31 protein-coding genes (1 of these 31 running past the window's edge) are annotated in these 57,671 nt (G+C 53.6%); 4 read left to right on the top strand and 27 right to left on the bottom strand.

Features of this window, described 5'->3' with window-relative positions; translation table 11 throughout:
• The 21 genes from HHO50_RS19325 to HHO50_RS19225 all read right to left on the bottom strand — a co-directional run.
• Positions 1 to 357, bottom strand: partial view of an ROK family protein gene (locus HHO50_RS19325; protein ID WP_181308599.1) — the start only. The gene continues 588 nt to the left of window position 1, outside the view; 357 of the gene's 945 nt are visible here — the first part of the coding sequence; it begins with the start codon at positions 355 to 357; its stop codon lies off the left edge, out of view.
• Between the two features lie 43 nt (positions 358 to 400).
• Complete coding sequence (locus HHO50_RS19320; RefSeq protein ID WP_181308597.1) at positions 401 to 1,837, bottom strand: glycoside hydrolase family 125 protein; 1,437 nt, start codon at positions 1,835 to 1,837, stop codon at positions 401 to 403.
• Between the two features lie 161 nt (positions 1,838 to 1,998).
• Positions 1,999 to 4,275, bottom strand: coding sequence for a GH92 family glycosyl hydrolase (locus tag HHO50_RS19315; RefSeq protein ID WP_219921593.1), 2,277 nt, complete (start codon positions 4,273 to 4,275; stop codon positions 1,999 to 2,001).
• Positions 4,272 to 6,527 carry a GH92 family glycosyl hydrolase gene (locus HHO50_RS19310; protein WP_181308595.1) on the bottom strand — a complete coding sequence of 752 codons (2,256 nt, stop codon included), beginning with the start codon at positions 6,525 to 6,527 and terminating at the stop codon, positions 4,272 to 4,274. The genes HHO50_RS19315 and HHO50_RS19310 overlap by 4 nt, the downstream gene beginning before the upstream one ends.
• A 331-nt stretch (positions 6,528 to 6,858) precedes the next feature.
• Entirely contained in the window at positions 6,859 to 7,893 is a 1,035-nt protein-coding gene (locus HHO50_RS19305) for a LacI family DNA-binding transcriptional regulator (RefSeq protein WP_181308593.1), read from the bottom strand.
• 162 nt (positions 7,894 to 8,055) lie between these two features.
• The gene (locus tag HHO50_RS19300; RefSeq protein ID WP_181308591.1) at positions 8,056 to 8,772 is read right to left on the bottom strand and encodes an SGNH/GDSL hydrolase family protein; all 717 of its coding nucleotides are present in this window, start codon (positions 8,770 to 8,772) and stop codon (positions 8,056 to 8,058) included.
• An 847-nt stretch (positions 8,773 to 9,619) separates the two neighbouring features.
• Complete coding sequence (locus HHO50_RS19295) at positions 9,620 to 11,053, bottom strand: sugar MFS transporter (protein ID WP_181308588.1); 1,434 nt, start codon at positions 11,051 to 11,053, stop codon at positions 9,620 to 9,622.
• 193 nt (positions 11,054 to 11,246) lie between these two features.
• The gene (locus HHO50_RS21630) at positions 11,247 to 11,384 is read right to left on the bottom strand and encodes a hypothetical protein (protein ID WP_181308586.1); all 138 of its coding nucleotides are present in this window, start codon (positions 11,382 to 11,384) and stop codon (positions 11,247 to 11,249) included.
• 1,024 nt (positions 11,385 to 12,408) lie between these two features.
• Positions 12,409 to 12,792, bottom strand: a complete 384-nt coding sequence (locus HHO50_RS19285; protein WP_219921592.1) for a cupin domain-containing protein — start codon at positions 12,790 to 12,792, stop codon at positions 12,409 to 12,411.
• Positions 12,793 to 13,963: 1,171 nt separating this feature from the next.
• Positions 13,964 to 16,999, bottom strand: coding sequence for a T9SS type A sorting domain-containing protein (locus HHO50_RS19280; RefSeq protein ID WP_181308582.1), 3,036 nt, complete (start codon positions 16,997 to 16,999; stop codon positions 13,964 to 13,966).
• A gap of 714 nt (positions 17,000 to 17,713) precedes the next feature.
• A complete protein-coding gene (locus HHO50_RS19275; protein ID WP_181308580.1) occupies positions 17,714 to 18,361 on the bottom strand; it encodes a fasciclin domain-containing protein in 648 nt (215 codons plus the stop codon).
• 18 nt (positions 18,362 to 18,379) lie between these two features.
• Positions 18,380 to 19,822, bottom strand: a complete 1,443-nt coding sequence (locus HHO50_RS19270; RefSeq protein ID WP_181308578.1) for a RagB/SusD family nutrient uptake outer membrane protein — start codon at positions 19,820 to 19,822, stop codon at positions 18,380 to 18,382.
• Between the two features lie 11 nt (positions 19,823 to 19,833).
• Positions 19,834 to 22,926 (bottom strand): TonB-dependent receptor, encoded by a 3,093-nt coding sequence (locus HHO50_RS19265; protein ID WP_181308576.1) that lies wholly within the window; start codon positions 22,924 to 22,926, stop codon positions 19,834 to 19,836.
• Positions 22,927 to 23,710: 784 nt separating this feature from the next.
• The gene (locus HHO50_RS19260; protein ID WP_181308574.1) at positions 23,711 to 24,523 is read right to left on the bottom strand and encodes a response regulator; all 813 of its coding nucleotides are present in this window, start codon (positions 24,521 to 24,523) and stop codon (positions 23,711 to 23,713) included.
• A gap of 53 nt (positions 24,524 to 24,576) precedes the next feature.
• The gene (locus HHO50_RS19255; protein WP_181308572.1) at positions 24,577 to 26,121 is read right to left on the bottom strand and encodes a hypothetical protein; all 1,545 of its coding nucleotides are present in this window, start codon (positions 26,119 to 26,121) and stop codon (positions 24,577 to 24,579) included.
• A 91-nt stretch (positions 26,122 to 26,212) separates the two neighbouring features.
• The gene (locus tag HHO50_RS19250; RefSeq protein WP_181308570.1) at positions 26,213 to 28,939 is read right to left on the bottom strand and encodes a glycoside hydrolase family 2 TIM barrel-domain containing protein; all 2,727 of its coding nucleotides are present in this window, start codon (positions 28,937 to 28,939) and stop codon (positions 26,213 to 26,215) included.
• A gap of 335 nt (positions 28,940 to 29,274) precedes the next feature.
• Complete coding sequence (locus tag HHO50_RS19245; protein WP_181308569.1) at positions 29,275 to 30,555, bottom strand: DUF4861 domain-containing protein; 1,281 nt, start codon at positions 30,553 to 30,555, stop codon at positions 29,275 to 29,277.
• Positions 30,556 to 30,603: 48 nt separating this feature from the next.
• A complete protein-coding gene (locus HHO50_RS19240) occupies positions 30,604 to 31,818 on the bottom strand; it encodes a glycoside hydrolase family 88 protein (RefSeq protein WP_181308567.1) in 1,215 nt (404 codons plus the stop codon).
• A gap of 362 nt (positions 31,819 to 32,180) precedes the next feature.
• Complete coding sequence (locus HHO50_RS19235) at positions 32,181 to 36,386, bottom strand: two-component regulator propeller domain-containing protein (protein ID WP_181308565.1); 4,206 nt, start codon at positions 36,384 to 36,386, stop codon at positions 32,181 to 32,183.
• Positions 36,387 to 36,695: 309 nt separating this feature from the next.
• Positions 36,696 to 37,874: an alginate lyase family protein gene (locus tag HHO50_RS19230; protein WP_370457650.1), complete on the bottom strand. Its 1,179-nt coding sequence runs from the start codon at positions 37,872 to 37,874 to the stop codon at positions 36,696 to 36,698.
• 184 nt (positions 37,875 to 38,058) lie between these two features.
• The gene (locus tag HHO50_RS19225; protein ID WP_181308561.1) at positions 38,059 to 40,566 is read right to left on the bottom strand and encodes a glycoside hydrolase family 2 TIM barrel-domain containing protein; all 2,508 of its coding nucleotides are present in this window, start codon (positions 40,564 to 40,566) and stop codon (positions 38,059 to 38,061) included.
• A 606-nt stretch (positions 40,567 to 41,172) separates the two neighbouring features.
• On the opposite strand from HHO50_RS19225, the gene HHO50_RS19220 reads away from it, so the two are divergent.
• On the top strand, positions 41,173 to 42,024 hold the full coding sequence (locus tag HHO50_RS19220; RefSeq protein ID WP_181308559.1) for an SDR family oxidoreductase: 852 nt from the start codon (positions 41,173 to 41,175) through the stop codon (positions 42,022 to 42,024).
• 385 nt (positions 42,025 to 42,409) lie between these two features.
• The gene (uxuA, locus tag HHO50_RS19215) at positions 42,410 to 43,597 is read left to right on the top strand and encodes a mannonate dehydratase (RefSeq protein WP_181308557.1); all 1,188 of its coding nucleotides are present in this window, start codon (positions 42,410 to 42,412) and stop codon (positions 43,595 to 43,597) included.
• Between the two features lie 562 nt (positions 43,598 to 44,159).
• Here uxuA and HHO50_RS19210 read toward each other — a convergent pair.
• The 5 genes from HHO50_RS19210 to gndA all read right to left on the bottom strand — a co-directional run bounded on the left by HHO50_RS19210 (position 44,160) and on the right by gndA (position 50,980).
• On the bottom strand, positions 44,160 to 44,507 hold the full coding sequence (locus HHO50_RS19210) for a TM2 domain-containing protein (RefSeq protein WP_181308555.1): 348 nt from the start codon (positions 44,505 to 44,507) through the stop codon (positions 44,160 to 44,162).
• Between the two features lie 489 nt (positions 44,508 to 44,996).
• Entirely contained in the window at positions 44,997 to 46,682 is a 1,686-nt protein-coding gene (gene asnB / locus HHO50_RS19205) for an asparagine synthase B (protein ID WP_181308553.1), read from the bottom strand.
• Between the two features lie 353 nt (positions 46,683 to 47,035).
• A complete protein-coding gene (gene pgl / locus HHO50_RS19200) occupies positions 47,036 to 47,764 on the bottom strand; it encodes a 6-phosphogluconolactonase (protein WP_181308551.1) in 729 nt (242 codons plus the stop codon).
• Between the two features lie 19 nt (positions 47,765 to 47,783).
• Entirely contained in the window at positions 47,784 to 49,298 is a 1,515-nt protein-coding gene (gene zwf, locus HHO50_RS19195) for a glucose-6-phosphate dehydrogenase (RefSeq protein ID WP_181308549.1), read from the bottom strand.
• 263 nt (positions 49,299 to 49,561) lie between these two features.
• Positions 49,562 to 50,980, bottom strand: a complete 1,419-nt coding sequence (gndA, locus tag HHO50_RS19190) for an NADP-dependent phosphogluconate dehydrogenase (RefSeq protein WP_219921591.1) — start codon at positions 50,978 to 50,980, stop codon at positions 49,562 to 49,564.
• 312 nt (positions 50,981 to 51,292) lie between these two features.
• On the opposite strand from gndA, the gene HHO50_RS19185 reads away from it, so the two are divergent.
• The gene (locus HHO50_RS19185; protein ID WP_181308547.1) at positions 51,293 to 52,876 is read left to right on the top strand and encodes an endo-1,4-beta-xylanase; all 1,584 of its coding nucleotides are present in this window, start codon (positions 51,293 to 51,295) and stop codon (positions 52,874 to 52,876) included.
• Between the two features lie 241 nt (positions 52,877 to 53,117).
• On the opposite strand, the gene HHO50_RS19180 is transcribed toward HHO50_RS19185, so the two are convergent.
• Positions 53,118 to 54,215, bottom strand: a complete 1,098-nt coding sequence (locus tag HHO50_RS19180; protein ID WP_181308545.1) for an FUSC family protein — start codon at positions 54,213 to 54,215, stop codon at positions 53,118 to 53,120.
• A gap of 552 nt (positions 54,216 to 54,767) precedes the next feature.
• Between HHO50_RS19180 and HHO50_RS19175 the strand changes: the two genes are divergently transcribed.
• On the top strand, positions 54,768 to 56,012 hold the full coding sequence (locus tag HHO50_RS19175) for a PQQ-dependent sugar dehydrogenase (protein WP_181308543.1): 1,245 nt from the start codon (positions 54,768 to 54,770) through the stop codon (positions 56,010 to 56,012).
• Positions 56,013 to 57,671 lie beyond the last annotated feature (1,659 nt).

The following is a 57,671-nucleotide window of genomic DNA, read 5'->3' as shown; positions in this document are numbered from 1 at the left end:
GATGTTGACCAACTGGCTTAACGGCTCCCGAACGTCCACCTTGTAAAGACTCTCATATTTGTCGTTCCCTTCAAACATGCCCACCCCGTTGAGGTAATCAAAGGGGCCCGGCATGGCAATACCGATACCGGCTACCTTCTTACGATCAAGGCCCACCGTTTGGATACAGGTTTTCAGCACCTCCCGCACCGTGTCTGCCCAGGCTCCAATGATAGCCTCTTTTGAAGCCTTGTTGTTTATTTCCCGGTTGAAACTGGTTCCCGCTATGATCTCAAAGCGATCCAAATCCACGGCCGCAGCCGTGATATGGCTTCCGCCGATGTCAACGCCCAGGACAATATTCTTATCTTCTGCCATTAATTAAATATTGATTTAGCTGTAAATCATCTGCCCCAGTCACTTACAGTAAATGCGGCTTCTCCTGATAGGTTTTCCAGAGCAGTTCCCCAAACAGGGTGTTGGCCCAGGCAAACCATTTGCGGGTGAACTCTGCCGGGTTGTCTTTGTGGAAGGCCTCGTGCATGAAACCGGTACCGGCGTGGGTTGATTTCAGCATACCAATGCACTTCTTTATTTCGGCATCTTCCTTACTGGTGAGGGCCTGCACAATAATGGCCATGTGCCAGATGGTGTCTACCGCAATGTGCGGGCCGCCAATGCCTTCGGCGACGGTTCCTTTGAAGAAAAAAGGGTTGTCCAGGGAAAGAATGAAACGCCGGGTGTTCTTGTAAATTTGGTCATTCTCCTCTACCGCGCCCAAATACGGCAAGGACAGCAAACTGGGCACGTTGGCATCGTCCATGAGCAGATGGTTTCCGTAGCCGTCCACCTCAAAGGCGTAGATGTCGCCGTGCGATGGGTGTTTCACCACCGCGTGTTTTTGCAGGGCTTCCTTCACTTCCTGGGCCAACTGCCTTAACTCCTGAGCGGTAGCTTGGTCTTTGGAAATAGCGGACATCATCTCGGCGGCCTGTTGCAGGCTGACCACCGCGAAAAAGTTGGAAGGCACCAGAAACGAGAAAACGGTGGCATCGTCGCTGGGCCGGAAAGCCGACGCGATGAGCCCTACCGGCTTCACCGGATAGCCGTAGCCCTGGAGTGCCCGGGTATCGGTAGCGGTGGCGGTTTCCCGTTGGAAGGAATAGTCGCCTTTCCCCTCTTTCATCTGCTGGTTCTTGAATGTTTTCAGAATCAGCTTGATGGCCTGCTGCCATTCCGAATTGAACGGAGAGGTGTCTCCGGTGGTTTTCCAGTAGCCGTAGCCCAACCGGATGGGGTAGCAAAGCGAATCAATCTCCCACTTACGCTCATGCACCCCCGGCTGCATGGCCGTGATGTCTTTGACCCAGTGGCCGGTTTGGGTGGAATCGTTATAGAAGGCGTTGGCGTAGGGGTCTTTCAGGATGTAGGTGGTCTGCCGGTTCACCACCCCGGCAATCAGGTCTTTGAGGTTTTTGTCTTTCCTGGTGAACGGCAGGTACGGCCACACCTGCGCCGAGCTGTCGCGGAGCCACATGGCGTTGATGTCGCCGGTGATGACGTAGGTATCTGGACGGCCGTTCTTTTCTGCGTAGGTGACGGTGGTGTCCAGGGTATTGGGGAAACAGTTGTTGAACAGCCACGCGAGCTCTTCATCCTTTACTTTTTTGCCGAATTCCTGGATGGCTTTCTCAATCTCCTTGCTGCTGAAATTTCGCTTCGCCGCCGGGGTTCTCACCTCCGGGAAACGGCTGAACATTCTGCTGCTGACCGCCGGGCCGCCTACCACGGATAAGGGGCTCAGCATAAAAAGTCCGCCGGCCAGGGCTGCGTTCTGGATGAAGTCTCTTCTTTTCATATATGGTCTGTTCGTTTCGTTTACCTGTTGCTCCTTTACTTGGCCCTCTTTCCGCCAGGCCGTTATGATTCTTCTGCTGGCTTTCGCGTCAGAGCCTTTGAGCCTGTTTTGGGCCTGTTTTTGGAAAAACAGGCCCAAAACAGGAAAGCGCGCTAACTACTTCAGCGGGAAACCGAGAAAGGCTTATCGCTGTCCTTGGTTCCCCTTGATTTATTCGGCTTGTTATCCATCTTGAATTTCAGCAGCCCTCCCTCCGTAATATCTTTGTGCCGGATGAAATTTTTGGAGTAGGCCTTCCCATTTAACTTTGCCGATTTTATGTACACGTTCTCCTTGCTGTTTTCTTCGGCCTCAATTACAAATTTTTTCCCGTTCTCCAGGTGGATGGTCGCTTTCCTGAAGATGGAGCTGCCCAGCACGTATTCATCGATACCCGGCGTGACACTGTAAAAGCCCAGGGCACTTAACACGTACCAAGAGGAGGTCTGCCCCTGGTCTTCGTCGCCGGGGTACCCGTTTTCGGTGGAATTGTACAGGCGTTCCATCACCTGCCGCACCCAATACTGGGCTTTCCAGGGTTGGCCGGCGTAGTTGTACAGGTAAATCATGTGTTGGATGGGCTGGTTACCGTGGGCGTACTGCCCCATGTTGGCCAACTGCATCTCCTTCATCTCATGTATCATATAGCCGTAGGAGCCGGTGTTCACGGTGTTGGGCAAGGAAAAAACCGAGTCAAGCTTGCTCACCAACTGCTTTTCACCGCCAAGGAGCTTTGCCAGCCCCTGCACGTCATGGAAAACCGACCAAAGGTAATGCCAGGCGTTCGCCTCGGTGTAGGGGCCGCCCCATTCAAAGGGGTCAAAATCAGGGTTCCATTTCCCATCGGCCTGCCGCCCCCGCATAAAGCCGGTGGCGGGGTCAAAGACGTGGCGGTAATTGAACATCTGCCGCTCAAAAATGCCTTGGTAGAAATTATTCCCAGTCATCTTAGCCAGGTGATAACCGGCGAAGTCATCATAGGCGTACTCCAGGGTTTTGGCGGTTCCTTCCTCGTACTGCGGGTAGGGCACATACCCCAGCGTGTAGTATTCCTTCCAGCCTTCGCGCCCGTTGGAGGGGCCCCAGGGGCCTTTGTTGGTGGCGGTGTGGAAATAGGCTTTCAGGGCCCGTTGGGGGTCAAAGGTTTGGATGCCCTTGGCCCAGGCATCCGTCAGCAGGGTGATGGCGTGGTTCCCGATCATGCCGCCGTTCTCGTTGGGGAAAGACCAGCTGGGCAACCAGCCGCTCTGCGCGTACACGTCCAGCAAGGAAGCCACATACCTGCCGTGCTGGGTGGGGTGTAAAATGGTATTCAAGGGGAACTGCGCCCGGAAGGTGTCCCAGAAACCGGTATCGGTGAAAAGGTAGCCTTTGTGGAGCGTGAGGTCATACGGGCTGAAATAATACGGCTCCCCATCTGCACCAATTTCATAGAACTTGCGGGAAAACAGGTTGGCCCGGAACAGGGTGGAGTAAAAGGTGCGCAGCTGTTCTTCGGTACCGCCTTCCACGGTAACTTTCCCCAGTTGCCGGTTCCATACCTGGCGGGCTGCTTCTTTGGTGGCCTCCAGGGTAGCGTGGCTCCCGAGTTCGTTCTTAAGGGTGAGTTTTGCCTGCTCCAGACTCACGTAAGAGGAGGCCGTTTTGATTTGTACGTTCGCGCCGGCCGGGAATTCCAGATACGCGCCTGCTCCCCTTCCATCGGCAGAAACCACGCTGGGCCATTGCCCGCCTCTGCGGTTCTCCCAGGTTCCGTAGGCTTTAAATGGCTGGTCAAATTCTATGACGAAGTAGTTGATGAGTTTCCCGACCAGCCGGCCGTTGGAAACCGTGCCCGTGATGCGTCGGTTTTCCGGGTCAATCTTCACGGAGCTGGGGCCGGTGTAGCCATCCAGCACCAGATAGGCCTTTTCCCCCTCCGGAAAGCTGATACGTAAGTGGGCGCCCCGCTCGGTGGGGGAAATCTCCGTGGTAATCTGGTTGTCTAAGGTGACTTTATAGTAATGGGGTTTGCCTATCTCATTGGCGTGGCTAAACTTGGAGGCGCGCTCATCTTCGTGCAGTTTCAAATTCCCTGCCACAGGCATCAAGGAAAAGACGGCGTAATCACCACTCCAGGAGCTGCATTGGTGCGCCTGCTGAAAACCCCGGATGGAATCCTTGGCGTACTGGTATTTCCAGCCGTTGCCGTTCTTGCCCGTCTGCGGCGTCCAGGTGTGCATCCCGAAGGGCAAGGCCGTGGTGGGGTAGGTGTTGCCGTAGGTCAGCTCAAAAGACGAGTTGGTGCCTTGCAGCGTGTTCACATACTGCACTAAATCCCTCTCCTGCCGGGCATTGGCTGAAAAGCCCATTCCGCAGAGAAGCACCGCCAAAAGGATATGGAACGCTGTTTTCATCATTTACCCAAAGAAGGCGGTGCCGCCTCTACCGCCGCGCCCCAGTTTTTGTTGGGTTTTACCCCCATGGTAAGTTCCAATACGCCGCCATTCATGATATCCTGGTGGGAGAACCAGGGCTTGTTCCAGTCCTGGCCGTTCAGGCGCGCCGATTGGATGTATTTGTTTTCCGGGTCATAGTTCTTGGCGATGATGCTGAATTCCTTGCCGTTCCCCAAGTTCACCACCGCTTTCTCAAACACCGGGCTGCCAATGTTGTACACGGGCATGCCCGGGGTGACCGGATAGAACCCAAGCTGGGAGAAAACCACAAACGCTGACATTCCGCCCCCGTCCTCATCGCCGGGCACGCCCATCAGGTCGTTCCGGAACCAGGTGTCTACCAGAAACCGGATCATCTTCTGGGTTTTCCAGGGCTGGCCGGCATAGTTATACAGGTACGGAATGTGGAGGGACGGCTCATTGGCCATGGAGAATTGCCCCACGTTGCCCGTTTGGTCAGGCAGTTGGGCATAGAAAGAGAACTTACTCCTGCCAAGCGGCTCCTCAAACAGCTGGTCCAGGTTCTGCAGGAAGTTTTGCCGCCCGCCCATCAAGGAAATCAGGTCGGCCACGTTGTGCTGCACGTCCCACTGGTACGTCCAGGCATTGTTCTCGCCGTAGTAATCGCGGGCACCCATTCCGCCGGAGAATTTATAGTCGAAGGGCATGATGAAGTTGCCGGCCGAGTCCTTGGGATGGAAAAACCCGGTTTCTTTGTTGAACAGATGCCGGTAGTTGTAAGATTTTTCCCGGAAGAATTTGGCGTCGGCGGCGTTTCCAAGTTCATCGGCCATCTCAGACAGGGCCCACTGGTCGTAGGCGGTGCCCAAGGTGACGGCTATGGCCTGGCGACGCTCAAAGGAATTCACCTCCGGGATGTATTCCTTCTCCCCGGGCCGCAGCGCCGGGATGTAGCCTTTCCGCTGGTAAAAACGATCTAACTCCCCCGCCGGGGCCGCTGACCAGGGGGCCAGGGTTTTCTCCATAATCGCATTTCTGGAGGCCTGGTAACCGGCCGTTAAATCAAAGTTCCGAAGGCCTTTCTGCCAGGCGTCTAGCAGCGTGGCCACGCCGTGGTTAGAGTTCATTCGTCGGCTGTCGCCGGTAATCTCCGGGAAGGTAGGCAGCCAGAACTGGTTCATTTGCTGGGCCATCAGCACGAAGGAGTTCAAGATGTCTTCTTCCTTGGCCGGGTCAATGAGGACGTTCAGCGGGTGGTGCGCCCGGTAAGAATCCCAGATCCAGTCATCGGTATAGAAATCGCGGTCAGATTCGTGTACCTTTCCGTCAAAGGCGCTGAAATAACGACCGTCTTCCGAGATGTTGACGGGCCGCTCAAACGTGCGGTACAAAGAGGTGTAAAAGACGCGCCGTTCATCCGGGGTGCCCCCGGCCACGGCTATTTTGCCCAGGGCCTCGTTCCAGCGTTTTTCGGCGGCGGTCTGTACTTGGGCAATGCTCTTGCCGGCCACCTCGCGCACCATGTTCCGCTGGGCCTGCGCCGCATCAATAAAGGAAATGCCGTACCGTAGTTTCAGAGACTTCTGGGCGGCGGGAAACTCCATGACCATGCTGGCTTCCTGCCCCTGCGTGGAAGTTCCGGCGGAAAGCTGCCCTCCCCGCAGCACCGAGACGTTTAAAGGCTGGGTTTCCGGCTGGAGGTAGACGTAGATACGCGTGTTGTTGGCCAGTTCCTGGTAGCCGGAGAGCGCGTTTCCGTCCCACTTGAGTTCTCCCTGCCGGGAGCTGACCACCAGGTAAGAATCCTCCTGACGCCCGAAATTTATCTCATAGACGGCGGCCTGGCCGGACAGCCCGAAACGCACGTCCATCTCCTGCTCGTCCAGGTACACGTAATAGGAATAGGGCGTGATTTTCTCCCGGTCGTAGCTGTAGCGGATAACGGATTTCAACTCTGTCTTAGGTCCCTGGAAAGGACTTAAACTGAAGGCCGAGCTTCCCCGGTGACTGGTAACGGCCACCGGAAGCCCTTTCAGGCGCACGCCCGTGTAATCTTCCCGCTCTGGGTACACCCGAAGCATGGCGTTGGGCAGGTGCATGGTGGGGTAGGTTGGAACCAGCAGGTGGCTTATGTTTCCCATGTAAGGATTTACATATTCTACCGGTTTCAAAGCGGTTTCCTTCAGGGAAGAACAGCCGCCTAAGAAAAGACCGCCAAGCAGTACCAAGACTTTTGCTGAATTCTTAATCATAAAGCCGTAACCTAAATCGTTTTAGCAAATATGCAAAAAAATATCTGATTACAAAATCTATCTGCTAAGATGTGGCTAGTTTTCCTATAAGAGCTTAAGCCTTCCAAAAGAAAATATCATTTGCTGCTGTTTTGGGCCTGTTTTTTGAAAAACAGGCCCAAAACAGCAGCCGTAGCGCCGTGACACCGACACGACGCTACGGCTCCGGATTTAGCCGAAAAAGAAGGGGAGAGCAAGGCGCAAGCGGACGCATGGCCAGCACCCAAATAGAAAACCCTAAACAGCTTCTTTCTGATGTCTAGTGCAGGATTCTCACAGCAGGCAAGCGCACTTATTGGTTGCTGCTTACTTTGGGCCTTGAGGAGTCGCGTTCTTTCAGTTCGGCTTTGAGCACTATCTGGCGGACTTCTTTTTTCTCGTTTTTATGCAACAACTCCAGCATCATCTCCATCAGGGTTTTGCCGATTTCCTCCAAGGGCTGGGCCACCGCTGAGATGGAAGGTGTATGGATCCGGAAAAATTCATTATCATCAAAGGTCATTATCCCCCACTCCTTCAGCTTGCCCGGGAAATGCTCGCGCATTACCAACAGCCCACGTTGGGTTAAGTAGTTGGTGGCGAAGAAAACGGCATCTAATTGATGGTTCGCTTCAAAAAAATCCCGCATGAGACCTTCCACTTGCAGGGCATCCTCCCCAAAAGACACCTCCAGAATACGGCTTGGCAAGTTAGCTTCTTTCACTGCCTTATGATAGCCCGACAGGCGATCCAGCATCTGGGTCTGTTTTGCGGCAATCGTGATAAAACCAATGTTCTGGTAGCCACTTTCAATGAGATGGTTCATAGCCTTGTAGGTGGCATTCTCATTGTCTATCACTACATAGTTTGTCTCCAGATCTGGGAAGTAACGGTCAAAGAGGATGACGGGAATGTCTTCCTCCAGCAGGGCCTTGATCTGCTTTTTGGCCCCGGGAGACGGAATAATGATATAGCCGTCTGCCTTCCTATCCCTGAATACCTGCAGGAGCTCCTCGGTGTGCCGGTTGTCGTTCTCGTTGCTGCAGAAAATAACCTTGTACCCTTTCTTGTACGCCATGACTTCAATAATGCGGGCCAATTTGGCGAAGAAAGGGTTGGAGATATCCTCCACCATAAACACAAGGATGTTGGTCTTACCGGTGCGCAGGCTTTGCGCCAACTGGTTGGGGGTGTAGTTGACCTCCTCAGCATATTCCAATATCTTGCGGGTAACTTCCTCTGAAATACGCATCTCCGGGCCTTTGCCGTTCAAGACAAAAGAGACGGTGGTCACAGAGACTTGTAAGTTAGCGGCAATGTCTTTGAGGGAGGGACGCTTGGTTTTCAATTTAAAAAGCTATTTGCGTTTAGGACTCACCAACCCTCAAAGGTAAGGATTACTGAGTTGCCGCCGTTGTGGCAAAGGTCTGGGCGCGCCTCCAATTGGAGCGGGCTGCCATGGTTGTTCCTCATACGAACAAGCTTACTACAGGAAGGCGAAATAGACCTGTTATTTTTTGGTTCTGCGTCCTTTGTTTTTGTCTGAGCGTTTCTTGCCCTGTTTGAGCGCTTTCTCAACTGCTTCCAGCACCAGCGGTTCCATGACGGCATACCCCGCCAGATTTGGGTGCACACCATCGCCTGAGTACACTTTACGTAGCCCCTTCTCCTCATCTGACATGGCAGAGAAATAATCCAGATATACAAAATCATGCTCGTGGGCATACTGTTTCATCCACGCATTCACCTGCGCAATCATGCCTACCGCGTCAACGTCTTTGCTCCAAGGGTACTCCTTCACCGGCAGTATGGAACTCAGCACTACCTTGATCCCGTTTGACTTGGCCAATTGCGCCATGGCCGCCAGGTTGTCTGTGATCATCTTTACGGAGGAAGGCCCGGTGTTACCGGCTATATCATTGGTTCCGGCCAGAATGACCACTGCCTCAGGCTTTAGATCGATCACGTCTGGGGTAAACCTTATAAGCATTTGCGGGGTGGTCTGCCCCCCTATTCCTCTTCCCACAAAACCGTTTTTCTCAAAAAATTCCGGACGCTGCTGCCACCATCCCTCGGTGATAGAATTACCCATTAAAACAGCTTTGGGTGGTTGGGAAGCGGAGATGATTTGTTGATTAGCGGCTTCGTATTTCTTTAGGTTTGGCCAGTCCTGCGCGTAGACAGCAGTTGTAAAAAGGAAAGCTAAGGGTAAAAGGATTTTCTTCATGATTTCATCTTGCCTCCTCCGCCAAATCTGTATAATCTGGACTGAAAGAGAAGCTATTGTGTGGTAAAACGGAGACTGTTATTGTTTCTTTAAAAGCTTTGTTGATAGTTTATTCTCTAATGCAAGCATCCGCCTTTGCTTTATTTTCAGCGAAAACAGAAAGTTGCGTTGGACATACGCAAACGCAGGTTAGAACCGGCCTAAAAACACCTTACTTTCACTAGGCGCAAGCACTAAAAACCGTCCTTAGCTTTTGGTAAAAGTATTGGTTATTTCTCCTAGAAGCAATATACCGCTGCGTCATAAATGGTTTCCAGCTATGTGGTAGAATTCAATCACCCTGTACTCCATGACTTAAAAAGCGTGGGTTGTAGCTTTGGTAGAAGCTGTGATGTAGTGAGCAAGCAATGGTATTCCCTATGGGCAATACTCGTTCAACTGCACAGCCAAGATCCCTTAGCAGTGAAGTTGTTTAGGGGTTTCTACCTGTTTTCATGAAAATAGCCTAAAAACGGCGGTACAAGCGGGTACTTGCGGCAGTGTACAAATTTGGATTGTCTTTCTAAAAGTAGCCTGAGAACAATAAATCAAAAGGACGCTTGCCCCAGAATGAAAAACTCTAAAAGGGTTCATCGGCATCGTCCTTACAACGCAGCCGATGAACCTGTCTTTTCTTTCATCTCAATTTGCTGAATCAAGCAAATCAACAGTTGGTATTTACCAGAGCATCTCACTCAATTTGAATCCATTGAAGAAACAAGTTCTCTCTACCTGTATTCAGCCAACTAATTTTTTCGTCATATTTCAAGGCTGTTTTTCGGAAAACAGCCTTGAAACGCAAGTTGGGTTATCCCACTAATTTCCCCGCACCGCCCCTGATCCGGTAGCCCGAGAAGCCATAGAAGACAATGTAGAGGTAGCAGAGCAGCGGCACAATAAAGGAAAGCTGCACGTCGCCGGTCACGTCGGCGAGCGCGCCCTGCAGCGGCGGCACGATGGCCCCACCCACAATGGCCATCACCAGCAGCGAGGAGCCCTGGCTCGTGTGCACGCCCAGCCCCTTGATGGCCAGGTCAAAAATGGTAGGGAACATGATGGAGTTGAACAGCCCTATCGCAATAACGGCCCACATGGCCATGCTGCCCTCAGCGAAAGTCCCGATCAGCAGCAGCACGATCACCGCAGAAGCGTACAGCCCCACCGTCCGGTTAGGGATAAAGCGCCCCAGCAGCAATACCGCAAAATTCACCGCAATCAATCCCAGGATAATCAGCGCCTGATCCAGGTCATAGAGCGCGTACACCGTCCCGAAGGTTACGGCCGCGATGGCCGCCATGATCACGTACTTGAGCGAGTTGTTGCGGAACTGCGCCAAAGCCACGGCCCCGAAAAAGCGGCCCACCATGGCCCCGCCCCAGTAGAAGGACAGGAAGTGCTTGGCCTCCGACTCGTCCAGCCCCGCAATCTGCGGCAATTTGAGGTAGTTGATGAGCATGCTGCCCACGGCCACCTCGCCGCCCACGTACATGAAGATACAGATGATGCCCAGCACCAGGTGCCGGTGCCGCAGCGCGCCCGAACCGGCCACCACGGTGTTGCTGTCTCCGGTGAGGCGGGGCAGGCGGGCCAACTTGATAATCACCGCGATCACAACCAAGGTAATGGCCAGGCCGAGGTAGGGCGCCTTCACCGAGTCGGCGTTGGCGGCATCGTTAGACACCTGGTCGAAGATGAGGTACCCGCCGATGATGGGCGCAATGGTGGTGCCGAAGGAGTTGAGCGCCTGCGTCATGTTCATGCGGCTGGACGAGGACTCGGGCGGCCCCAGGATGGACACGTAGGGGTTGGCCGTTATCTGCAGCACCGTAATGCCCGAGGCCAGCACAAACAGCGCGGCCAGGAACAGCCCGTAGGAATGCGCCTCGGCGGCGGGCAGGAACAGCAGACAGCCCAGTGCCGTCACAATGAGTCCCGCGATGATGCCGTTTTTGTACCCGATCTTCAGAATAGGGTCGCCCTTGGTCACAGAGAAGACGAAATACAGAAGCGAGACAATGAAGTAGGCCCCAAAGAAGGCCGTCTGGATGAGCATCGCCTGCCAGTTCTGCAGCGTGAAGACCTGCTGGAGCTTGGGGATGAGGATGTCGTTCATGCACGTGATGAACCCCCACATGAAGAACAGCAGCGTCACCACCGCCAGAGGCCCCGTGTAGCTCTTGTTTGTGGTATCTGTCACGGTTGCGGTAGCCACTTCCGCTGTACTGCTCGATATTCTTGCCATTTGCGTGTTGGTTGGTTTGTGTGATGGTGATTGACAAATTGAGTATCTATAATTGAACCATCAGAAGTATGGGGTTCCATTATTACAATAATTTATAATCCTGGTTCTTTGAAGGGATCCGATAAGTTTGATTTTACTATGGATTCGAACTTACCTTACAATCATCAGTTTAGGGAGCGCATGATTCCATATTCTAACCCTCTAGATTCCGCCAAGGCTCAAACCCCGGTACCTGGATCTTTATGGCTTCCTGCACGGGCACTCTCACAGCCACGCTCCAGAGCAACCTGGAGGCTTCAATTCCTTCTTTGCGGTGCATTATTTCCTTCACCGTCCAAACCTCTCAGGCCTGCGTTAGAGATAAAGCTGAGCCCAGCGCCTGTCCCGCCAGTATTTTCAACAATTTTACTTTTAAAGCGAATTGGTCTAGTCCGGTTATCTATAGATCAATCCTTGGATACTAAATCGTTTTAGCAGAGAAGTAAGGTTCTAGCCTGCTTCAGTTCCTCTAAGAAACTGAAGTAATAACATTTCTAACCTCATAAAGCTTGTTGATTAACAAATATAGGGAAACCATATAATACTTCATTCCCAACAGATGGAAAATTATCAATTTTAGGGCTATCTAATTACTAATCCTTTCTATTTTCTGTAAAATTGACCAGGTATTTGGCATAAAATGAAGACAAAGCTAAAGATGTGCTTAGAGCTTGTTTAAATTTCATCTGTGCGCTACAAACGGCCATAGAAAGAACCTGCGTTCGCCTTTTTCTCGCCCCGTAGCGCTGCTACGCGGCTCAAAAAACCCTTCCGCAGAACCTTTCTCTGGTTAGTTGAGCCTGCAAACCTCAAATTTAAACAAGCTCCTAGCTGAAGAATAGAGACGGCTTCAGCTAAATGGGAGGACACCCATATAGTCTTTTAAAGCTGGTGAGAGGGGCAAAGCCTGAAAAAAGCACTGGTTACCCTCTCTTCCCAACAGGGCAGCTCTGTTATATTGATAGGCCATGCCTTAGATAACCCCTTCTTGGCATAACAAATCTTAATTGAACGGTTCAGTATTTTCTTTGTCTCTGGTGTGGTTTCCGTTTCACGCGATATTACCGGAAGGAGCTCCCCTTTTGACCTAATTTCCAGAAAACAGGCCAAAAGGGTCATAGGTGACCGCTGGCACCTAGGTGTACTTGGGCTAGGGGCCATGGTTAAAGTTTCTGTCCTCTGCCAACCTCGGCTGAAGCAGAATTCAAAAAGCAGAATGGAGCCATCCGCCTGATGTAAGTATCCGCTTCCTTACAATCTTAGGACTAATTACCCGTGCTGCTGCCGTGTCAATATAGGAGTTGGTTGGCGGCTTCTTACTTTTTTTGGTAAACAATGATCAATGTAAGTTCGTTGCTACTTTCTGGCGTGAGGCTATGTGAACTTCCTGGCCGGGTCAAAATAGCGTCCCCTGGCTTTACGGTAAATGTTTCACCGTTCATCGTCATCTTGCCGTACCCACTGATGATGTAATATACTTCGTCTTCTTTCTGCAAGTGATAGCCAATAGAGGAACCGGGTTTTAACGTTCTTTTCTTGAACGCAGTTTTGTAGTCCTTTACACCCTCAAAAAAGCTGTAGCCAATCGTTTTCCCTCCCCCACCGTGCGGGCCCACTTGTTCCTGGGCTACTTGGGCATCCCGCTCAAGGATAAACTTACTTGGTTCTGGCGTTTGGGCATTTGCGGACAACACAGCCACAGTTAGAATGAAGAAGGTTAAGCAAAGGAGAGGCAGTAGCTTATTCTTCATGTTGATTCATTTGCTCTATATAAATGAATAGACCGAGTTCACGTATTCGTTGTTCCTGACGGTTCCACAGCCATAATGGCGACTTCTAGTTCTCCGGAAAGCCAGCTGCTGCCCTCGTGAGACCCTACCCTGCGGTAAAGAACCATTTTTTGCATCTCTTTACAATGATCTCTATGAACCAACTTGGCCTTATTGGCTTAAACAGTGTATACTTCATGCTGTTGCTATGGAAGGGCTAAAATGCTAATATATCTAACAGATTATAGTAGATCAAGCTTTATAAATGAATGTTTATAAAGCTTGATGGCCTGATTAAAGGGTAGCCTCTCCTGTTTTTAAAAGAAAGAAGGAAAAGGTATGGGACTTATTGGTTATTGTTGAGCCCATCAAAGTGCAGGGTCAATACAGCTTCATCCTTAATACGTGACATTCAGCTGTGAAGACACATTATACAATTTGGGAGGAACTCTTAACGGCGGCGAGGAGCAATATGAATAGAGAATTTCGCTTTCCAGGCTGTTTTCCTGAAATCAGCCTGGAAACAAAGGCCTAGACAGACACTTGCGGCAGGATCCCCCAGAGCCCCAGCCCCACTCCAGTAGAGTCCATGCTACCCCGTAAGTTTATAACAAACGAGCACCGTATCCGGTCTTCCCCTTTGAAGGTCTAGGATGATTACTCGTGCAGGTTCACGCTTCCCCGATGCTTATCCGCGGGCTTTATGCTTTGTGCAATGGTTTTCGGCTCCTCCACTGCACTTGTCATCCTAGGCCTTCAAAGGGGGAAGAAATGCGGACAAAAATGCGATGGGTAGGATGAGCCCTAGTAAAGGTCACTGATGCGTTTTCCGCCTATTTTGCGAAAAACAGACCGGAAACGCGGATACCTATGAGGCTTTCAAGACCTCACAGGTGTATCAACCGGCGCGAGACTGAAGTCAGTCCCGTTCTACGGAATGAGGCGAGTCCCAGACTTGCCGGGAACCACCGGCCTTGTGCGTAACAGCAGTGAATACCTCTAAACAGGTTCATCAAGATGTGCTTAACAAGAGCTAAAATTCCTGGCCCACTACCTTAAGTAGTAGGCCAGGAATAGAGTAAATCAGTTTGTGAGACCTTAGTTACCGTTTCACAATCCTGCGCACCAGAACCTCCGTGCCATCAGAAACCATGAGGTAATAGAGCCCGTTGGCCGAGGACTGCAGGTCAAAGTCCAACTCAAACATTTTGTGGCTTTTGGCTACTACCGTGGAGGAAACCAGATTGCCATAGCTGTCATAGATGGTAAACGTGTAGTCCTTGTCTTTCCGGTTGTCTAGCTTCACTTTCAGAACCCCTTTGGTAGGGTTGGGGAACACCATCAGCCTGATTCCGTCTTTCTTGGCATCCTCTGCATAAACTAAGATGGTTTGTTGAGATGGTGCGGCCGCCAGGTAATTCCCGTCTCCTGGCTGCGTCGCTTCCACAACCACCTGGCCTTCACCCGAGAAAGAAAGCACACTTCCTTCCATGCTCCCGGGGCCGGAGAGTACGCGGAACGTGACCGGTAAACCCGAGGAGGCGGTAGCTGCCAAAGTAATGCTCTCTCCGGCAAAAGCGGTGGCAGGCGCTGCAAACGTGATGGCCTGTTCCGCTTTGTTCACCGTAAAGGTCTGCTCCGCGCTGGCGGGCAGGAAATTCTCCGTTCCGGCCTGGCTTACTTTGACGGTCACTTCACCGGCTCCCAAGAGGATCAGCGTAGCCCCTGCCACACGTGCCGGGCCAGACAGGACTTCATACACCAAAGGCAGGTTGGTATTCACCGTCGCGGCCAGGTCAAACGCGGGGTCTCCGTAGGTTTTGGTTGAAACCGGCGGGAAACTGATTTCCTGCGGCGCTCTGTTTACTTCAAACGTTTGTTCTGCGGTTACTGGAAAATACCGGTCATTGCCGCTTTGGGCCGCGCGCACCGTGACGGTTCCCGCCCCGTTGAGGATCAGGTAGCCTTCCGCGTCAAGGGTGGCGGGGCCGGCTACCACGGTGAGTTCAACCGGCAGACTGGAGCTGGCACTGGCGATGAATTGGAAAGGCTCATCGCCGTACGTGAGGTCTGCCAACTGCCCGAAGCTTATTTCCTGGGTTTTCCGTTGAAACAGCTCCCATTCGGCAAACTGGGTGTTGTTGTTTTCCCCGTTCATGGTAATGTTCAGGCGGTAATGGGTGAAGGCCTGCGTGTTGCTGGGGATGGAGAAGGTGCGGGTCAGGGAACGGGTTGCAAAGTCCTCATTGGTGCGGGTGTCCAGCGTAATCCAGGTGGTGCCGTTGTTGGAGCCTTGCAGGTGCCAGTCTTTGGGGTCGCGTTCTTCCTGGTCTGTGCCCGAGGTGAGGGTATAACTGGTGATAATGGCCGGCACCGCCGATTGGTATTGCACCCACAGGGCCTTCTTGCCGTTCTGGTAGTACTTGGACTTGAAATCGTTGTCAATGATGTTCTCAAAATTCTCCGCAGGGCGGTTGCTCACGAACTGCGACGTTAACAGCCCGCCGTTGTCGGTGATGTCAAACGCGCCTGTGTCGCCTTCCCCGTTTGCCAGGCCGTAATTGACCCTGGGTTCTGCGGCCAGTTGCAGGGCGCGGGCGCGCAGAGGCGTCCATAGGTTTCCTGAACGTTGCTCTGGCACCGTGATATTGGCCACCGCCTGCTCGCCCAGCCGCTCCTGCAACTGCTGTAAATAAAGGCTTCTCAGCGGAACGTGCGCGCCCCAACTTTCCCAGTACCCATTGTTGGTTTGTTTAAGCCCGATGCAGCCGATGCCCCAGTTGCGGGTAAGCGGCGGACTTTCCACCTCGAAATCACTCTTGTAAGATTTGCAGTTCCAGAACATGGTCTGGGCACCCGACCACCCGTGCCCGGTGCCCGAGGCGCCTCTGTTTTGCACCCTGATTTGTCCGCCGTACACATTGTCAAACAGCAGGCCGGTGGCCCAGCGGTGGTGTGGGCCAATGTCGGCCAAGGTATTTTCGGCGACGCAATCCAGGAACACATTGGGGCCCGGTACTTTGGCGCCGGTCACGTAGTCATGGCGTCCGCCCCAGGTCAGGCACCGCTGGAACAGGTTGCTGGTGCTGTTGCTTTCCAGGTTGAAGGAATACTTGCGCCCGCCCGTGGACTCTGATTTGGGGTCGATCATGGCGCAGTCTTCAATGGTGTTGAACCGCGAGTTGTTGGACAGACGCACCGCCGCGTACCCGAAGTACTTGGCCACCACGTTCTTCACCCAGCAGTTCTCAGCCCGGCTGAACTGGATGGCGTTCCAGCCGTGGGCCTCATCGTTGTCATGCAGGAACACAGACTCCAGGCGCATGTTCTCCACGCCGGCTTCTGAAATGCGGCCCTTCACGTTTGACTTGAACACCTCGCCGCCCCCGTAAATGGCTTCCAGGGGGTCTACCACCGCAATATTCAAGGTGATCTCGTTTCCGTTCACGGCCACCACCTGGCGCTCAAACTGGGTGCGGTAATAGGAGGGCGTCCAGTCGTATTGCGCGGTGTTCAGGGCGGTGATCCAGGCATCATTGGGGGTCTTCTGCACCACCACCTGGTCTCCCACCTGAAAGCTGTGGTTCGCGACGGTAAAGGTCTTGGCTCCGGTGGGCACGTACGGCGTGGAGATGCGTACTTTGCTCCCGCTCACCTCAGAAAAACCGCTGCCCGTGCCGTTCACCTCAATCAAATTGTGCTGCGACCGCTGCGTCGCGATCAAGACCGTACCCGTCACAGAGTTTCCTTCGCCCCGCAAAACAACCCCGCTGGCCTTGATGGACAAGGTGCCTTCCACCTGGTACACCCCCGCTTTCAGCAACACCGCTCCCCGGAAACCGTTGGCATCCAGCGGCAAGGCAGACACTTTATCAATAGCCGCCTGAATCAAGGCCTTACAGTCTCCGGTTTGGGCCGAGACCGTTTCTTTTACCGCTACCTCCGGCAGTTTGACTCCCCCACCCCGGTACCCGGCGTTGGAGAAATCCGGTACTTGGCTCACGGCATTGTCCTGCCCCTGGTTGGCGTACAGGCCGTACACCAGCTTGCCGTTCTGCAAGGAAACAAGAGGAGCCTGCCCAACCGCGGGCAACATAAAAATGAATAGTACCAGTACTTGAGTAAATAATCTTATCATAATTATGGGTTAGGTGAAGGTAAATGAAACTGAATCAGGCAACAGAAATATCCCTCCCCTGCCTGCTTATAGGCTGAAGAGTAAAAGAGGTGCTAAGAAGAAGGAAAGTTTGAAAGACCGCCTTTTAGTTGAACTCTAGACGATTTTGGAAGGGCAAAGGAATGTCTACTCTGATACCAGAATAGTATATCAAAAAAGAGAGCCTATAATTGCAAGTTGCTACTTTACCTGTTTAAGAATTATACCGTCTCAGGTGCAGGCGCTTTTACTATTGACGTAAGGCCTTCTGTTTTGAGCCTGTTTTTCTAAAATCAGGCCTAAAAACAGGTGCCAAGGTGGAGGCTTGCAGCAACTTCGCTTTTTTCCAGCCCAGGAACGTTAGATTCCCATAGGTTGATTTCAGCCTGATTTTTGAAAAACAGGCGGGAAACGGATTCCCGCCTGCTCTGCCATTTAATAGGCTTGTCAGAATCTGACGTTCTGCACTCCTGCTGGTGGTTCCCGGCGAGTCTGGAGACTCGCTTCACCTACTGTCACGAGACTAAAGTCTCGTGACAGTAGGTTCTAAACCTGTGAGGTCTTGGAGACCTCACAGGTTTCCGCGTTTTGGGGCTGTTTTGAGGAAAACAGCCCCAAAACGCATTGTGTGGCTCCCCTCTCCGCGGGAGAGGGGCTGGGGGTGAGGTCTCCGACGGAAGGATCCGTCAGAATCTCTTACTTCACGCCAGGTTCAAAGAAGTTATCGGCTACGTGCACCACGCCGTTGGTGACCTGGATGTTGCTGGTTCTGATGGTACCGGTTCTCTTGGTGTTGAGGTAGTTGTTGATCTCTATCCGGGAGTTGCGGTCATTCACCACTCTCAAGGTCATCTTGTTGTCGGGCTCATCCAGCAGGGTGGTCACGGTGATGTTGTCGGGGCTAAGGTTATCATACGAGTACACGCCGTCCACTATGTGGTACAGGAAAAACTTGCGGGCCGTTTCCACGGGAATGTCGCTCCAGCCGGCGGCGTTTTTCTTGTCGGCCTTTCTCTGGTAGAACCAGGCGGCCGTGTTGAGGGTGCCGTTGGTGTTCTTCCGCAGAAACGTAGTCCAGGTAGGGACAATAAAGGTACGGCCGGGCTTGCTGTACTCGGCTTCCAGGCCAGCGTACTTGATGCCTCTGATGGCCATGTTGAAGAGGGTGTCTTGGCGGGGCAGGTTGATGAACTCCCAGGCGGTCATCTCTACCTTGGGGTCTAATACCTCGTACACATACTCCTCGTCCTTCTGGAAATCAAGGCCGGCAAAGTCACAACCGCTCAGGAGCGTGAGGGCCGCCGCCAATACGCAGCCTTTGGCCAATAAAAAATATCTTTTCATCTTCTAGGTCAATTAAGGTTATCTGGAATAAGGAGCGTTCTGCTGCAGGTTCGGGTTCTCGTTGAGGGCGTCGCGGCTGATGGGAAACAAGATAAAGCCGGGGTCTCCGAAACCAGTCACGGTCAAACCTCTTGCCGCTTGCCTGCGGCGCAGCACCGGATCCATCACCTCAATCACGCGGCCGGTTCTACGCAGGTCAAACCACCGTTTGCCCTCGGCGAAGAGCTCAAATTGGCGTTCGTCCAGAATAGCGGTCTCCAATTGTTTTTGCGTGGTAAACTGGCTTACGGTTACCAACGGCACCTTGGCCCTGGATTTTATCTGGTTCAGGAGGGTCACGGCGGCAGCTTTATCGGCGGTGCCTCCCAGCATGTTCAGGGCCTCGGCGCGCATCAACAGAATGTCTGACAGGCGGTACAGGGAATTCTGCACCACGCCCTGCGACTGTTGCGGCAGCGTCTGTTTGCCCCCTACCAACGGGAAGTGCTTGTAAATATCGGTGATAGCCCCAGACAAGGCCTGCGTGGTGTCATAGGTGAGGTACCTCCGGAAATCGTTCTTTTGGGTTTGCCATTTCTCCAGCACCGCCACATCCATCTCATACAGACTGGTGTTGCTGCTGCTGCCTATTCTGGCGGGCAAGGCGTTGCTGCCGTCCTGCTCAAAAGCCCAGAAAATGCTCCAGATGGCCTCTTTGGAGGTATTGGGGGCTGTGAAGATCGCGTTCCATTCAGTGGGCGTAGTTGCCAGGGCGTACCGGTTCAGCTGCGTGATTTTGGTAGTGGTTTCCACGGCTTTGGCGTAGTCTTTCTGCCACATGTACGCATCGGTTAAGATGGCGTAAATGCCGCCCAGGTTGATTTCATACACGTTGGTGTTGGCAGGGTCTACCAGGGTGGCGGCCAGGTTCAGGTCTTCCACCACTTTGGCCAGAACGGCGTCGGCGGCGGTGCGCTCCATTTTGATGTTACGGTCGGTTACCGGTTCCAGCACCAGGGGAACATCGCCCCAGACTTTCAGGCCCAGAAAGTGGCAGTAAGCGCGCACGGCGTGGGCTTGGGCCAGGTAGTTGTTTTTGGCCGCCTGGGTCAGGCCGCTGCCCGTGATCTCAGGAATGTATTTGATGGCCAGGTTGGCCCGCAGAATGGTGGTGTACAGATCATCCCAGTTAAGCTGCGGCAAATCGGCCGTGAGGCCGTTGAACGAGAACTTCACCTCGCGGGTGGCGGTAGGGCCGTGCATGAAATTGTCTGACCGGCCTTCTCCCCAATCAATGTAGCGCTCGCTCACTACGGTTTGCAAACCGTCATACATGCCGGCGATACCGGCCACCACGTCATCCTGGTTTTTCCAGAACCGGTCGGCCGACAGTTCTGAGACGGGCTGCTCATCCAGGAAATCCTCGCAGGAAGACACGGACAGGAACAGCGGTAAAAAACATATATAAAATATCTTCTTCATCTTTCTGCTAATTAAAAGTTGAGGTTAAGGCCCACGCCCACTTGTCTGCTTCTAGGGTACCGGCCGTTGTCTTCGCCCATGGAAAGCGGGCTTCCCAAGCTGATTTCAGGGTCATACCAGGTGTAATTGGTCCAGGTGAGCAGGTTGTTCCCGTACACGTAGACGCTCAGGCCGTTCAGTTTCACCCTTTTGGTGAGGGAAGGCTCAAAGGCGTAGGTCAAACGCACGTTTCTGAGGCGGATGAAGGAACCGTCTTCCAGGAAGAAGCTGCTCAGCTCTGGCATGTTGTTCATGGTGGTGTTGTTGGCGATGACGGCGCGGGGCACATCGGTCACGTCACCGGGTTTCTCCCAGGCGGCATAAATCATGTACCGGTCTGGGGTGATGTTGGTGGTCCGGAAACCGCCTTGCTCGTAGCGGCCTTTGTTATAGATTTTGTTTCCCCACTGGGCGTACAGGTTGAAGGACAGGCTGAGGCCTTTGTAGGAAACCTGGTTGTAAAGGCCGGCAATGAAATCTGGCTGGGCGTTGCCCAACACCATGCGGTCTTTGTCATCAATGATGAAATCTTTGTTGGCATCTTCCCAAATCACGTCGCCGCCTTTAGACACGCCGTTGGGCATCTTCAGCTGTTGCACGGTTCCGGTGTACTGTTCGCCGTTCAAGGTGTAGTTCACAAACGTGCCGCCTTCGTTGAAAACAGGCGTTAAACGCACCCCGTCTGGCGTGTAGGCGTTGGATTCATTGTAAGCATACACCCCCAGGTTTCTGTAGCCGTAGAAGTTACCCAGCGCCCCGCCTTCTTCCAGCAACCATCTGCCCGAAGTGGTCAAGGGAATACCCCCGAACAGTTCTTTCACGGTGCTTCTGTTGAAAGCCATGTTGTACGAAAGGTTCCAGGTAAAGTCTTTGCCTCTGATGGGGTAGGTGTTGAGGGTGAACTCAAACCCTTTGTTCTGGATGGAACCGAAGTTCACCCGGGTGCTGGTGTACCCGATCTCGCCCGGAAGCGGCGCGCCGTACAAAAGGTTCTCGGTCACTTTGTCGTAATAGTCGGCGGTGAAGGAAATGCGGTTGCTGACAAGGGAAAGGTCTACCCCCACGTTGAACTGCTTGGTGGTTTCCCAGCTCAGGTCATCGTTGCCCATCATGCTGGAGGGCACAATGCCCAACACCCCGTTATAGTAGTTGCTCCCGAACGTGTATCTCTCCAGGGCGTCATAGTTCCCGATGCGCTCGTTGCCGGTCTCGCCGTAGCTCACGCGCAGCTTTCCGTCTTGCAGGATGCTCTGGGCCCAGGCCATGAACGGCTCATCGGTGAAGCGCCAGCCCACCGAGGCGGACGGGTAGCTTCCCCACTTGTTGTTTTTACCGAAGCGGGAAGAGCCGTCGCGGCGCACCACCAGGTTCACCATGTACTTGCTCTTGTAGCTGTAGCCTAGCCGGCCGAATACCCCCGCCAGCGTGTGTCGGCTCTCATTGTTGTAGATCTCGCCCAAGGCTTTGTTCCCGATGGCGTTGGACGTAAGGATGGACTCCGTCACGTAGTTGCTGCCTTCAATCTGGGCGTCTTTGTCAATCCATTTCTCGGCACTCACCCCTAAAACGGCATTGAACGTGTGGTCATCCCCGAAGGTCTTGTCATAGTTCAGGTAGTTCTGCTGCATCCAGTAGGTGTCTGCGTTGTTGGCGTAGCCTCCTTCGTTCACGCCGTTGTTCAGCAGCTTGGGGGTGAAATAGGCATGGTCTCCGTAGGTAAACCTGATGTTGAAGTCTGTGGTAAGCTTAAGGCCGTCCATGATTTGGAAGGTCAGGAAATTGTAGACGTTGCCCGAGTAAGTCTGGTACTCGTTTGTCTCCAATAAGGCTTCGGCCAGCGGGTTTCTCCGCCCCGCAATGATGGGGGCCAGGGTGCCGTCCGGCAGATATACTCTAAAGGTAGGTGGACGCTGGGTGGCCTGCCGCAGCACGTTCCCCTCGCTTATCCGGTTCTCGGTGATGTAAGAGAACTGCATCCGGTTTCCGAACTCGAAGCGCTTGGAGGCTTTGTAGTTTATGTTGATCCTGCCCCGCACCTGCTTGGCCCAGCTGTTGAGGATGATGCCCTCGTCGTCCAGGTAGCCAAGGCTGGTGTAGTAGTTCAGTTTGTCTGAGGCGCCGCTCACCGTGAAATCCAGCTGGTGCCGGGTGGCGGTTCTGGTAATCATGTCCTGCAGGTCATTGTCGGCGTTGAAGGCCGGGTTCAGGGAGTCGGCGTTCAAGCCGCTACCGCCGCTGGTGCCACCGGCCATTTTACGTTCGTACACGCGGCGGTCGTTGGCGTTGGCCACCGGCAGTTTGTGCGCCAGTTGGCTGAGCATGTGGTTGTAGCGCACGTCAATCTTGGGCTTGCCTTCCACGCCCCGCTTGGTGGTGATAATAATCACCCCGTTGGCGGAACGCGAGCCGTAAATGGCCGCGGAGGCCGCATCTTTCAAAATCTCAATGGACTGCACATCGTTGGGGTTGATGCCGTCAATGTTGTCCATGGGCACGCCGTCCACCACAAACAGCGGGTTCACCCCGCCTTCCAGCGTAGAGGTACCCCTGATTCTGATGGAGGACTCGGCCCCCGGCCGGCTATCTGAGTTGATCTGCACCCCGGCGGCCTGCCCTTGCAGAGCGTCATAGATGTCTACGGGCTGGCGTTCGCTTATTTTCTCGGCGTTCACAGAGACAATGGAACCGGTCACGTCGCGGGCATCCTGGGTGCCGTACCCCACCACCACCACCTCGTCCAAAGACTGGGCATCGGTTTTCAAGGTCACGTTAATAGTGGTTTGCGCACCCACGGTCACCTTGGTGTTCTGGAAACCGATGTACGAGAACACCAACACCGACGAGGCGGAAGGAGCCGTGAGGGTATAGGCGCCGTTCACATCGGTGGAGGTTCCAATGCTGGTGCCCTGCACCACCACGGCCACCCCAATCAGGGCCTCGCCCTCTGGTGAGGTTACTTTGCCCGACACATTGACTTGGGCCCAGGCCGGAAGCCCCATGAGCAGGAACAGCATCCCCAGCAGGAGTTGCCTATGTACTTTTTTACAAGGTAGGTATGTATGCATAGCGTTTAGTTAAAAAAATAAAGCATAGGGACAGGGATACAAGGTGAAGTCTATTCTTGGAGTAAAAAGGGACGGGGGCACCTCTCCTACTTCATTCACCGGCGAGCGGCCCTTTGGTTGAAGGGTTTCTCAAATCTGAGGGCTTTGTCATCCAGCGGTTTACAATATTAACAACATTCCCCCGAACCGATGGATACATATCGTTCAACTAAGGGTGTCGAAAAGTTCTGAGGCCGGAGAAAAATGAGGATTTTCAAAAATATTACTCCTTTTCCCCTCTTTATAGGGCCTCTAGTCAATAGAAACCACTGCTGTAAGCGGAATTCCGTTTCTGACCTGTTTTCAGGAAATAGGCATCAAAACGCAAAAGCAGACCTCCCCCCCCCAGCCCCTCTCCCGCGGAGAGGGGAGTTCCGCTTTTGCGTTTTAGGGCTGTGTTGCGGAAAACAGGGCAGAAACACAGAAACCTTATTGTAGAGATCAGGCACGGCCTTGCCTCTTGCATGCATTGGTTTTCCTGCGGAAGTGCTCCTTAGCGCGTCGGGGACGTTTTGCGGAAAACAGGCTGGAAACGGCCTCTATGGCGCAGATTTACTTCCGTGACTTGTAACAAATCCAAAAGAAAAGTCACGGAAGTAAATCCGCGCCATAGAGGCTTGCGTGGTACTCCCTCACTTTAGCGTTTTGGGGCTGTTTTAAGGGAAAGAGGCTGGAAACGGAATTGGCGCAGACGCTCGCAGGTCTAAAGACGCTGCGAGCGTCTTGGGAGCAACCAAAAGACAGGTTACTTCACGTAATCAGAGGGACTGTCCCCAAACTGGTTACGGAACAGTTTGCTGAAGTATTTGGGATCATTGTAGCCCACCTCATAGGCCACCTCGGCCACGGTCATTTTGTTTTGCCGCAGCAGCATCACCGCCTTTTTCAGCCGTACCGACCGAATCAGGTCCAACACCGACATGCCCGTGAGCATCTTGGTTTTCCGGAACAGCACGGGGCGGCTCATGCCAATCTGGTTGCCTAATTCTATCACGCTGAAGTCGGGGTTGGAGAGGTTCGTCTCCAGAATGGCCATGAGATTGTGCAGGAATCTGTCGTCGGGGTTCTCAATCTTTTGGAACTGGGGTTGAAGTGTCACAAAGCGGCTGTACCGGTCTTTCAGTTTTTCGCTGAGGGTGAGCAGGTTTTTAATTTTGAGCAGCAGCAGCTGCACGTTGAACGGCTTGGCGATGTACTCATCGGCCCCTTTCTCCAGCCCTTCCACCTGGTGGTTTACGGTGCCGCGGGCGGTGAGCAGGATGATGGGCAGGTGGCTGGTGCGTTCATCCGCCTTCAACTTCTGGGTGAGTTCAATCCCGTCCATCTCGGGCATGGTCACGTCGCTGAGAATGAGGTCGGGCAGCTTCTCTATGGCAATTTCCCAGCCTTCCAGCCCGTCCGATGCTTCTAACACGTGGTACAGCGGCTCCAACAAATCCACCAGAAAATCGCGGATGTCAAAGGTGTCCTCCACCACCAGCACCGTGGGCTTTGGCTTTCCTCCCTTATCCATCCCCTTATTTTCCGGTTCGGTTCCAACTTCTGATGCTTCTTTCATGAGTTCTAACGCGTCATTCCACTGGCATCGGCGCAAGCCAACACCATAATTTTTCACTTCAGGCTTTTGGCTTTTCTTTCTTGCAGTTGCGCCTGGTACAAAGACGAGGGCTGGATGCCCGTTTGGTTCAGACCTTCCCACTCACCGTCTGGCCGGCCTTTCAAGCGGCCTTCCACTTTCTGGCCTTGCAGGCCGATGGCGTAGTTCTTGCCTGAAACCCACGGACTTTGCACGGTGACTTTCTTGGCCTGGCTGTTCCAAATGACCTGCGTGACGCCGGCCCAGCCGTGGCCGCTGCCCCAGTTGCCGCGGTCTTGGATGTTGATTTCCCCGTCGGTGGTGATGTTGTCATACAAGGTGCCCACCCCCCAGCGGTGGTGCGGGCCGATGTCGCTTTGGGCCTTGGTGGCCGTGCAGTTGTAGAACACGTTGGGGCCCAACACCTTCTGCCCGGTCACGTAATCATGCCTTCCCAATTCGGCGTGCAGGTTCAGGAACAGGTTCAGTTGCCCATCGTTGTTGAAGGAATACCGGCGGCCGCCCATGATGATGGATTTCGGGTCAAGGGATTTGGAATCTATGACGGTGATTTGCTTCGCGTCATTGCCCAGACTCACGCAGGAATACCCGAAGTACCGGGAGGTCACGTTCCTGACCCAGCCATTCTCTACCCGGTTGAATTCCACCGCCACCCAGCCGTGGTTCTCGTCTTCGTCATTGGCAAACTCCGACTCAAAGTAGATATTCTCCACGCCTACCTCGGTAATTCTGCCGTCAAACGTGTATTTATAGAGTTCGCCGCCGCCGTATTTGGTTTCCATTTCCATCACCACGGGGTTATCAAGAAAAACCTCACTGCCTTTGATGTGCGTGATGGTGCGTTGGAAATGCAGGTCATACTCCTTGGGTTGCCACTGCTTGGTGTTTTCCTTGGCCTCAATTTGGTTCATCTTGAGGTCGGCAATCCAGTTGGTCGTGCCGGGACGGAACAGAATAACCTTGTCGCCCACTTTCAGGCCGGCCACCGAAGCTACCCTGAACGACATGGCGCCGGTGGGCACAAAGGCATCGTTGATTTTGGTTCTGGTGTTAGGCACTTCCTTTACACTCCCTTGGCCTTTTACTTCCAGCAGCGAGCGTTTCCCTTGGCCCGTAGCCACCAGTTTGGTGCCCTCGGCGTTGTCTCCTTCTCCCCGTAAAACCACGCCGCTCGCTTTGATTTCCAAGCTGCCCGGAATATGGTACGTCCCTTTCTTGAGCAGAATAGCGCCCCTGAAACCGTTCTTGTCCGGGGTTCTTGCCGATACCTCTTCAATAGCCTGCTGGATGATTTCCTGGCTGGAGCCGCTTTTAGCCGCCTGCACCGTCTTCACCACCGCTACCTCCGGAATTTCCTTATTCCCCTGGTGATACCCCACCCGACTGAAATCTGGGATGATATTCCCCTTCGCATCTGGGTGGTACCGCAAACTACCGTCTGGGTTCCGCGACACGTATTTGGAAGACCATCCTTTTTCCGGAGACACGTTCGGTTGCTGACCAGTCGCGCAGGAGGAGGCCATCAGCAGAAAGCAACAGGCAAGCAGAAGGTTCTTCATACAGTTTGGGTAATAGAAGGATTCGATTTGATAGATTCTTTGGATTGGTGTTTCAGGCCTGTTTAGCATAAAACAGGCCCAAAACGGAAAACTAATACACTTTCCGCACCTGCACTGCATTAAGTACCGGCTGGCCTTTCTTGCTTTTGAAGCTAAGCTGGATGCCTTCTTTCCCGGCCACGGCAACCTCTATTCTATGGGCGGCGGCGCGGGCGTATCCGTATTCCTGCGCGATGTTGAAGTTCTCCAGCACCAGTTTCCCATTGAGGTACACGTCAAAGATGCGTTCCTCAGATTGCTCCTGCACTACGGTGTTGTCCAGGTTGTAAGGCAGGGCTTCTTTGGTGGTGCCGCCCACCAGTTCCGCGAAGTGCAGGGTCACTTCATAGGAGCCCTGCGGCACGTCCAATTTGTATTGCTCCAAACCCATCAACTGTGTCTGGTACACCGGGTCGTGCTCGGTGCCTTGGATGTTTTTGTCGGAGCCGTAGCTCAGGCGGGCGGTGTTCTGCAGTTTGTAGGGCTCGCCGCCCACGCTGCCCCAACTGCCGGGCTGGTATGGTTGGCTGGGGAGCCAAACCTGATGATTGGTGGGATCAATGTACAGGCGTTTCGCGCCCAGCAGCACATTCAGCTCCTCAAACGGCTGCGCGGCCGCCGCGAATTGCCGAGGCTGCACGTCAAAGGGCACTTCCATGAAATCGCGGTGCTCCTGCCCGTTGATGGTCACCAGGGCCTCCACGGTGTTCAGGCCCTGGGTGAATGGCACCTGCCACTCGGCTACTTTCTCTTTGGCGCTTTTCTCCCCCAGTTTCCGGCCGTTTACAATCAGTTGCACTTTCTCAGCATTGGTGAACACCTGCAACGTTTGGGTGGAGGTATTGGCGTTTTGGGCATCGGCAAGGCCGCCCCGGTTGACCCAATTCCGGGAACCGATTTTTACGAAAGGCCGCTGAAGCAGATGCGCCTGATAATAGTAATAGATGTCCTTGGGCGTGCGGTTAAGGGTGGTGATGCCCTTGTTGTTGACGTGCGGCATGGATTCCTCGCGGCCTTCGGAGTTGAAATCCGCGAGGTTCCAAATCATGCCGGCGGCCACGAAGGGGCGGTTCATCATCTCGCGCAGATACACCTGGTGGAACTGCACGGCGTATTCCATGCTTTTGTCAAAGCGCACGGGCGTGTTGCTCCGCACCCGGGGGTCGGCATCGGCGCCATACTCGGTTATCAGCAGCGGTTTGGTGGGTAGTTCTTTGCGGTGGCGGTCCAGATACGTGCCGAAATCGTCCAGGGTGCCGCTGTACCAGCCTTTGTAGAGGTTCCAGCCCACCAGCATGGGAATGTCGGTGAGGCGCTGCTTTTTGTACAGCTCAAAGGCCCCATGGTTCGGAATCATGGTGTAGCGCGAGGGGTCTTCGCGGCGGGTGAGGTCTTCCAGTTCCTGCGCTAGGGCGGTGATTCTGTCAAAATAGATTTGCTGCCGGGCCTTGTCATCGGCGTACTTCGGCCGAAGCAGAATCTCGTTCATGTATGCCCAGATAATCACACTGGGGTGGTTGAAATTCTGCTTTATCATCTCCAGGTGCATGTTCTTGGAGTTCGTCGCGAAGGCCTCAGACTCAGTGATGGTGTTGATGATGGGCACTTCCACGGCGGTGAGCAGCCCCAGTTTGTCGCACATCTCCAGAATCACCGGGTCATGCGGGTAATGCGCCACGCGCAGGAAATTGCCGCCCATTTCCTTCAACAGTTTCACGTCCTTTATCTGCAAGGCATCTGACACCGCGTTGCCCATGCCCTGATAATCCTGGTGGCGGCTCGCGCCGATGAGTTTCAAGGGTTTTCCGTTCAGGAAAAAGCCCTGCGCGGCATCAAACCTAAACCACCGGAAGCCCAGCGGATTGGTCACCTCATCCAGCAATTGGTTGTTCTGCGCGTCATACACCTGCGTAGTGACGGTGTACAAATAAGGACTGTCCGGCGACCACAACTGCGGGTTGGCAATGTTTTTCAGGTCTTGCCCAAACGTCAGTTTCTCCCTCGGCTTTAGCCGATATGTGGTTTTCTGCTGCGCAATCTGCTTTTTGTCTTTATCCCAGACGGTGGTCACCACCTGCGCTCTGCGGGTGCCGGAGGTGCTGTTGACCAACCTGCCTTTTAGGTTGACCGAGGCCCGGTCTTTGCTCACGGCGGGCGTAGTGAGGTAGATGCCGTTAGACGCGTTGTCCTCCAAATCAAAATGCACCGGGCTGGTAGCCACCAGGAACACATCGCGGTAAATGCCTCCGAAGAAGGTGAAATCGGCGGTGAGGGTGGGGATGTCTTCGTTGAACTTGTTATCGACCTTGATGGCAATCTCATTCACGGTGTTTTGGCCGTCCGCCAGCTTGAGCAGCTTGGTCACCGGAATGCTGAACCGCGTGTATCCGCCGATGTGGCTGCCGGCTTTCTGGCCGTTCACGTACACCTCCACTTCCTGGTTCGCGCCCTCAAAATAAAGAAACACCTCCTTGCCTCTGTACTGCGGCGAGAGGCTGATGCTCTTGCGGTACCACCCTATGCCCCGGTAGTAGCCCGGCTTGTCGTCCATCACGTCTAGCGCGTTCCAACTGTGCGGCAGGTTCACCATCTCCCAATCCACCTTCGCGGCTTGGCTCGGGAAACCCGCGATATCGCCTTTGTAGAACTGCCATACGCTGTTGATGCTGGTCTTGGTTCTGGGGTTGGCCTGAGCAAATCCAGCGCAAAAGACGAGGCACAAGAGCACCAGGCCGGTCAACTGAACATACACGTTTTTTATTGCAGGAAAATCCTTCATGGTCATGCTTATTATGGTAAAATTCCCTTCCTTCTGCGGTTTAATCTTCGGAGGAGAGGTGCGTTTACGGGCTGTTTTCCAGGAATCAGCCCCAAAACGGAATATTTATGTCACTGCCTCAAGCGTCTGCTTGTGCCTTATTTCTCTTACCTTGAATTTCCTATTTTTGGCCTGTTTTCAGAAGAACAGCCCCGAAACGCACCACCAGCGGACGCTTGCCGCATTCTTTTAATATCCAAACCGCTTCGCGTTCATCAACTTATATCCCTCCTGTTTTTGGCCTGTTTTCAGGAAAACAGGCCAAAAACAGGAGGGATCTTCTTAGGAAGGAAACGCTATTTTTTGTTTATGCGTACGGTGACCGGGTTTGCCAGTTCTTGGCCAATTTTAGTGAGATAGCCCAGAAACTCCGCCTCGGTTTGGATGCCGTTGGGTTCCAGTTCCCAGGCCGCCACGTAGTAGTATTCCGCCTGCCTGTTGGTGGGCTTTAGGGTAACCACGTTGCTATTGGCATCCTGCGTAAACTCCAGGAAATCCTGGTTCTTGAAGAGCACGGCCACGCCTAGTTTGTCTTTGTTCAGGCTTTGCTTGCCGTAGCTCGCCAAATACCCGAATTGGTGCTGGTTGCCTTTGTTTTTATGTACCTTGGCGAGGGTGTCCCGGATAAGGCCGGTGGTAATGTTGGGCAAAGAGCCGCCCGTGAACTGCACCTGGTGGCGGGTGAGGCGCGTACCGGCGTGGATGCTCAACAGGGAGTGCAAATTCACTTTCTGCCCCGCCGCCTGCCACCCGTAATAATCCGTTTTAACGGAGGAATACAGGTTGCCGTTCTCGGTGATGGAAACAAGGGTGCTGTCGGTTTTCTCTACCCGCTCCGCTTTGCCGCCGTGAAACGTAGCCACCGAGCCCACGCCCAGCGAATTGGCCACTTTCATGATGTCCATGCCCCAGGGCTGCAGGTTGTGGTACGATTCCAGCCCTTGCTGGCCCACGTTCTGCAACACCATTTCTTGGGTGCGCTTCCCGAACACATCCACCGCGTTGCGCCAGTCCAGGTAATAGCGGTAGGCAACTTTGTCCGATTCCCAGCCCGGCCCTTCGTAGCGGATGTAGTTGGAGTGGTCGGTGTGCTCAGCGGGTACCCGCAGCGCTTGCACGTTTTGAAACTTGCCGCCCACGTACTTTTTACCCTGAAACTGACCACCTTCTTTCACGGAAAGCTCTGCCTGGGTGCGCTTCTCATAAACGCGTTTCACTTCCCCGGCGGATTTGTACCGAACCGTGAGCGTGCGGCTTTCCCTGGGTTGCATGCTTTTCAGCACCAGCACGATTCCGGCTTGTCTGGGGTCTTGGTGGTTGTACTGGCTCGGGATTTCGGCAGCGCCGTCCATTACCACAAACGCCATAGTATTGAATCTTTTATGGGCTTTTCTCAGCTGCTCCTCCCCTACCAACACCATCGCCTCTTCCCGGCTCTGGTTCAGCGGATTGGTGACGGTGATGGTAAACGCCTTCGGAAACTCCTTGGTCAGGTTCTGGGCTTGCAGCGGGCGCGCCAACAGCCAGGCCAGCACCAGGAAAAGGGATATTATTCGTATTTGTGCTTTCTCTCTCATTCTGTCCAAATCTTATTTTCTGATTGCTGCAAATTGATGGAAGCCGCCCTAAGAAGGGTTGTTCGCCAATTTCTTCTTGCGAAGCAGCGCCTCCAGATAGTAGTAGTCCCCGTAAATGATGGGCGTGTCTATCTCGTCATTTTTAGGGTGATTGCCGGTGCTGTGCAGCAGAATAAAAGGGTGCTTAGCCGAAAGCGGTGCCAGGTAGGCGGGTGACGACAGGGAAGCCACTATTTTATCGGCGGCAGCCTTGAATCTAGCTTTGTGTTCGGGAGAAAAGGTGCACAGTTCATAGAACGCCGAGGCCATCACCGCAGCCGCAGAAGCATCGCGGGGGGCGTTGGGGATGTTGGGCGCGTCAAAGTCCCAGTAAGGCACCAGGTCGGCGGGGAGGTTTTTATGGTTGAGGATAAACTGCCCGATGTTCTGGGCCTGTTGCAGGAACCGCTTGTCGCCGGTCTCGCGGTACATCATGGAATAGCCGTACAGCGCCCAAGCCTGACCGCGCGCCCATGAAGAACCATCGGCGTAGCCCTGGTGCGTGGCCTTGGAGACCACCTTGCCGGTAAGCGTGTCATAATCCACCACATGGTAGGTGCTGTAATCTGGCCGGAAGTGGTGTTGCATGGTGGTGAGCGCGTGCTGGTTGGCCACTTTGTAAAAAGAGGAATCGCCGGTGAGTTTGGTGGCCAGAAACAGCAGTTCCAGGTTGAGCATGTTGTCAATAATCACGGGAAACGCCCATTTGTCCCGATTATGGTCCCAAGACCGAAGGCTGCCCACTTTGGGGTTGTAGCGGGTCATGAGCGTCTGGGCACTTTTAATCAGCACCGCTTTGTAAGCGGGATTCTGGGTGAGCGCGTACCCCTGCCCGAAACTGCAGTTCACCTTAAAGCCCATGTCATGGGTGCGTCCGTTGTACTTCTCTTTTTCTATAAACGCCGTCCATTTCTCGGCCTGTGCTTTGTACCTGGCATCATTGGTGACTCCGTAGGCCATCCAGAGGTTGCCCGGAAAAAATCCGCTCGTCCAGTCCTGCGATTTCACGCCCCTGATGCTTCCGTCTGGCTCCAGCGCCCGCGGGATATGGTTGGAATCGGGCGGTAACGCGAGGCCTTTCTCCAGCCGTTGCAAGGCGGCGGCAATCAACTGGTCATCAGGAGTTGTTTTCTCCACGTTGGAGGTTTGCGGCTGCGCCGTTGGGGAGCATCCCAGCAGAACCGTGGCTCCTACCAGGCAAAAGGTGTATATGATTTTCTTCATTCGTACTTCAGGTTAATCAGCGGCTGAATTTCTGAAGGTAAGTTGGTGGTTTTTGCCCGTAATATCGTCCAGAGTTGGGGGTATAGAAGTACAGAAGGGGGTTTTGGCGGCGGGAAGGAGGATTATGGTGTTGGTTTTCTTCAACGGTCAACTGACTCAAGTCAGAACAGCCCATGGTAGCTGCTACGCTCTTTCGGATTTATAAATTCAAAAGCTGTCTGTCAGGGATTTTCTAATCCCCGTGCCTCAAAGCCTTTTGGTCTGGGACACACCGGGGATTGGAAATCCCCGACAGAGTGGTTCGGGATTGGAAATCCCGAACAGCAGGAATAATATGGGCCACAACACAAAAGACTCGCGACTCAGAACTCAGGACTCTTTTCCACTTTCTGAGCGGCGAAGCGTTTGGCGTAGGCGGTAGGGGTTTCTGAATAATGCTTGTGGAAACATTTGCTGAAGTACTTGGGGTTGCGGAAACCTACTTCATAGCCTACCTCGGAGATGTTGAGTTTGTGCTGCTCCAGCAATTGGGCGGCGCGCTTCATGCGCATGGTATGGATGAACTCATTGGGCGTGAGGTTGGTCCAGGCTTTTACTTTGGTGAAGAGCATGGTGCGGCTTACGCCCAGTTCCTCGCAGAAGGTGGCAATGTCAAAGGTTTCGTTGGAGATGTTCTCCTCCACAATGACCAGGGCTTTCTCCAGCAGTTTCTCATCCAGGGAGGAAACCGTGATTTCCTTGGGTTTCACCACGGTTTGGCTGGCGAACCTGTCTTTGAGTTTCTGCTGCGTGGTAACCAGGTTCCGTACCTTGAAGGTGAGTTCCTGCACGTTGAACGGCTTGTTGAGGTAATCGTCTGCCCCGGTTTCCAGGCCTTCGTACTTATATTGCTGGGAGGTGCGGGCGGTAAGCAGGATGAACGGGATGTGGCTGGTCTCCAGGTTAGACTTGACCAGGGCACAGAATTCAATGCCGTCCATCTCCGGCATCATCACGTCACTGATAATAATATCGGGTACGTGGCGTTGGGCCAGTTCCAGGCCTTCCTGGCCGTGGGCGGCTTCCAACACGTGGTATTCGTCCTGGAACATCTGGGAGATGAATTTACGGAGATTGTCATTGTCCTCCACCACCAGCACGCTCCGCTCAAACCGGCGCGGAACCGCCGTCACCAGATCCAGTTCCTCCACCTCGGCGGGCACCACGGTTTCTATCTCATAGTGCTCCATTTCTTCGCTGGAGCGCAAGCTGTTCACCATTTGCTCCGGTTGCAGGTGCGCGTTGCCCAGCGGCAATTCCACCGCAAAGGTGCTGCCCTCTTTCTTCTTGCTTTTCACCTCAATCTTACCCGAATGCAGGTTCACGATGCCTTTGGCCAGCGCCAGGCCGATGCCGGTGCCCTTGTTGTATTTGGTTATCAAAAGGTTCTGGCTCTGGTCTACCTCATAGAACCGGTCAAAGATTTTCTCCAGATGTTCCTCCTCAATGCCCACGCCGTTGTCGGTGATCCTGATTTCCACAGAAGTGGGAAGTTGCTGCACGCGTACCACGATAGTACCGCCGCGCGGGGTGTACTTGAACGCGTTGGAGATGAGGTTGAGCACCACGCGTTCCAGTTTCTCGCGGTCATACCACGCCAGAATGGAATCCGCGTCGCTGCTGAAGCTGTACTGGTACTTTTGAATCTCGGCAAACTGCTGGAACGAGGCGTACACATCTTCCACAAACTTCACAATATTCCCCTCAGATGCTTTCAGGCGCAGCCCGTTGTTCTCGTATTTCCGGAAGTCCATCAGCTCATCAATGAGGCGGCGCAAGCGATTGGCGTTGTTCTCCATGGTCACCAACTGCTTAAACGTGTCTTTCTCGTCCCTGAACTTAGCCACCAACTGCTCCAGCGGGGCCAGAATCAACGTGAGCGGCGTCCGGAACTCATGCGAGACATTGGTAAAGAACTGAATTTTCATTTGGTTCAGTTCCTCTTGCCGCTGCTTGTCCAGATGCTCCAGTTCCAGGGCGTGCTGCAGTTTGGAGCGTGACAGCAGAACCTTCATCCACTGGTAAATGGCGGCGACCACCAGGAGCGCGTAGACCAGGAAAGCCCACCAGGAAAACCAGGGAGCCGGGTTCACGCGCACCATGAGCGTGGTGGGCGCGGCCGTCCAGAGCCCGTCATTGTTGGCACCTTTCACTTCAAACACGTAATCGCCGGCCGCCTGGATGGTGTAGGTGGCACTGTTGCTGGTGGTGTAGTTCCATTCCTCCTCCAGCCCTTTCAGGCGGTAGGCATACTGGTTCTTTTTGGAGTTCACAAAGCTGGGCAAGGCGAAATCAATGCTGAAAATGGCTTGGTCATAGTCCAGCACCACGTCTCTGGTGGCCGAGATGATCCTGTCCAGCACGCTTTCCTTTTCCCCGGCCTTCACGGACTTCCCGAACAGTTTGAAATCCGTGAGCACCACCGGCGGGGCGTAGCGGTTCCGGGAAATACTGTCGGGGTGGAAACTGGTCAGGCCGGCCAAACTCCCGAAATACATGTACCCGTTGCGGGCTTTCAGGCGGGAGTTGTTGTTGAATTCATTGGAGACCACCCCGTCTATCTCATTGTACACTTTAAAGGTCTTCTTGCCGGGATGGTATTTCAACAGACCCTGGTTGGTACTGATCCACAGGTTCTGCGCCTGGTCTTCCAGAATGCCGTGCACCAGGTTGCTGGCCGAGCCGGTCATGCGGGCCAGGTGGTGGGTTTTGAACGTGCCGGCGGCGGGGTCATACAAGCTCAGGCCCGAGGCGCTGGTGCCCACCCAGATTCTTTTTTGGCTATCCTCAAAAATGGTCAGGACATCCTCGCCGGTCAGCAATTCCTCATCGTAGAAAAAACGCTTGAATTGGGGCGTGTCCGCCGAAAGTTCCTGCGCCGGCAGCAAGTTAAGTCCGTACTGCGTGCCCACCCACAGATTGCCCCTGGCGTCTTTCAGAAGCGTTCTGACCAAGTTGCTGGAAAGGTTGTTTGTAGTGCCTTCAAAGAGCGCGATGGCCTTGCCGGTCTGGCGGTTGAAAAGATTGAGCCCGCCGCCGTGCGTCCCCAGCCAAAAGAGGCTATCATTCTGCTGCACAATAGAATAGATATTGTCATTGCTGATGGAGAGCGGATCACCGGCTTCTCTCCGGTACTTCTTGATATGCCCCGTTTTCAGGTTCACAATGTTGAGACCGGCATTGAAGGTGCCCACCCAAAGATGCTGCTGGTTGTCTAGCAGCAAGGACTTTACGTTGTTGTTGCTGAGTGATTGGGGCGAGTCATTCCGCCGGAGGTAGCTGAACTGGTGGGTTCTGGGGTTCAGCACGTTCACCCCGCCGCCTTCGGTGCCAATATAGAGGTTGCCCTGCGCGTCTTCTTTGATGGCACTGATTACGTCAAAGTTGAGCCCGCCCTGCGTGGTTTTGTTTTTGTAGTTCTTGAAATTGCTGTTCTGGCTGTCCAGCAGGTTGAGGCCGCCGTAGTAGGTGCCTACCCACAAAGAGCCCTTCTTGTCCAGGAAAACCGATTTAACGGAGTTTCGGCTCAGAGACTGCGGGTTCTCTTTCTCACTTACCAACCGCTGCGCCTGCCCGGTTATGGGGTCAAAAAGGTTCAGGCCCATGTAGGTGCCTACCCACAGTTTTCCCTCTGGGGTAAACTGAAGCGTCCGGACGTCATCGTGGCTGAGCGAGTTTGGGTTTAGCGGCTCGTTTTTGAAAATCTGCCACAAACCGGTTTTTTTGTCTAACTTGTTCAGGCCGCCAGACTTGGTGCCTACCCAAAGGTTTCCCTGGGCATCTTGGGCCAGTTTCTGGGTAAGGTTATTGCTGAGGGAATTGGCCCGGCCCGGCTGGTGCACAAATCTGGTGAACGATGGTTTCCCGTTCTTGCCCAGCGTCATTCTGTTCAGCCCCATGTTGGTGGCTAGCCAGAAAGAGCCGTCTCTGTCTTGCAGAATATCCAGGATGAAGTCGCTGGAAAGTCCGTTGGCCGCCGTGGGGTCTGCGTAGAATGTCTCAAAGGTGTTTTTTTGGCGGTTGTAGCGGTTCAAGCCCTTGGAGGTGCCAATCCAGAGATCGCCGTTGCGGGCCTCGCAGATAGCCCAGACGTGGTTGTCTGAGAGGCCGGCCGCAGCCCCTTTGCGGTGGTAAAACCTGATGAATTTGTCTTGCCGGTAATCATAGCGGTTAAGCCCGTGGAAAGTCCCGATCCAGAGATCGCCTTTGGAGTCTGCCACCACCTTGGTAATGTCATTGTTGCTGATGGTGGTCGTGTTCTGCTTGTTGTGCTTGTATTGGGTAAAGGTGTGGCCGTCATATTTGTTCAGGCCGTCTCTGGTGCCAAACCACATCAGCCCGTTCTGATCCTGCGCCACAGAGATGACAGAGCTCTGGGAAAGCCCGTCTGAGATGGAAAAGTGCCGGAAAGAGAATTTGTCTTGCTGCCCGTAAGCGGGGCCTGCGGAGAAAGTCCCTATCGCCCATATCACCCACAAAAGAGGCAGGCGGTGAATTTGCGGTTTTCTTATGGAAAGACTGGTAAGCATCCCCTAAATTTAGGTATTTATTCCCCTCAGGCCAATTGTTTAGCAAAATTTCAATGGCTCTTTCTCCAATTTATTTTATTGTGTGCGGTGCAGCAGACATTCCGTTAAAAGGTAGAGACGCAATACGTTGCGTCTTGGCTCTATGAAATAGAAATGCGTGCAAGACGCAACGAATTGCGTCTCTACCAGAGGCCATCTTTTGTCCTGCAGGCAGGGATTGATGGACTGCGTTTGGAAGAAGTAAAGGCTGTTTTTTGAAAAACAGGCCAAAACTAGCCTTCATCGCTAGGGACAACTTACCAGAGGAGGCTACAGCCAGATAAGCGGATTTCGGATGGGTAGGTTGCGGATGACTTCTGCCTCTTGTGGGGCGTGTTCCAGCTTTTTCCAGGTGTTGAACCAGTCTTTCTGGTTGGCTTTCCTGGCCCCGATGAGCAGGAAAGGCTGCGCCACGGGCCAATGCTCCCAATACATGACATCCTGCGCGTAAGGCCATCGGCTTTTATCGGTGACGTACGGGTACAGGAATGCGATGCCTTTCTCTATGGATTTCCCTTCTGGGGTTTGATAGGCCCAAAGGTTGTGGGTGTTGTCGGTGAGGAGATAGGCCAGCATGGCCATGGCATCCAGGTTGAACAGCGAATAGCCGTAGGGTTTGGTTCTGGCCAGTTCCAGCGGAAAACTCCCGTTCAGGGCCATCTGGTTCGGGAGCAGCACCTCCTGGTAGCGTTTCCGGCAGAAGTCCAGCAGTTGGGTATCTCCGGTGAGGCGCGCGAACGAGGCCACTTGCATGGCCCAGCAGGTGCCGTGGTTGTTTTTCCAGTTCATTTCCTCCAGGCCGTAGGGGTGCGTGGTGAGCCAGGTGAGGTACTGCCGAAACCAGTCTTTGATGCGCGCCACCGCCTCCAGCTCCACCCCTTCCGCATTCTCCATCACCAGTACGCCCTGCGCCACTTCCATCAGGTGAATGGTGTCAATAATCCCGATGCCCCGTCCGGTCGCTTTCCCTTTAATCGCCTGCGCGAAGTTGAGCGATGGGTTCATGAACGTTTTCTGGTCTACAAACCAGGCATTCAAATGGCGGAAGGCGTGCCGCGCATACTTGAGGTCACCGGTCATCTTATAGGCCGAGGCCAGCGCCCCCACCACCCGGCTGAACCGAATCATTGCCTCGCGGTGCGCCACAAAGTTGTCTGGGTTGGTCATCCCGTCCTGCTGGATGTACGGCCCCTCCGGGTTCTCAGGATTGGGCCACCAGTAATCGCCCTCAGAATAGAAATCGTGAACGCCGCCCGCGCTTCTCACCGCCACCGTGGCCGTGACGGTAACCGGTTCCTGCGTAAGCGCCCAGGCGGCCTCCTTCAGAATCTGCGCCCGCAGCACCCTGGTCACCTTCTTTTCAAAGGCTTTCCCGGTATCCCCTGGTTTTGCCTCCGTTTTCAGAAAACAGGCCGAAAACAGCAGGACTAGTAGGATAATTTTCTGCACGATGGAGGTTGATTTGATGTTAAGGTGAATTCGGGAATGAGGGAATTGTAGGGGCGTATCGCATACGCCCCCGCGCATTCCAGATAGGTCGAGACCTGTGCCTACAGTTATCAGCAATGCGTAGGGCGTATGCGATACGCCCCTACAACACCCTTTCCCGTATTCAAATAAAACAGTAAACACTCTACTTGCGGGCCTCCCCTACCTTACCCTCCTTCTCAGAAGATAATTGCAACAGTTGCGTAGGCAGGCCTTCTGAAGTGACGCTCACCACGTTCTTGCCTTTGTTGGTGGCTATTTTGATGAGGGCGCGGCCATTGTAGAGTTGCACTTTGCTGGCTCCGGTGGAAGTTCCCTGGTTGTCAATCAGGTGGCCGTCGCCGGTGAGCCCGAACTGCACGAAATTGGCGGCATCCAGGCAGAGCACGTTGTGTTGGTCATAGGCGCGCACCTGCACGGTGGCGGTATCGTTTTCCAGGGCCACTTGCTCCAGCACCAGTTTGGCGGGCTTTCCCCATTTCTGGGTCTGGTACTCAAAGGAGATTTCATCGGTGACGGTGGCTTTGCCTTTGCGGGCCACTACTTTCACGGTGTGTTTTCCGGCGGAGAGCGGCACCATCCAACGCAGACCGGCGGCCGGGAAATCCTGGCTGTTGCGTTTTTTCACGCCCTGGCTTTTGCCGTCCACAAAGAGTTCGGCCTCGTCGCAGTTGGAATAGACCTTTATCATTTTCTTTTCGCCTTCCTCGCCCCAGCGCACCGGCCAGCTGTGCCCGTAGATGTGCGCCATGGGTTTCTCCGTCCAGTAAGACTGGAACACGTAGTAAGATTCCTTTTTGGTGAAGTCACGCTCCACAATGCCTTTCTGGTTCATGAACGGCACGGGGTTCTCGGGCCGCACGGGCGTGGCAAAATCCTTGAACGGCCAGTAGGCGGTGCCGCTGAGCCAGGGCATGGTCTCCTGTTCTTTCAAGTGCCAGTCAATAAGGTTGCAGATGTAGCTTTCGCTCCAGTCGCCGTCTTTGGACACCCGGGTGGCGCCCCCTACCAGAGAGGCATCGCCGGCGCGTTCATCGGCCCCTTTGCCGGTGTCAATCCTGCCCAGCACGTTGTCTGGGTTCTCTGAGTGCCGACGGGCGTGGCTGTCGCCGCCCCACTCCACGTGCAGGAAGTTGGGTACGCGGTTGAACTCCTTGAGCGACACTTCTTTATACTCGGTATAGACGCCGCGGTACCAACCGGCCCAGATGGAGGGCGAGTACACATCCACAATGTCTTTGCAGAAATCGCAGCGGCGGATGGCGGTTTTGCGCGAGGGGTCTAGTTTGTGCGACAGCGTGTTGAGCTCGGTCATGAACTCCCTGATTTTCTCTTTGTCGAACTCCGGGAAATCGCCGGGCCAGTCGTTCTCGTTGCCCAGTCCCCAGATAATCACCGAGGGGTGGTTGTAGTGTTGCTCAATCATGTTGGTGAGCATACTGCGGGCCTGGTCTTTGAAAATGTCGCCGCCCAAGCCGCCGCGGCACCACGGAATCTCCTCCCACACCAGAATACCCAGACTGTCGCATAAATCCAGCACAATGCGCGACTGCTGGTAGTGGCCCAACCGGATGAAATTGACGCCAATGTCTTTCATCATCAGCAGCTCGGCTCTAATCTGGTCTTCGGTCATGGCGTTGGCAACGCCCGCGTGGTCTTCGTGGCGGTGCGTGCCGCGCAGCAGCAGGCGTTTCCCGTTCAGGTGGAAGGGCCCCTTCTCCACGAACTCAAAGTGCCGGAACCCTATTTTCTCGCGCAGCGTGTGCGTGCCCTGGGGCGTGGTGGCGGTCACCTCCACGGTGTACAACATCGGCGAAGCCGGAGACCACAGCTGCGGCTTTTTCACTTTGGCAGTCCACACCGGCACATCGCCCTCCAATGAATTCACCTTGGTTTTGTGTTGCTGGATGGTTTTGCCCTTTGGGTCTAGCAGTTTCACAGTCACTTCGGCGGCGCCGATTTTCGCTGGGTTGAAGAACCGGGCCTTCACGTTCAGCTGCCCTTCTTTCCCGGCCGCGTCTACCTGGGCAGAAGCGAATACCTTGTCCACGGACACTTTGGGCACATACACCAAATTCAGGTAGCGGTAGAGGCCGCCGTACAGCATGAAGTCAGAAAGGTCAGAGGGTATCAACTCCAGGTCGCGGGAATTGTCGCACCTCACGGAGATGGGCACTTTGCCTTTGAACTGGGATTTGAAGACCGCCGTCTTTTTGAACGCCTCCACGGCGTCGGTGATATCTACGGTCCATTCATCATAGCCGCCCACGTGCGACCCTACTTTGGTGGTGTAGACGTAAACGTCGGTTTTCTGCCCGGCACCCTCAAAATGCAGCAACGTTCTGCCCTGCGCGTGGGGGTTGTTGACCTCCAGTTGCGTGCGGTACCAACCCGGCCCCTGGTAATAATTGGTGTTGGGGTTCACGGCATCCTGGGCGTTGAAACTGTGCGGAAGCGTAACCGCCGACCACACCGGCACACTCTCGGGGTCACCGCCCTTCACCGGACGAACGGCTTCCCAGATGCCGCCCAAGTCGCTTCTTATAAACTCCCAGTTGTTGGTGAGCCGCGTGCTTCCCTGCCGGTCGTTCTGGGCCAAAAGCATGAAGGGGGAAAGGAGAAGGGATAGAAAGAAAATTAGTTTTTGGTACATCAAGACGGAATTTGAATGGGTGATGAGGGATTTTACTTGAAGCCACTTTGCTTGTTTCCTACCGTGGGCTTCCCGTTTTTTACAGGTTTAAAAGTACAGGATGCCCAGGCCATGATTATCCAGATATAGGTGCCCAATCGTCCCAATCAGGCCGAATAGCGGCTATTTTCCAGGAATCGGGCCTGAGACAAGACGTGCAGACAGACGTTTTGCCTTTCCATCGGTGGCTCCCGGCAAGTCTGGAGACTCGCTTCATCTCGTGTCACGAGACTGGAGTCTCGCGCCTGTTTTTTGATGGCTCATCCAGCAACTCCGCTTGCTCAAAAGACCTCGTAGCGTCTTTAGACCTGCGAGCGTCTGCGCCAATGCTGTTTCAAGCCCGTTTTCCGGAAAACAGCCTCTAAACGCAACAACCTTAGCCCCTCCCCTTTCAGCCGGTAGCCTAACAAAGCAGAACGCCCACCTGCATACCATTGTCTTTCAAGCACTTGTATTTTCATAGCCTTATTTAGAACGATAAGCGACCAACCAATTGGGCGGTTATTTTTCTGGGCGGCGCTTTTTCACAATTATTGGGAATCGTAGTTAAATGATACCCAACTCTATATGAAATTCACCTCAGAAGATTTAGCGGGCAAAGTGGCCGTGGTAACCGGCGGTGGCGGCGTTCTGTGCGCTACCATGGCGAAGGCCCTGGCGGCCAACGGCGTAAAAGTAGCCGTCCTGGACTTGAAAGCAGAGGCCGCCGAGGCAGTGGCCGCCCACATAAGAAGCGAAGGGGGACAGGCCGTGGGCCTTGCCGCCAACGTATTGGACAAAGCCAGCCTGGAAACCGCCCACGCGCAGGTGCTGCAGCAACTGGGGCCCTGCGATATCCTAATCAACGGCGCGGGCGGCAACCACCCCAAGGGAACCACGTCCAAGAACTTCCTCTTGGCCGAAGACCTGGAAGCGGAGCAGGAAGGCCTCAAGACGTTCTTTGACATGGACCCCGAAGGCATCAAATTTGTCTTTGACCTCAACTTCATAGGCACGCTGCTGCCTACCCAGGTATTTGCCCGGGACATGGTGGGCCGCGAGGGGGCCACCATCATCAACGTCTCCTCTATGAACGCATTCCGGCCGCTCACCAAGATTCCGGCCTACAGCGGGGCCAAGGCGGCGGTCTCCAATTTCACGCAGTGGCTGGCGGTGCATTTCTCCAAGGTAGGCATCAGGGTGAACGCCATGGCGCCGGGCTTCTTCCTCACGGAGCAAAACCGTACCTTGCTCACCACCGCAGACGGCAGCTTAACCGACCGCGGCAACACCATCATTTCGCATACGCCCATGGAGCGGTTCGGTACGCCGGAGGATCTGCTGGGCACGCTGCTGTGGCTCTGCGGCGACGGCTCTAAATTTGTGACCGGCGTGGTGGTGCCCATTGACGGGGGCTTCAGTGCCTTCAGCGGCGTTTGATAGAGAGAGACCTCACCCCCAACCCCTCTCCCGCGGAGAGGGGAGCGCTGCTTGATGCGTTTTGAGGCTGCTTTGCGGAAAACAGGCGGTAAACGCGGAAATCTGTACCTTCGGGATGTGAGAAAATTATGGGCCGGGGCTCCCTATATTGAGGTTTGAGGCTATCGCCTTACTGATCTACAAACTTCAGCGGAGGGAAGCCCAATCCTAGTAGAGGAATTGAACCAATAAAAGGCAATTTCCTGTTTTCGGCCTGTTTTTATAAAATCAGGCCGAAAACAGGAAACCGACAAAACAAGGCAAAAGCGGACGCATCCGCCAGAGACCAGAAGAAACCAAACGGCTTCTTTCTTAACAATAGATCATCTAACTAAAAACGAACAATATGAGCTTAGAACAAACCTGGCGCTGGTACGGCCCCAAAGATCCCGTATCGCTCGCTGACATATGCCAGGCCGGGGCCACCGGCGTGGTGACCGCCCTGCACCACATCCCCAACGGCGAAGTCTGGACGAAGGAAGAAATCATGGCCCGTAAGCAGTTGGTGGAAGCCGCCGGTCTGACGTGGTCGGTGGTAGAGAGCGTACCCGTGCATGAAGACATCAAGAAGCGCACCGGCCACTACGCCCGCTACATTGAAAACTACCGGCAGAGCCTGCGCAACCTGGGCGCTTGCGGCATTGACATTGTGTGCTACAACTTCATGCCCATCCTGGACTGGACCCGCACCGACCTGGACTACCCGATGCCCGACGGCTCCACCGCCCTCCGCTTTGATGCCACCGCCTTCGCCGCCTTTGAGTTGTACATCTTAAAGCGCCCCGGCGCCGAGGAAACGTTTTCGCCGGAACAAAAGCAGAAAGCCCAGGCGTTCATGGAAACCTTGACGGAGGAGGCCCGAGCCTTGCTCATCAAAAACATCATCGCCGGTTTGCCCGGTTCTGAGGAAGGCTACACCTTGGAGGAGTTTCTGCAAGCCCTGGCCTCCTATGATGGAATTGGCCCCAAAGAATTGAAGGCAAACCTGTACTTCTTCTTGTCGGAAGTGGTGCCGGCCGCCGAAGAGGCAGGTGTCCTGCTGGCCATCCATCCAGACGACCCGCCCTACCCTATTTTGGGCCTACCCCGCGTGGTGAGCACCGAGAACGATATCCATGAACTCTACAACGCGGTGGAAAGTCCCAACAACGGGTTAACGTTCTGCACCGGCTCCTTCGGGGTGCGGCCCGACAATGATTTGGCCGGCATGGTGCAACGCCTGGGCGAGCGCATCCATTTCGTGCACCTACGCGCCACCACCCGTGACGCGGAGGGCAATTTCTACGAAGCCGACCACTTGAGCGGCGACGTGGATATGTTTGAAGTCATGAAGGCCCTGCTGGAAGAGCAAAGAGAAAGAAAAGCCAACGGCCGGCAAGACCTGCGCATGCCCTTCCGCCCTGACCATGGGCACAAGATGCTGGATGACCTCAATAAGAAAACCAACCCCGGCTACTCGGCCATCGGTCGGTTAAGGGGACTGGCAGAACTGCGGGGGCTTCAATTGGGCATTGAGCGGTTTCTGGAAAAGTAATCCGAAGCCCTGTCAATGGCTTGTTTTCAATCTTCTGATCTGGAACCTGTTTAGAGTCTTTCATTTCCTACTGGCGCAAGCATCCGCTTGTACCATCGTTTTTAGGCTACTTTTATGAAAACAGGCCAACAATGAGAGGTTTATATGGGGTAGGATCAGCCAGTAGAGAAGGGAACCCCGCTGAGCGTTTAGGGGCTATTTTGCGCAAAACAGTTCCTAAACGCTCAGCGGGGTTCCGTCTCGTGACAAAGGATGAAGCGAGTCTCCAGACTCGCCGGGAACCACCGGCAGGAGGGCGGAACATCTGTCATTAACTAATCAGAAGGTTAATTAGAACAAGATAAAACACCGAGTACTAGATAAACAAGCTCTTAGGAGACTACTTTCTAGATCCTCTACAAAAAAGTCCGATAGGAGTCCGCCAGAGGGTACTCAGAACAACAAGAAGCCCTTGCAAACATTTTATTTACAAGGGCTTCTTGTTGTAAATGGCAAGCAAAAACCAATAACCCAAAACATTCTTTCCTGCCTGTTTTAACGAAAACAGGCGGAAAATGGGAATTTACCGCAGTTGCAGCAGTTCCTCATCCCTCTTATACTCTTCAAAAGAAGAATAGAGAGCGTTAACGTTCAAGGTCATCTGTTGCGATACCTGAAGCGGTTTCCGGTACTTCTCATAAAACTCACCGGGATTGTGTTTCAGGTTGAAATCATCTTCTGATTGTGTCACCAACCCGATGAAATCCACAAAAGCAATAACGGCTGGAATAAGCGTCCAGCAGAACATTAAATACAAAATTCCTTTTCTTGCGTTTCCTACGTAGAAATGATGCGTACCAAAGCCACCTAAAAGCAAGGAAAGAATAATAGCGGTAGTTTTACTCTTTAATATATGCACGTTTGATTCCATATTAAATATTTTATGCTTTATTGATATATTTATATTAAAGTGAAACAGGGCTCTAAAGTAGTAAATTTAAACATATAATTGTAATGTTTCTAATATATTTTTTGATTTATTGAATCCTATCACTTGCTATGTCTTCTATTTTTTTCAGCATACACCTGCCTAAGTTATTCTAGCGCAGTTTTCCTCTATCTAGTACCTAGTGGGTACAACTAGGATAATTTAGTCTCAATAGAAGAAACCGGCTAAGGGGAACGAGGTCAAAAGAAATTGCAAAACTTGTTCCCCCTGTCACCACTCATACTTTCTGAAACTCGGCTTAGATACCTTTTTTGTCGCTCTTGTTTAACCGAGATCTATTAAAGCCTCATCCCGAACGAATGATACACAAGTGCCAATTTGGAGAAAGATTGTTTACCTGTCATAAAAGCCAAACCCCACAAGCTTCTGGAACTTGTGGGGTTTGGCTTTTATGGCAGGTGATCTCAGAACCTATTCGGCTAACTCAGCTTTTTGGTAAGCATCGGCGTGCACGTTGGCTACTGCCCGGCCAGAGGGGTCGTTCAGGTTTTTGAAAGAGGCATCCCACTCCAAGGCAATAGGCGTGCTGCACGCCACCGAAGGAACGGAAGGGACGGAGAGCGCCGCCGCGTCACTTGGGAAGTGTTTCGCGAAGATGGAACGGTAATAGAACTCCTCTTTGCTGGAAGGCGGCTGGATGGGGAAATGCTCGCTGGCGTGGGCCAGTTGCTCGTCGCTCACCTTGGTGTTCACCATTTCCTTGAGGGTGTCAATCCAGTTGTAGCCCACGCCGTCTGAGAACTGCTCTTTCTGGCGCCAGGCCACGCTGGCGGGCAGGTAATCTTCAAACGCTTTGCGCAGCACCCATTTCTCCATGCGTTCGCCGTTGATCATCTTGTCCTGCGGGTTAAGGCGCATAGCCACATCCATGAATTCCTTGTCCAGGAACGGCACGCGGCCCTCAATGCCCCAAGCACAGAGCGATTTATTGGCGCGCAGGCAGTCGTACATGTGCAGTTTATCTAGCTTGCGCACGTTTTCTTCGTGGAATTCCTTCGCGTTGGGGGCCTTGTGGAAGTACAGATAGCCCCCAAAAATTTCATCGGCACCCTCGCCGGAAAGCACCATTTTAATGCCCATGGCTTTGATGGCGCGGGCCATCAGGTACATGGGCGTGGAAGCCCGAACGGTGGTCACGTCATACGTCTCCAGGTGGTAGATCACGTCTTTCAGCGCATCTATCCCTTCCTGGATGGTGAATTTTATCTCGTGGTGCACGGTGCCCAAATGGTCGGCCACTTTCTGGGCCGCGGCCAAATCTGGCGAGCCTTCCAAGCCAATGGCAAACGAATGCAACTGCGGCCACCAGGCTTGCTCGCGGTCATCGCTTTCAATCCGCTTCTCGGCGTATTTTTTGGCAATGGCCGAGGTGATGGAAGAGTCCAGTCCGCCGGAAAGCAGCACGCCGTACGGCACGTCACTCATTAATTGGCGGTGCACGGCCGCTTCCAACGCTTCTCTCAGCTCCTGGATGTTGGTTTCGTTTTGTGCTACGTTCTTGTATTCCTTCCAATCGCGGTCATACCATTTCTGGAAACCTTCTTCCTGGCTAGACAGGTAATGGCCCGGCGGGAAAAGCTCGATTTTAGCGCACTTGCCTTCCAGGGCCTTCAATTCTGACGCCACGTAAAACGTACCTTTCTCATCCCACCCAATGTACAGCGGAATAATGCCCATGTGGTCGCGGGCAATGAGGTAAGCATCATTCTCAGCGTCATAGATGGCAAAGCCGAAAATACCGTTCAGGTCATCTAAAAACTGGGTGCCTTTTTCCCGGTAAAGGGCCAGAATGACCTCGCAGTCAGATTTGGTCTGGAAATTATAATCAATGGTAAGCTTCTCTCTCAGTTCTAAGTGGTTGTAAATCTCGCCGTTGGCTGCCAACACTAACTGCCCGTCTTCGCTGAACAAAGGTTGCTTGCCCGATGTGGGATCTACAATAGCCAACCGCTCATGCGCTAAAATCGCCTTCTCATTACTGAAAACCCCGCTCCAGTCCGGCCCCCGGTGCCGGATACATTTTGCCATTTCCAATAACTGAGGCCGTAACGCTTCAGAGGTTTCTTTTAAATCAAAAGCACAAACAATTCCACACACAATACTTGAATTTAAAATGTAACGTAAAACAAATATCGCATAATAAATCTAATTACAATACGAATTTGCCATGGTTTTTAAATTATAATTGAAAAACATACAAGTAAATCAACTTTTCATTGAACGGGAAGCTTGGGTTATGGTTTTACTTTCTGCAAATCAATGGCAAAACGTTGTTTACCCTGAACTGCCTGGAATTAGTGAGTGCCGCTAGAGGCTGTTACTTTGCTCCGGGGCTTGATTGTAGTACTATGACAGGTACAATAAAAAAGAACACTAACCCCATTCCGCGAGGGTGAGTAACTTTCAGAACAGGGGCGAGTGAAAACAAGGCGTTTTATGAAAAGTAGGCCTTAAACGGGCCCAGACAATCGGCTGGCCGCTGCTTCGTCTACGAGCCAAAGGGTTTCCCCGTGTACCGGTTGAATGAGTTGGCTGGGGTACTTTTCAGGATTAGGCGCGCCTTCCAGTACTTGGTGCAGGGCATCGGCTTTCTTTTCGCCGAAGGTCATGAACACAATCTTTTTGGCTTGGTTGAGGCAGGGTGCCGTGAACGTGATGCGGTACATGGACTGGGGTTCCAGGTAATAGGCTTGCACCCACCGTTCGGTTTCCTGCAGGACGGCAGTGCCCGGGAAGAGCGAGGCGGTATGGCCGTCATCGCCCATGCCCAGCAAAATCAAGTCAAACTGGGGCGTAGAACTGCCGAAGTGGTTTAGGAGCCGTTTTTCGAAATCCAGGGCAAAAACGTCGGGAGCCTGCTCGCCATACATGGGGAAGATGTGGTTCCCAGAGATTGGCACGTGGTGCAACAGGGTATCAAAGGCCATCTTGGCGTTGCTGCGGTCATCGGTGAGGGGCACCCAGCGCTCATCTCCCCAGAAAACAAAGGTCTGCTCCCAAGGCACTAACTCCCGGTACGGGGGCCGGGCCAGCAGTTTGTACAGTTGCTCCGGCGACGAGCCTCCGGTCAACGCCACGTTAAACCGCCCGTGTTCCTGCACCGCCTCTTGGGCCGCCTGCACGAAGATATTTGCGGCGGCTTTGCTGAGTTCTGCGGGCGTTTTATATACCTGTATCATGCGTTCTCATTAAGTGGTTTTACTTTTGGCCGTGGTAATAATTGGTCACCGACCAGGTATGTCCATCACGCGCAATCAAAGCCTCGGCGTTTTCTGGCCCCCACATGCCGGCCGGGTAATTGGGAAACTCCAGAGACGGCCGCGACTCCCAGGTTTCCAGAATGGGCGTTACTATTTCCCAGGCGGCCTCTACCTGGTCTGAGCGCATGAACAACGTCGCATCACCCTGCAGGGCATCCAGCAGCAGGGTTTCATACGCCTCTGGCGATTGGGAAGAATTGTTACCGTAGTCAAACACCATCTCGGCGGGAGTCAAGTCCATCTCCAGGCCCGCACGTTTGGCGGTAAACCGAAGCCTGATATCCATCTGGGGCTGGATGTTGATGGTGAGGCGGTTGGGCAGCAGGTTTTCTGACATGGTGCTGGAAAAGGTGGAGTGCGGCACCGGCCTGAACTGCACGGTAATGTTGGAGCTTTTCTCCTGCATGCGTTTGCCCGTGCGCAGGTAAAACGGTACGCCCTGCCACCGCCAGTTGTCCAGGTAGAATTTCACGGCGGCGTAGGTTTCGGTGTTCGAGTCTGGGCGTACGCCTTCTTCCTCGCGGTAGCCGGGCACTTTCCTGCCTTGCTGCCACCCCGGGCCGTATTGTCCTCTCACGGCGTAGCGGGTGACCTGCTCGTGGGTCAATGGCCGGATGGCCCGCAATACGTCTGCCTTGCGGTTTCTTATTTCCTCGGCCTCAAACGACACGGGCGGCTCCATGGCTACCATGCACAGGAGTTGCAACAGGTGGTTCTGGATCATGTCGCGCAGGGCCCCGGCCCCCTCGTAATATCCGCCCCGGTCTTCCACCCCCACCTGCTCGGCCACGCTGATCTGCACATAGTCAATGTAATTGCGGTTCCAGAGCGGCTCAAAAAGAGCGTTGGCAAACCGAAAGGCCAATATATTCTGGACGGTTTCTTTGCCCAGGTAATGGTCTATCCTGAAGATCTGGCTTTCCTGGAAATGCTGCGTCAGGAGTTTGTTCAGGCTGCGGGCGGTTTCCAGGTCTTTCCCGAAGGGCTTCTCCACAATGATATGATCCCGCTCCACGTCATTGGCAACCTGGGCGTTGTGCAGGTTCACGGTCACTGCCTCAATGAACTGCGGCGCCACTGACAGGTAGAACAAGCGGTTCGCACGAAGGCCCCAGGCTTTGTCCAGGGAATCCAGTTTATCGGCTAGTTTTTGATAGGCCCCGGGGTCATTGATGTCAGACTGCAGGTAAGCGATGTTCTGCTGGAAGGTTTCCCAGGTTTCTTTTTCGGGGGTGCCTGTGCGGGAGAACTCCGTTAAGCCCTCGTAGAGGTGGGTGCGGTAATCAGGGTCGCTGAACTCAGAACGCCCCAGCCCGATGATCGCGAATTCTTTGGGAAGCCAACCCGCCAGAAACAGGTTGTAGAACGCGGGCAACAGCTTGCGTTTGGTTAAATCGCCGGTTCCCCCAAAAATAACGACAATGGTGGGCGCTGCTTTCTTAGCTGATTTCATAATTGGATGATCTATTTTGTAACGGAGAAGCGGTTTACTGGCTTTTCTGATCGCCTCGGGCGCAAGCGTCTACTGGTGCTCAATCTCTTTCCTGGCTGTAGCCAAGCGGCCGCCGATTTTAGCCTGTTTTCATAAAACTAGCCTCAAAACAGCAAAACACACAGACTTTGCGTCATTCATGACGAAGGCCTCCACTGCTTCTGTAATTGATTGATGGTGGTGCCGGGGTTACTCGCCGTAAGGCAAAGCCCCCGGCCGAAGGTTTAGTCCCACTGGGTATGGAAAATACCGGGCTGGTCTGTGCGTTCGTACGTATGCGCGCCGAAGTAATCGCGCTGCGCCTGGATGAGGTTGGTGGGCAACGTCTCGCTGCGGTAGGCATCAAAATACGCCAGCGAAGTCATCAAAGCCGGTACCGGAATTCCGCGGTCAATGGCTAATTTCACCACGGTTCGCATGTCTTCCTGGCGCTTCAGCAGTTCCTGGCCAATGGTAGGGTCCAGCAACAGGTTGGGCAGGGCCGGGTTGGTGGCGAAGGCTTGCCGGATGTCTTCCAGGCAGGCCGCCCTGATGATACAGCCGCCGCGCCAGATTTTGGCTACTTCCTGTAAATCTAGCTCATAGTCATAGGTGGCCGATGCTACGCGCAGCTGCACCAGGCCTTGCGCATAGGTGGTGAGCATGGCAAAGTAGAAGGCGTTTCTGAGTTGTTCTTCCAGCACGTACCAATTCTCAGAAGATTCAGTAGGGTTGGAAGGAATGGCCAGGCTTTGGGCCGCCAACACCCGCTCCTCTTTGTACGCCGACATGTCGCGCATGGTCACGGCGATGTCTACGGTGGGCAGCGGCACCTGCAAGTCCATGGCGTTCTGGGAAGTCCATTTGCCGGTTCCTTTTTGCTTTGCCCAGTCAGAGATCAGGTTGACCAGTTTCTGCCCGGTCAGTTCATCGGTCTTTTTCAGAATCTGGGCCGTAATCTCCACCAGAAAGGAGTGTACCTCGCTGCCGTTCCACTCCTCAAAGATGCGCTGGATCTCCTCATCAGAACGGCCCAGGCCGCGCTTGAGCAAGTCATAGGTTTCGGCAATGAGTTGCATGATGCCGTACTCAATGCCGTTGTGCACCATTTTCACGTAGTTTCCGGCAGAGCCGTTGCCCAGGTAGGCCACACAGGGCTCGCCGTCTACCTTGGCCGCCACCGCCTCAAACACCGGGCGCAGCCGCTCATAGGCCTGACGGTTGCCGCCCGGCATCATGCTGGGGCCAAAGCGCGCGCCTTTCTCGCCCCCGGAAATTCCCATCCCGAAGAAGTGCAGGTTTTTGGCCTCTAATTCCACAATGCGTCTGTTGGTGTCTGGGAAGTAGGAATTGCCGCCGTCAATGATAATATCGCCGGGTTCCAGGTGAGGCACCAGGCTGGCAATGGCGGCATCTACCGCTTTTCCGGCGGGCACCAACAGCATGAGGGCCCGTGGTTTCTGCAGGGAGCTCACAAATTCCTGAATGGACGTGGTGCCCTTTACGGCCTTGCCTTTATCGGCCTCGGCCTCCAGCGCGGCGGCTTTCTGCGGGTCTAAATCAAGGCCTACCACTGAGAAGCCGTGGTCTGCTATGTTCAAAAGTAAATTCCGGCCCATCACGCCCAACCCCACCATTCCAAAATCGAATTCCATCGTGTTCATTTTTGTTTTTTGAAGTAGATACGAGTATACACGCATAAACTTAACTCTATTTCTCCAAAAGCAAGTAACAACCAGAGAGAAACAGAACGGCCACCGTCTTCGCAAAAGCGCGTTTTTGGCGTATTTTCCTAAAACCAGGCCATATTCCGGTTCTTTATGAGTTCTATTGGTTAGCTTATTTTCAAGACACACCTTTTGAGAATGATTCAATTCTACCTTGGCAGATTATAAATTCCCCTTAGTACCCGTAGGCTTTCTACTTCTTTTAGCTTACCTTCAACCTACTTACAGCCACCTCTCTAACAGACCTTTATGCGTAAACCTTTACTCTCTCTTCTACTGACGGTGCTTACCTTTCTCGCCTTTCAGGTGCAGGGGCAAAACAACACCCCGCCTTCCTGTGTGATCACCGCCCCGCACAACAATGCCTATTTCCAGGAAGGCAAAGCCATGGCTATTCTGGTGTATGCCTCAGACGTGGGCGGCAGTTTTGCCAACGGAACCGTGAGCAAGGTGGAATTCTTCAACGGCCCTACCAAACTGGGCGAGGCCACTACGGCCACCCATAACACCTACTCGTTTGTGTGGAGTCCTTTGCGCGCGGGCACCTACACCATTACCGCCAAAGCCACCGATAATCTGAACACGGTGAGTACGTCGGCCGGGGTGATTGTGACGGTAGGAGCCACGCCAGCCGTTAGCCGGGGACTAAGTGCCTGCAAAGGAAAATACCTGGGCAACATCATTGCCAGCAACGTACCTACCCCCTATTCAACCCTCTGGAACGGGATCACCCCGGAGAACAATACCAAGTGGGGCGTAGTAGAGCCAACCCGCGATGTCATGAACTGGGCCGGTGCAAACGTGGCCTATACGTACGCGAAGAACAACCACCTTCTGTTCCGGTACCATGCCTTTGCCTGGGGAAGTCAGTTTCCTACCTGGGCCATTAGCCCCAACAACAACCTTCTTCTTTCCCCCGCAGAATTTCAGGCCGAAATGGAAGAATACATTGCCGCCGTGGCAACCCAATTCCCCAGCGGCATAGACCAAATAGATGTCCTGAATGAAAATCTAAGGACGCATGCCCCCGCCACGCAGGCGATAAGACAAGGCTTAGGAGGCGCTGGCGCAACAGGCCATGACTGGATTATCTGGATGTTTGCCAAAGCCAGACACTACTTCCCCAACTCAAAGTTGATCCTGAATGATTATGGGCTGGAAAATGACCAAACGGCCATCAACGAGCAATTACAGATTATTAAGTTGCTGCGCGACCGCAACCTGATGGACGGTTTCGGTACGCAGGCGCATGAGTTCAACATCAATACCTTGTCGGCTACCCAGCTCAAAAACTCCCTTGATTTGATGGACAACGCCGGGGTGCCCATCTACGTGACCGAACTGGACATTTCCGGCGATGACAATACCCAACGAACGCGGTACCAGAACTTGTTTCCGGTGTACTGGGAGCATCCGGCCGTGGCGGGAATCACCCTGTGGGGCTATGAAGCCGGGAAAACCTGGAAAGAGAATACCCATCTCCAAACCGCAACGGGCCAGGACAGACCCGCCATGACCTGGCTCAGGCAATACATGGCCGACCGAACCCAAGTGGGTTATCCTTTCTGTACCCAGGAATCTCTGGTGACCGGCATTGACGACGAAGTAACAATCCCCGCCGCCGCCGTTTACCCCAACCCGTTCAACCAGGATTTCACCTACAAAATGACCGGCCGGTTTAGCTATCAGCTTTACAGCAGCACCGGTGCCCTGGTACAGTCTGGCACTGCCACCGACAAAGTAACCCTTGGCTCTTCCCTCGCCAAAGGCATGTACGTTCTAAGGATTACCCAGCGCGAAGCCGTGAAAGCGATCAAACTCATCAAAAACTAAGCTGAGTATCTTCCATTCCGCGCGATGAGGTTGATTTGTTCATCTCTAAAATAGCGTAGTCCCAGAAAAGTAATGATTTCACTCGCTCGCCTCTGCCGCGTGTGAGGTACCGGCGGCGTTCCGCCGCTTTGGATAAACAAAGAATCACGTGTAGCCTGCGCGTGCGGGACGCGAGCGAGTGTTCTGTTTTAGGCCTGCTTTCAAGAAAACAGGCCTGAAACCCTGACCTCACCCTAAAGAATCAGGACGGCAACGCGACGGCCTTTGTCTCTGCCTGTGCCGTGTTCTGCAACTGGGTTTCTGACACAATTCGGCCTAAATCGGTGAGAATACTTCCGAAATCGCGAAGGGTGGCCAGGGCATTGATCTCGCGGAGGCTCTCCAGGCAGCGGGCTTGTTCTGCCTGGGCCTGCTGCACAGCTTCCTGTAGTTTTTGCAGACTTCCGGCGGTGGTCTTTACCGACGAGAAACCGTAAGCCGAAATACAATGGGCGGTGGCTTGCATGGCCAGCTTCAATTGCCGCACATAGGCCTGCTCTGGTTCAATAGCTTGGTTTAGGGTGATATCGGCTAAGCTCCTGCGGATTCCTCTGATCTGAATGGTAATGCTCTCCAGTTGATTGATACTTTCTGAAAGCTGACTTAGCCTTATTCGTTTGTGGGTGAGCAAGGGGTTGTATTTGAGGCTTTGTTCCGCCAAACTAAGTGCTTTCTGACACTCCTCGCTCTGCTTGATCAAGGCATCCACCTCCGTCCGTCCGGTTTTCCTTCCCGGCCCCAGATCATCCAGCAAGACGGCTAAGTTGGTCAGGGTGATTGCCGCCAGGTTGCTGTAAGCAAGAATACTGCGCTCCACCGCTGGCACGGCATTCTGGGGCACAATCAAGGCATTGATCAACACCGCAATGGCGGAACCCAGCACCGTTTCTATGATTCTTTCATAAGCGTACCCTTCGCGGGCTTGCCCGAACGCCAGCACCAAAAGCGAACTGATGGCCACTTGCGAGATGATCTGGGGGTTCATCCGGAAGGCTTTGGCAATGCTCATTCCAATCAGAATGATTAAGAAAATGGACACCGCCCCCACCTCAAACCAATGCCCCAGCAACATGCTCACCAACACACCGCCAATAATGCCTATGATGCGCTGCGTGGCTTTGTCTACCGAATCTGCCACGGTCACCTGCACGGTAATGATCGCGGCCACCGCCGCAAAGTAAGGATACTCTGAGTGCAGCATACTGGAAGCCACCAACCAAGACAAAGCCGCCGCAAAAGCTGTTTTGGCAATCTGCAACGTCAGCCCGATTTTGCCTAGTATTTCAATGATTCTATTCACATTTTATTCTTACTTGTCCTATGCTGTAAGGTTAGTCTTTTCTGAAAAACGGGCTCTAAGATGATGTTTCTTAATAGAAACCTGTTTAGAGTTTTTCATTACTGGGCATGTAGAGCAATTCCTCTGGGGCAAGCGTCTGCTGGCGCCGCTGTTTTTAGGCTACTTTTATGGAAACAGGCCAGAAACAGGGGGTTATCTGGACACTCCGCCAGCATCTGCTTGTACCGCCGTTTTATGCCTGTTTTTATGAAAACAGGCATAAAACTCTAAACAGCTTTTTCTTTCCCTTCGCCAAGACAGGTCAAACATTATGAGAGAAAACAGAGTTAAGATAGAGGGAAGAAGTTCTTTGGCTGGGAGCTTGTTTACATTTCAGCTTTGCGCTACAGACGACCAGAGAAAGCACCTGCGGTTGCGTCGCCCCGTAGCGCTGCTACGCGGCTCAAAAAACGCTTCGGCAGAACCTTTCTCTGACTAGTTGAGTCAGCAAACCTGAAATGTAAACAAGCTCTGGAATTCTACATCAGAAACAAACGTTAAACCGCAGCACCTATGAGCAGATCTAAAGAAATACTCTTTTCTATGGTGGTTCTGGCTACGCTGGGAACAGCCTGCAACCACAAAGGGATGCCGCAGGATGATCCAATCCAAACACCTTCCGGCTGCTCCTTAGAAACCAGACAGGCCAATGCCCCAGAGCAGAAGCCAGCTTTTGCCGGACAAACCCGCGCCTGCGCCATGACTTCTACCACCGCCTTTACGGTAGATGTTTTGGCCAAAGGCCTGGAGACCCCCTGGGCAGTAGAACCCTTGCCCAATGGCAGCCTTTTAGTGACGGAGAAACCTGGTCGCTTGCGCCTAGTGTCTGCCACGGGTGCGACGGGCGAACCCATTACTGGTTTACCGGCCGTAGACGCCCGGGGCCAGGGCGGTTTACTGGATGTAGCCCTTAGCCCCGACTTCGCTTCTAGCCGAACCATCTTCTGGACTTTTGCAGAACCCAGATCGGGCGGAAATGCGACGAGCGTGGCCAGAGGAGTTTTGTCAGCAGACGGAAGGAGCCTGCGCGACGTACGGGTGATCTTCAGAGCCTTGCCCACTTACAACGGCACCCTGCACTACGGCTCGCGCCTGGCCTTTGGACTAGACGGCATGCTGTATGTTACCCTAGGCGAACGTTCAGTACCGGAGATTCGGCCCCAGGCCCAGCGCCTGAACAGCCACATGGGCAAAGTGGTGCGGATTACCCCAGACGGTGCCCCCGCCCCCGGCAATCCGTTCCTTGGGCAAGCGGGTGCGCTGCCCGAGATCTGGAGCGTAGGACATAGAAACGTGCAGTCGGCCGCGTTTGACGCCGAAGGGAAACTTTGGATCGTGGAAATGGGCCCGCAGGGCGGGGATGAGTTAAACCTGGTTGAGAAAGGCAAAAACTACGGCTGGCCTTTGGTGACGTATGGCGAGGAATATTCGGGCGACCCGGTACCGAATGCGGTTACCGCCAAAGAAGGGTTTGAGCAGCCGGTCTATTACTGGGATCCGGTGATTGCGCCTTCGGGGGCTCAGTTCTACACCGGCACCGCTTTCCCCGAATGGCAGGGCAACCTGTTCATTGGCGGGCTGAAAGACAAATTCCTGGTTCGGCTTAAAATTGAGAACAACAAGGTAACCGGCGAGGAACACCTGCTCACAGACCGCAACCAGCGCATCAGGGATGTAAGGCAGGGCCCAGACGGAGCGCTTTACGTGGTTACGGATCAAGCAAACGGCGAACTCTGGAAGATCTCACCCCAGCGGTGAGCCTTGCTTCTGGTTTTGGAAACAAGCACTAAGAGCTTGTTTAAATCTGAGTATCGCTTCGCCGTTGTTGGTGTTATTACCAACAACTTCTACTCAGTTCAGTTTGATGGAAGTTTTGGGAAGGGGCCGCTAAAGGATTGTTGGTGATAACACCAACAACGGCCCGGATAGATGCCTACCGCCAGACTGCCTTCATTTCTATGCAATTCAAATAAAGATTTTCAAGAGTAATTGGGTATAAAACATACAAACCGCCCCCCGTTTCTGACCTATTTTCTAAAAAGAAAGCCAGAAACAGCGCCGGTTTGCGTCTTCTACTTCAGAGCTTGTTTACATTTCATCTTTGCGCTGCAAACAACCATAAAAAAAACCTACGTTTGCGGTTGCGTCGCCCCATAACTGCTACATAGCGAGAAAAACGCTTCCGCAGAACCTTTCTCTAGTCATGTTCGCTTGCACACCTGAAATGTAAACAAGGAGCCTATTTAGAGTTTTTCAAAAAGCAGCCTTTAAACACTTCTCTGGGGCAAGCATCGGCTGGGCTCGTCTTTTTTAGGCTAATTTCATAAAAACAGCCTAAAAACACGATGTTGATCTATGCACTGCCGCAGACATACGCTCGTACCACCGTTTTTAGGCTGCTTTTATGAAAACGGGCATAGAACTCTAAACGCCTTCACAGTTAAAAAGAGGTGTAGCCAAGATGTAAGAACAAAAATCTAAGACTAACTCGAAGCAGGCATACACAAGCCGACAGTAATTTTATCAATAGAGTTTATTTCTCTCACCCCTGATGGGGCTCTCTACAGTGGAGACGAGCAGTATTAACCAATTGTAAAGAAAACCTACCGATATAGATAGTAATACCCCTATATTGAATGAAGTATGCGCCCTAGAAGCAGATGGTGGAATACGAAACCAACCCCCACCCCACCGAGGAGGGGAATAAGCCTTTGCAGGGGAAAGGAATGCGTAGTAGAGACAAGACCTGGTCTCTACAGATCCCATCATCACCGCTTCTGCTACTTCTTCCAGTTCCAGTCTTCCCCAAGCGCGCCTCGCTTCTGGCTCTGGACAGACATCAGCTAAGAACAACAGACTTCTCAGGCCGAAAGGGCAGTGCGAGAGGGGAAGACGGGGCCTCGCGGCCGTGAGCGCTTAGCGGAAAAGATGAAACAACACAGCACTTGCCCCCACGCATATAACGTACAAGCCAAGGGAACAGCAAACGGCGTGCACCTGCTAACCCCAACGACGCTCTAGTCGAACTTGCCCTGGAAACGCGCAGCAGCCTACCCCTCCCATAAAGGAATTCTCCCTGAAGAAGCCAGTTACAGGCAGATGCCAGAACACAGAAATGAACCGATAATGGTATCACTCACTTCCCTATTTTCCCTAAGATAAGCGGGGCAGCTGATTAGGATCTGCTTTGCCTAAGAAGAGCCTGAAACGGATGTGTGGTCTAAGTCTTTCGAGGGGTACCTAAAAGAACGAATGGAACGCCCCGGCCGTTTCCGCAGCGGCAGGCCTCCCAGCCCCAGGCATAGCGCGCGCTTCCGGGGGGGTGGGCGTAAAGGGGCCGGCCCCGCCTCCTTGTCAGGGGCGGGGCCGGCTTGCTGGGGGTTGGCGGCTACCTACTCTCCCGCGTGTGACCGCAGT

Origin of the sequence: Rufibacter sp. XAAS-G3-1, from assembly GCF_013623775.1 — a bacterium.
GTDB lineage: Bacteria > Bacteroidota > Bacteroidia > Cytophagales > Hymenobacteraceae > Nibribacter.
The sequence above is the reverse complement of the archived record's forward strand: the minus strand, read 5'-3'. Positions and strand labels throughout refer to the sequence as shown.

What these genes read in the sequence shown, in the direction of transcription:
- HHO50_RS19320 (WP_181308597.1), bottom strand. Translation starts at nt 1,837, where the DNA reads ATGAAAAGAAGAGACTTCATCCAGAACGCAGCCCTGGCCGGCGGACTT.
- HHO50_RS19315 (WP_219921593.1), bottom strand. Translation starts at nt 4,275, where the DNA reads ATGATGAAAACAGCGTTCCATATCCTTTTGGCGGTGCTTCTCTGCGGA.
- HHO50_RS19310 (WP_181308595.1), bottom strand. Translation starts at nt 6,527, where the DNA reads ATGATTAAGAATTCAGCAAAAGTCTTGGTACTGCTTGGCGGTCTTTTC.
- HHO50_RS19300 (WP_181308591.1), bottom strand. Translation starts at nt 8,772, where the DNA reads ATGAAGAAAATCCTTTTACCCTTAGCTTTCCTTTTTACAACTGCTGTC.
- HHO50_RS19295 (WP_181308588.1), bottom strand. Translation starts at nt 11,053, where the DNA reads ATGGCAAGAATATCGAGCAGTACAGCGGAAGTGGCTACCGCAACCGTG.
- HHO50_RS19280 (WP_181308582.1), bottom strand. Translation starts at nt 16,999, where the DNA reads ATGATAAGATTATTTACTCAAGTACTGGTACTATTCATTTTTATGTTG.
- HHO50_RS19275 (WP_181308580.1), bottom strand. Translation starts at nt 18,361, where the DNA reads ATGAAAAGATATTTTTTATTGGCCAAAGGCTGCGTATTGGCGGCGGCC.
- HHO50_RS19270 (WP_181308578.1), bottom strand. Translation starts at nt 19,822, where the DNA reads ATGAAGAAGATATTTTATATATGTTTTTTACCGCTGTTCCTGTCCGTG.
- HHO50_RS19265 (WP_181308576.1), bottom strand. Translation starts at nt 22,926, where the DNA reads ATGCATACATACCTACCTTGTAAAAAAGTACATAGGCAACTCCTGCTG.
- HHO50_RS19260 (WP_181308574.1), bottom strand. Translation starts at nt 24,523, where the DNA reads ATGAAAGAAGCATCAGAAGTTGGAACCGAACCGGAAAATAAGGGGATG.
- HHO50_RS19255 (WP_181308572.1), bottom strand. Translation starts at nt 26,121, where the DNA reads ATGAAGAACCTTCTGCTTGCCTGTTGCTTTCTGCTGATGGCCTCCTCC.
- HHO50_RS19250 (WP_181308570.1), bottom strand. Translation starts at nt 28,939, where the DNA reads ATGAAGGATTTTCCTGCAATAAAAAACGTGTATGTTCAGTTGACCGGC.
- HHO50_RS19245 (WP_181308569.1), bottom strand. Translation starts at nt 30,555, where the DNA reads ATGAGAGAGAAAGCACAAATACGAATAATATCCCTTTTCCTGGTGCTG.
- HHO50_RS19240 (WP_181308567.1), bottom strand. Translation starts at nt 31,818, where the DNA reads ATGAAGAAAATCATATACACCTTTTGCCTGGTAGGAGCCACGGTTCTG.
- HHO50_RS19235 (WP_181308565.1), bottom strand. Translation starts at nt 36,386, where the DNA reads ATGCTTACCAGTCTTTCCATAAGAAAACCGCAAATTCACCGCCTGCCT.
- HHO50_RS19225 (WP_181308561.1), bottom strand. Translation starts at nt 40,566, where the DNA reads ATGTACCAAAAACTAATTTTCTTTCTATCCCTTCTCCTTTCCCCCTTC.
- HHO50_RS19220 (WP_181308559.1), top strand. Translation starts at nt 41,173, where the DNA reads ATGAAATTCACCTCAGAAGATTTAGCGGGCAAAGTGGCCGTGGTAACC.
- uxuA (WP_181308557.1), top strand. Translation starts at nt 42,410, where the DNA reads ATGAGCTTAGAACAAACCTGGCGCTGGTACGGCCCCAAAGATCCCGTA.
- HHO50_RS19210 (WP_181308555.1), bottom strand. Translation starts at nt 44,507, where the DNA reads ATGGAATCAAACGTGCATATATTAAAGAGTAAAACTACCGCTATTATT.
- pgl (WP_181308551.1), bottom strand. Translation starts at nt 47,764, where the DNA reads ATGATACAGGTATATAAAACGCCCGCAGAACTCAGCAAAGCCGCCGCA.
- zwf (WP_181308549.1), bottom strand. Translation starts at nt 49,298, where the DNA reads ATGAAATCAGCTAAGAAAGCAGCGCCCACCATTGTCGTTATTTTTGGG.
- gndA (WP_219921591.1), bottom strand. Translation starts at nt 50,980, where the DNA reads ATGAACACGATGGAATTCGATTTTGGAATGGTGGGGTTGGGCGTGATG.
- HHO50_RS19185 (WP_181308547.1), top strand. Translation starts at nt 51,293, where the DNA reads ATGCGTAAACCTTTACTCTCTCTTCTACTGACGGTGCTTACCTTTCTC.
- HHO50_RS19175 (WP_181308543.1), top strand. Translation starts at nt 54,768, where the DNA reads ATGAGCAGATCTAAAGAAATACTCTTTTCTATGGTGGTTCTGGCTACG.